This is a genomic window from Aureibaculum flavum, from assembly GCF_016406085.1.
In the GTDB taxonomy this organism is placed as follows: Bacteria; Bacteroidota; Bacteroidia; order Flavobacteriales; family Flavobacteriaceae; genus Aureibaculum; species Aureibaculum flavum.
Map to the genome: position 1 here is coordinate 1 of NZ_JAEHFJ010000016.1, position 56,857 is coordinate 56,857.

Annotated in this window: 55 protein-coding genes; 45 read left to right on the top strand and 10 right to left on the bottom strand. The window is 31.8% G+C overall.

Features of this window, described 5'->3' with window-relative positions; genetic code table 11:
• Positions 1-2,326: hypothetical protein (locus JBL43_RS19430; protein WP_198843022.1), on the top strand; the 2,326-nt coding region annotated here is incomplete at its 5' end.
• A 10-nt stretch (positions 2,327-2,336) separates the two neighbouring features.
• On the top strand, positions 2,337-3,500 hold the full coding sequence (locus tag JBL43_RS19435; protein ID WP_198843023.1) for a T9SS type B sorting domain-containing protein: 1,164 nt from the start codon (positions 2,337-2,339) through the stop codon (positions 3,498-3,500).
• Here the strand turns inward: JBL43_RS19435 and JBL43_RS19440 are convergent.
• The 4 genes from JBL43_RS19440 to JBL43_RS19455 are packed head-to-tail and all read right to left on the bottom strand — an operon-like array spanning position 3,497 to position 7,484.
• On the bottom strand, positions 3,497-3,991 hold the full coding sequence (locus JBL43_RS19440; RefSeq protein ID WP_198843024.1) for a DinB family protein: 495 nt from the start codon (positions 3,989-3,991) through the stop codon (positions 3,497-3,499). The genes JBL43_RS19435 and JBL43_RS19440 overlap by 4 nt on opposite strands.
• A 47-nt stretch (positions 3,992-4,038) precedes the next feature.
• A complete protein-coding gene (locus JBL43_RS19445) occupies positions 4,039-4,644 on the bottom strand; it encodes a LysE family translocator (RefSeq protein WP_198843025.1) in 606 nt (201 codons plus the stop codon).
• Between the two features lie 2 nt (positions 4,645-4,646).
• Positions 4,647-6,104 carry a lipopolysaccharide biosynthesis protein gene (locus tag JBL43_RS19450; protein ID WP_198843026.1) on the bottom strand — a complete coding sequence of 486 codons (1,458 nt, stop codon included), beginning with the start codon at positions 6,102-6,104 and terminating at the stop codon, positions 4,647-4,649.
• Positions 6,105-7,484 (bottom strand): MATE family efflux transporter, encoded by a 1,380-nt coding sequence (locus JBL43_RS19455; protein ID WP_198843027.1) that lies wholly within the window; start codon positions 7,482-7,484, stop codon positions 6,105-6,107.
• 112 nt (positions 7,485-7,596) lie between these two features.
• Between JBL43_RS19455 and JBL43_RS19460 the strand changes: the two genes are divergently transcribed.
• Positions 7,597-8,391: a TspO-related membrane protein gene (locus tag JBL43_RS19460; RefSeq protein WP_198843028.1), complete on the top strand. Its 795-nt coding sequence runs from the start codon at positions 7,597-7,599 to the stop codon at positions 8,389-8,391.
• Between the two features lie 211 nt (positions 8,392-8,602).
• Positions 8,603-9,064, top strand: a complete 462-nt coding sequence (locus JBL43_RS19465) for a CAP domain-containing protein (protein WP_198843029.1) — start codon at positions 8,603-8,605, stop codon at positions 9,062-9,064.
• Between the two features lie 155 nt (positions 9,065-9,219).
• Here JBL43_RS19465 and dnaK read toward each other — a convergent pair whose 3' ends face one another.
• A complete protein-coding gene (dnaK, locus tag JBL43_RS19470; protein WP_198843030.1) occupies positions 9,220-11,133 on the bottom strand; it encodes a molecular chaperone DnaK in 1,914 nt (637 codons plus the stop codon).
• A gap of 384 nt (positions 11,134-11,517) precedes the next feature.
• Between dnaK and JBL43_RS19475 the strand changes: the two genes are divergently transcribed.
• The 3 genes from JBL43_RS19475 to JBL43_RS19485 all read left to right on the top strand — a co-directional run bounded on the left by JBL43_RS19475 (position 11,518) and on the right by JBL43_RS19485 (position 15,034).
• Positions 11,518-12,942 (top strand): L-serine ammonia-lyase, encoded by a 1,425-nt coding sequence (locus tag JBL43_RS19475; RefSeq protein WP_198843031.1) that lies wholly within the window; start codon positions 11,518-11,520, stop codon positions 12,940-12,942.
• Between the two features lie 82 nt (positions 12,943-13,024).
• A complete protein-coding gene (locus JBL43_RS19480) occupies positions 13,025-14,542 on the top strand; it encodes a glycoside hydrolase family 10-like protein (RefSeq protein WP_198843032.1) in 1,518 nt (505 codons plus the stop codon).
• A 132-nt stretch (positions 14,543-14,674) separates the two neighbouring features.
• The gene (locus tag JBL43_RS19485) at positions 14,675-15,034 is read left to right on the top strand and encodes an endonuclease domain-containing protein (protein WP_198843033.1); all 360 of its coding nucleotides are present in this window, start codon (positions 14,675-14,677) and stop codon (positions 15,032-15,034) included.
• Positions 15,035-15,229: 195 nt separating this feature from the next.
• Here the strand turns inward: JBL43_RS19485 and JBL43_RS19490 are convergent, their stop codons facing one another.
• Together JBL43_RS19490 and yaaA are read right to left on the bottom strand one after the other, a co-directional pair.
• Positions 15,230-16,282: a tetratricopeptide repeat protein gene (locus JBL43_RS19490; protein WP_198843034.1), complete on the bottom strand. Its 1,053-nt coding sequence runs from the start codon at positions 16,280-16,282 to the stop codon at positions 15,230-15,232.
• 10 nt (positions 16,283-16,292) lie between these two features.
• Positions 16,293-17,051: a peroxide stress protein YaaA gene (gene yaaA, locus JBL43_RS19495; protein ID WP_198843035.1), complete on the bottom strand. Its 759-nt coding sequence runs from the start codon at positions 17,049-17,051 to the stop codon at positions 16,293-16,295.
• A gap of 135 nt (positions 17,052-17,186) precedes the next feature.
• On the opposite strand from yaaA, the gene JBL43_RS19500 reads away from it, so the two are divergent.
• The 16 genes from JBL43_RS19500 to JBL43_RS19575 all read left to right on the top strand — a co-directional run bounded on the left by JBL43_RS19500 (position 17,187) and on the right by JBL43_RS19575 (position 32,510).
• Positions 17,187-17,648, top strand: a complete 462-nt coding sequence (locus JBL43_RS19500) for a GNAT family N-acetyltransferase (protein WP_198843036.1) — start codon at positions 17,187-17,189, stop codon at positions 17,646-17,648.
• A 56-nt stretch (positions 17,649-17,704) separates the two neighbouring features.
• Positions 17,705-18,373, top strand: coding sequence for a DNA alkylation repair protein (locus tag JBL43_RS19505; RefSeq protein WP_198843037.1), 669 nt, complete (start codon positions 17,705-17,707; stop codon positions 18,371-18,373).
• Positions 18,374-18,447: 74 nt separating this feature from the next.
• Positions 18,448-18,924, top strand: a complete 477-nt coding sequence (locus tag JBL43_RS19510; protein WP_198843038.1) for an SRPBCC family protein — start codon at positions 18,448-18,450, stop codon at positions 18,922-18,924.
• 636 nt (positions 18,925-19,560) lie between these two features.
• Entirely contained in the window at positions 19,561-19,887 is a 327-nt protein-coding gene (locus JBL43_RS19515; RefSeq protein WP_198843039.1) for a hypothetical protein, read from the top strand.
• A gap of 104 nt (positions 19,888-19,991) precedes the next feature.
• A complete protein-coding gene (locus tag JBL43_RS19520) occupies positions 19,992-20,507 on the top strand; it encodes a hypothetical protein (protein WP_198843040.1) in 516 nt (171 codons plus the stop codon).
• 71 nt (positions 20,508-20,578) lie between these two features.
• A complete protein-coding gene (locus JBL43_RS19525) occupies positions 20,579-21,046 on the top strand; it encodes a YehS family protein (protein ID WP_198843041.1) in 468 nt (155 codons plus the stop codon).
• A gap of 119 nt (positions 21,047-21,165) precedes the next feature.
• Positions 21,166-21,912: a YoaP domain-containing protein gene (locus tag JBL43_RS19530; protein WP_198843042.1), complete on the top strand. Its 747-nt coding sequence runs from the start codon at positions 21,166-21,168 to the stop codon at positions 21,910-21,912.
• A gap of 368 nt (positions 21,913-22,280) precedes the next feature.
• On the top strand, positions 22,281-22,715 hold the full coding sequence (locus JBL43_RS19535; protein ID WP_198843043.1) for a hypothetical protein: 435 nt from the start codon (positions 22,281-22,283) through the stop codon (positions 22,713-22,715).
• A 108-nt stretch (positions 22,716-22,823) separates the two neighbouring features.
• Complete coding sequence (locus JBL43_RS19540) at positions 22,824-23,477, top strand: class I SAM-dependent methyltransferase (RefSeq protein ID WP_198843044.1); 654 nt, start codon at positions 22,824-22,826, stop codon at positions 23,475-23,477.
• A gap of 282 nt (positions 23,478-23,759) precedes the next feature.
• Entirely contained in the window at positions 23,760-26,270 is a 2,511-nt protein-coding gene (locus JBL43_RS19545) for a cation-translocating P-type ATPase (RefSeq protein WP_198843045.1), read from the top strand.
• A 293-nt stretch (positions 26,271-26,563) separates the two neighbouring features.
• Positions 26,564-28,228, top strand: coding sequence for a bifunctional metallophosphatase/5'-nucleotidase (locus JBL43_RS19550; RefSeq protein WP_198843046.1), 1,665 nt, complete (start codon positions 26,564-26,566; stop codon positions 28,226-28,228).
• Positions 28,229-28,279: 51 nt separating this feature from the next.
• Positions 28,280-29,107 (top strand): sialate O-acetylesterase, encoded by an 828-nt coding sequence (locus tag JBL43_RS19555; protein ID WP_198843047.1) that lies wholly within the window; start codon positions 28,280-28,282, stop codon positions 29,105-29,107.
• Positions 29,108-29,661: 554 nt separating this feature from the next.
• Positions 29,662-30,540, top strand: a complete 879-nt coding sequence (locus JBL43_RS19560) for a zinc-dependent peptidase (protein ID WP_198843048.1) — start codon at positions 29,662-29,664, stop codon at positions 30,538-30,540.
• Positions 30,541-30,723: 183 nt separating this feature from the next.
• Positions 30,724-31,239 carry a hypothetical protein gene (locus JBL43_RS19565; protein ID WP_198843049.1) on the top strand — a complete coding sequence of 172 codons (516 nt, stop codon included), beginning with the start codon at positions 30,724-30,726 and terminating at the stop codon, positions 31,237-31,239.
• A 47-nt stretch (positions 31,240-31,286) separates the two neighbouring features.
• Positions 31,287-31,691, top strand: a complete 405-nt coding sequence (locus JBL43_RS19570; RefSeq protein WP_198843050.1) for a hypothetical protein — start codon at positions 31,287-31,289, stop codon at positions 31,689-31,691.
• Positions 31,692-31,931: 240 nt separating this feature from the next.
• Positions 31,932-32,510, top strand: a complete 579-nt coding sequence (locus JBL43_RS19575; RefSeq protein ID WP_198843051.1) for a Crp/Fnr family transcriptional regulator — start codon at positions 31,932-31,934, stop codon at positions 32,508-32,510.
• 15 nt (positions 32,511-32,525) lie between these two features.
• On the opposite strand, the gene JBL43_RS19580 is transcribed toward JBL43_RS19575, so the two are convergent.
• Entirely contained in the window at positions 32,526-33,146 is a 621-nt protein-coding gene (locus tag JBL43_RS19580) for a hypothetical protein (RefSeq protein ID WP_198843052.1), read from the bottom strand.
• 388 nt (positions 33,147-33,534) lie between these two features.
• On the opposite strand from JBL43_RS19580, the gene JBL43_RS19585 reads away from it, so the two are divergent.
• The 6 genes from JBL43_RS19585 to JBL43_RS19610 all read left to right on the top strand — a co-directional run bounded on the left by JBL43_RS19585 (position 33,535) and on the right by JBL43_RS19610 (position 39,700).
• Entirely contained in the window at positions 33,535-34,545 is a 1,011-nt protein-coding gene (locus JBL43_RS19585; RefSeq protein WP_198843053.1) for a hypothetical protein, read from the top strand.
• Between the two features lie 58 nt (positions 34,546-34,603).
• Positions 34,604-36,559, top strand: a complete 1,956-nt coding sequence (locus JBL43_RS19590; protein WP_198843054.1) for a glycoside hydrolase family 97 protein — start codon at positions 34,604-34,606, stop codon at positions 36,557-36,559.
• Between the two features lie 102 nt (positions 36,560-36,661).
• A complete protein-coding gene (locus JBL43_RS19595; RefSeq protein ID WP_198843055.1) occupies positions 36,662-37,138 on the top strand; it encodes a PaaI family thioesterase in 477 nt (158 codons plus the stop codon).
• 397 nt (positions 37,139-37,535) lie between these two features.
• Entirely contained in the window at positions 37,536-38,132 is a 597-nt protein-coding gene (locus JBL43_RS19600) for a hypothetical protein (protein ID WP_198843056.1), read from the top strand.
• 147 nt (positions 38,133-38,279) lie between these two features.
• Positions 38,280-39,113: an alpha/beta hydrolase gene (locus JBL43_RS19605; protein WP_198843057.1), complete on the top strand. Its 834-nt coding sequence runs from the start codon at positions 38,280-38,282 to the stop codon at positions 39,111-39,113.
• A gap of 167 nt (positions 39,114-39,280) precedes the next feature.
• Positions 39,281-39,700 carry a DUF2147 domain-containing protein gene (locus JBL43_RS19610; RefSeq protein ID WP_198843058.1) on the top strand — a complete coding sequence of 140 codons (420 nt, stop codon included), beginning with the start codon at positions 39,281-39,283 and terminating at the stop codon, positions 39,698-39,700.
• A gap of 102 nt (positions 39,701-39,802) precedes the next feature.
• On the opposite strand, the gene JBL43_RS19615 is transcribed toward JBL43_RS19610, so the two are convergent.
• On the bottom strand, positions 39,803-40,873 hold the full coding sequence (locus tag JBL43_RS19615) for a glycoside hydrolase family 16 protein (RefSeq protein ID WP_198843059.1): 1,071 nt from the start codon (positions 40,871-40,873) through the stop codon (positions 39,803-39,805).
• Between the two features lie 385 nt (positions 40,874-41,258).
• Here JBL43_RS19615 and JBL43_RS19620 point away from each other — a divergent pair, with 385 nt between their 5' ends.
• Entirely contained in the window at positions 41,259-41,879 is a 621-nt protein-coding gene (locus JBL43_RS19620; RefSeq protein WP_198843060.1) for a hypothetical protein, read from the top strand.
• Positions 41,880-41,892: 13 nt separating this feature from the next.
• A complete protein-coding gene (locus tag JBL43_RS19625; protein WP_198843061.1) occupies positions 41,893-42,441 on the top strand; it encodes an STM3941 family protein in 549 nt (182 codons plus the stop codon).
• 560 nt (positions 42,442-43,001) lie between these two features.
• Here JBL43_RS19625 and JBL43_RS19630 read toward each other — a convergent pair.
• Entirely contained in the window at positions 43,002-43,682 is a 681-nt protein-coding gene (locus JBL43_RS19630) for a TonB-dependent receptor plug domain-containing protein (RefSeq protein ID WP_198843062.1), read from the bottom strand.
• Positions 43,683-44,419: 737 nt separating this feature from the next.
• On the opposite strand from JBL43_RS19630, the gene JBL43_RS19635 reads away from it, so the two are divergent.
• The 14 genes from JBL43_RS19635 to JBL43_RS19700 all read left to right on the top strand — a co-directional run bounded on the left by JBL43_RS19635 (position 44,420) and on the right by JBL43_RS19700 (position 56,508).
• The gene (locus JBL43_RS19635) at positions 44,420-44,998 is read left to right on the top strand and encodes a hypothetical protein (RefSeq protein ID WP_198843063.1); all 579 of its coding nucleotides are present in this window, start codon (positions 44,420-44,422) and stop codon (positions 44,996-44,998) included.
• Between the two features lie 64 nt (positions 44,999-45,062).
• A complete protein-coding gene (locus JBL43_RS19640) occupies positions 45,063-45,779 on the top strand; it encodes a Dph6-related ATP pyrophosphatase (RefSeq protein ID WP_198843064.1) in 717 nt (238 codons plus the stop codon).
• Positions 45,780-45,854: 75 nt separating this feature from the next.
• The gene (locus JBL43_RS19645) at positions 45,855-46,298 is read left to right on the top strand and encodes a hypothetical protein (RefSeq protein WP_198843065.1); all 444 of its coding nucleotides are present in this window, start codon (positions 45,855-45,857) and stop codon (positions 46,296-46,298) included.
• A gap of 237 nt (positions 46,299-46,535) precedes the next feature.
• A complete protein-coding gene (locus JBL43_RS19650; protein WP_198843066.1) occupies positions 46,536-47,039 on the top strand; it encodes a hypothetical protein in 504 nt (167 codons plus the stop codon).
• A gap of 84 nt (positions 47,040-47,123) precedes the next feature.
• On the top strand, positions 47,124-47,699 hold the full coding sequence (locus tag JBL43_RS19655) for a hypothetical protein (protein WP_198843067.1): 576 nt from the start codon (positions 47,124-47,126) through the stop codon (positions 47,697-47,699).
• 244 nt (positions 47,700-47,943) lie between these two features.
• Positions 47,944-48,513: a hypothetical protein gene (locus JBL43_RS19660; protein ID WP_198843068.1), complete on the top strand. Its 570-nt coding sequence runs from the start codon at positions 47,944-47,946 to the stop codon at positions 48,511-48,513.
• A 672-nt stretch (positions 48,514-49,185) separates the two neighbouring features.
• Positions 49,186-51,519 (top strand): HsdM family class I SAM-dependent methyltransferase, encoded by a 2,334-nt coding sequence (locus tag JBL43_RS19665; RefSeq protein WP_198843069.1) that lies wholly within the window; start codon positions 49,186-49,188, stop codon positions 51,517-51,519.
• Positions 51,520-51,528: 9 nt separating this feature from the next.
• Positions 51,529-52,131, top strand: a complete 603-nt coding sequence (locus JBL43_RS19670) for a hypothetical protein (RefSeq protein WP_198843070.1) — start codon at positions 51,529-51,531, stop codon at positions 52,129-52,131.
• Positions 52,132-52,334: 203 nt separating this feature from the next.
• Entirely contained in the window at positions 52,335-52,973 is a 639-nt protein-coding gene (locus JBL43_RS19675; protein ID WP_198843071.1) for a DUF2004 domain-containing protein, read from the top strand.
• Positions 52,974-53,127: 154 nt separating this feature from the next.
• On the top strand, positions 53,128-53,733 hold the full coding sequence (locus tag JBL43_RS19680; protein WP_198843072.1) for a hypothetical protein: 606 nt from the start codon (positions 53,128-53,130) through the stop codon (positions 53,731-53,733).
• Positions 53,734-53,855: 122 nt separating this feature from the next.
• Positions 53,856-54,704 (top strand): hypothetical protein, encoded by an 849-nt coding sequence (locus JBL43_RS19685; protein WP_198843073.1) that lies wholly within the window; start codon positions 53,856-53,858, stop codon positions 54,702-54,704.
• 244 nt (positions 54,705-54,948) lie between these two features.
• Positions 54,949-55,431 (top strand): hypothetical protein, encoded by a 483-nt coding sequence (locus JBL43_RS19690; protein ID WP_198843074.1) that lies wholly within the window; start codon positions 54,949-54,951, stop codon positions 55,429-55,431.
• A 628-nt stretch (positions 55,432-56,059) separates the two neighbouring features.
• Complete coding sequence (locus tag JBL43_RS19695; RefSeq protein ID WP_198843075.1) at positions 56,060-56,335, top strand: hypothetical protein; 276 nt, start codon at positions 56,060-56,062, stop codon at positions 56,333-56,335.
• Entirely contained in the window at positions 56,329-56,508 is a 180-nt protein-coding gene (locus tag JBL43_RS19700; RefSeq protein WP_198843076.1) for a hypothetical protein, read from the top strand. The genes JBL43_RS19695 and JBL43_RS19700 overlap by 7 nt, the downstream gene beginning before the upstream one ends.
• The last annotated feature ends 349 nt before the right edge of the window (positions 56,509-56,857 follow it).

A 56,857-nucleotide genomic window follows, 5' to 3' on the forward strand; every position in this document is an offset into this window, starting at 1 on the left:
TGGAAATGATGGTGCAAAAGGTGATACTGGAGCAACTGGTGCTACGGGAGCTCAAGGTATTCAAGGAATAGCTGGTATAAACGGTGCTGACGGTGCAAAGGGTGATACTGGAGCAGCTGGTGCTGATGGAAGTAACGGTACAAATGGTATCGACGGTAAAGACGGATTAAATGGTACAAACGGTGTTGATGGAAATGATGGTGCAAAAGGTGATACTGGAGCAGCTGGTGCTGATGGAACTAATGGTACAAATGGTATCGACGGTAAAGATGGATTAAACGGTGCTGATGGAAATGATGGTGCAAAAGGTGATACTGGTGCAGCTGGTGCCGACGGAACTAACGGTACAAATGGTATCGACGGTAAAGACGGTTTAAATGGTACAAACGGTGTTGATGGAAATGATGGTGCAAAAGGTGATACTGGTGCAGCGGGTGCTGACGGAACTAACGGTACAAATGGTATCGACGGTAAAGACGGATTAAATGGTACAAACGGTGTTGACGGAGCTAAAGGCGATCAAGGTGATGCTGGAATAAACGGAACTAATGGAGCTGACGGTGCAAAGGGTGATACCGGAGCAGCTGGTGCTGACGGAACTAACGGTACAAATGGTATCGATGGTAAAGACGGATTAAATGGTACAAACGGTGCTGACGGTGCAAAAGGTGATCAAGGTGACACCGGAGCTAGAGGGCTTAGAGGAGTTACAGGATTAACTGGTGCTGCTGGAACTAACGGTACAAATGGTATTGATGGTTTAGACGGTGCTGACGGTGCAAAAGGTGAACAAGGTGACACCGGAGCTAGAGGGCTTAGAGGAGTTACAGGATTAACTGGTGCTGCTGGAACTAACGGTACAAATGGTATTGATGGTTTAGACGGTGCTGACGGTGCAAAAGGTGAACAAGGTGACACCGGAGCTAGAGGGCTTAGAGGAGTTACAGGATTAACTGGTGCTGCTGGAACTAACGGTACAAATGGTATTGATGGTTTAGACGGTGCTGACGGTGCAAAAGGTGAACAAGGTGACACCGGAGCTAGAGGGCTTAGAGGAGTTACAGGATTAACTGGTGCTGCTGGAACTAATGGTATAAACGGTGCAAAAGGTGACACCGGAGCTAGAGGTCTTAGAGGTGTTAGAGGCTTAACTGGTGCAGCAGGAACTGATGGTGCCAATGGTGCGAAAGGTGATACTGGTGCTGCTGGTACTGATGCTAATGAACATACTGGTACTTCAGGATCTGTATTCTTTGCAGGTACTGATGGTAAACCAACAGAAGACAATACAAACTTATTCTATGATAATACCAATAACAGATTGGGGGTTGGAACAAAAACGCCTTCTGAAGCATTAACAGTAAAAGGTAACGCAATTATAGGTAGTACTACAGTTGATGCTACTTTAAGTGGACAAGGAGCATTTCAAGCTGCAAGTCCATTGAACAACACAGGTTTTGTTGCAACTCCTTGGGTGTATGCAAGAGCTATCGAAGGTGACCAACGTGGTACAGGTGCTACATTAATAACTCTAGGAAGTCAAAATGGATTTACAAACAATGACGAAATTGGATTTGTTACTTCTGGGCAACAAAGAATGATTGTTAAAAGTGATGGAGATGTCGGTATCGGAACGGATACACCTGCCGAAAAGCTAGAAGTACAAGGTAGCATTCGTATTGTTGATGGTTCTGAAGGTACTGGTAAAATATTAGTTAGTGATGCTAACGGTACAGGTACTTGGACAGATGCGGCAGATACTTCAGATAACGATTGGATAGTTTCCGGAACTTCTCAATCATCAGTAACTGATAAGGTTGGAATTGGTACAGCAAGCCCTAGAGCAGAATTAGATGTTAATGGTGTTTTAATTGAAGGACCTAGTAAATCAGCATTTGGTACTAACCCAAACAATGGTAGTGGGGTTGTTTCTCATGGTATTGCTTCTTATTTTACTCATGGATCAGATAATAATTATATCCATATTAAATTACCATATACAATTACCGCTGATAATAAAATGTATCATATAAAAGCTACTGGTTACAGATATAGTGGTAGCCAGGTAATAGATATGACTTGGGTAGGTTATTGTTACAGAAATGGATCTGCATTATTAGCTACATCTAATATTAACAATGGAGGTGCTGACTTTAATATGACCCAATATGTTGGAAGTGACAATCATATTTACTTAAGATTCAGAGGTACTACTGGTTCTAACTACTTTGAATCATTCAGAATTGATTCTATGCATGTTGGTAACGGATCTGTTCTTCAAGAAGGAGATGTTGAAATTATTAATTCTTCATCACCAAATTTATAAAAAAATTAATATGAGTTTTATAAAAATAATAAATTTACCAATCATAGCTATGCTGGGGTTAGTGCAACTAACCTCAGCCCAAGAAGCTTTTCATAATTTTGGAGATATTCAAATTCATGATACTGGTAAAATAGGCTTCCATACAGACCTAATTAACGATGGTGTGTTTAATAGTAATTTGGGTCTTGCAGGGTTTTATGGAGAAGATCAGTTGACTGTTTCTGGTACATCAATTGCCGAGTTTTACAACTCAGAAATTGATATTTTAGATGGGTTGAATTTAAAAACTTCCATGGGTGTTTATAATACCCTTGATTTTATTAATGGTAAAGTATTCACACCACGAACGGATTTGGATATTTCATTAGATTTTTTGCAAGCCAATTATAATGGTGAGTCTGATTTTGAACATGTAGATGGTTATGCAGCTCTTTTTGGAGATATCGATTTTACATTTCCTATTGGTGACGAAGATAAGTTAAGACCCTTATCCATATCAAAACCATCTTCAATTTCAACATTTAAGAGTGCATACTTTTATGAGGACCCTAATAGTCCTACTATATTTGCAACGTTATTTGATACCAATAGCTTCGCTCCTATCCTTTCTAAAGTAAATGATAAAGAGTTTTGGGATTTAGATGGTGACCAAGCTGTAGAAGTTACACTTACGTGGGATCTTGATAGTGATATAAAAAACCTAACAGATGATATTGAATTATTAAGAGTTGTAGGTTGGAATAACAAAACACTGCGTTGGGATAGTTTAGGCAGAAACGATGTATCTGGCGATTTAGAGGAAGGTGATATTACTTCTATCTCATTTGTACCAGATGACTATGAAGTATTAACGATTGCGTCTGAACCGAGTGGAAATGATTTTACTATAAATACAGGATTTTCACCAAATGGAGATGGACTTAATGATCATTTTGAAATAACTGGATTAGATTTATCTCAAGAAAATTCAATCGAAGTTTATGACCGTTGGGGAGAGCTCGTATATGAAAAACAAAATTACGACAATACCTGGGGCGGAATTTCTGAAAACAGTATTACAGTTGATAAAGGAATAGTTGTACCGGTAGGAACTTACTATTTTATACTCAAATTAAAAGACAAAGTAACTAATAAAGTAAAAACGTATAGAGGATGGGTTTATATTAATTACTAAGCCAAAACATCCTTTTTTGGTGTGGTCGGGTTATAACCAAAATCAGCATCAGGTAATTCAATTCCTAATTGGGAAATGATATATCCAATACTCGCAAAATGGTGTATCGCATGGCTATGAGCTTGCGATAATATTGAAGCAAACGTATATTTGGTGGTAACCACACCCAATCCTAAATCGTCAGAGACCGCTACAACTTGATTTAAATCATCAGAAGTTAAACCTCTCAACTGAGTGATAATTTCATTGAAATACGCCAAACCCATTGCGGTTTTCTGCTCTGCAAGTTCATTACGCTTTCTTGCAACTAAATTAATTTCTTTAGTTGATATACCACAAAAAATACAATCAAACATGTCTAATACATGTCTCATATGTATACCAATACTTGAGTGGTAAGGTCTAACAGAAACATTACTATATTCTTCGTCACTTATTACATTAAGTAAGCCTATACCTCGGTTTAAATTATTTTCAATAGCATCAATCATAGTAATATTTTGACCTTTAGTCGCAAATATAATAATTAATTTACGGATTATTTTAAGAAAGCAATTATGCCCAAAATAAAAAACAAACCACTTAAAATGTAGTTGATGTTTGTGGCAATAAATTTCGCTCGCTTCGTTATTACACCTGCAAAGAAAACATATAGCGAAAACAATAGAAATGAACCAAAGCCTGAACCAATAATAAATAAAGTTACAAAAGGTTGCTCCATTTTTAACTGACCATTCACTTCAAAATAAGTGGTGAGTCCAAAATAAAAAGGAATGGCCAACATGTTAATTGCAGACATTAACATTCCTATAAAAAATAAATTCCCTTTTTTCGACTTTCCTTCTGCGTTAAATGTTTTTCGAGCTTGTATAAAGAAAAATAGTGCCAATATAAAAAAAACGATAATTGCCGCAATTTTCAAAGTATCAAATACATCAGGATTTTGACTAAGATAATTTGCAAAAACTAAGGCTATTGCAGCTTGAAAAAACACCACTACAGATGCTCCTGCAGAAAACAATATACCAGCACTTCTACCCTGTTCTATTGTTGTTCTAACTGCGGTCATGTTTAGCATTCCTGGAGCTAACAAGCCTAAAAAAGCAGATATAATTCCTAAAAAAAGATGAAAAACGTATACCATACTTATCGCTGAATGTATTTATTAATTAAGCCGTTTACATCTTCAGAAATACGAAACTTATATACTGTTAAAGTATAAATGACAGTAACCGTAATAGACTTTATAATCATATTTACCATTGCATGAAACGGTAGGTCTATAAAATAAAACGCAAAAAACAGGACTAAAATCACAATCAAAATTACTATTGTTTTATTTGTAAAGGGTTGCATATTCATTTTTACCTGAATGTATATAATTTTAATAGTACTGAAAACTAGTACAACTATTAAGGTTGCTAAGGCAGCACCATCTATTCCTAAAATAACTATTAACCATTTATTTAAAAAGATAACACTTAAGGCCATGGCAATAGAAAAATAGAAAAACACTCTATAATGATCTGAATTAGTTAAAATGGCTCCATTTGTACCTAATGCCAGCTTATACATTTCGGAAATAGAAATCATCAATACAATCATCCCTCCTACTGCATATTCAGGCTTGTTTATTAACGCATACAAATCTTGAATATTCAAATTGATAAGTAAAAACAGTAAGCCACCAGCTACTAAAAGTGTTATTGAACTTTTTTTATACAAACTCAAAACTTCTTCTAAATTATTATTATTGAGCTCTTTAGCCGTTAGCGGATTTATAATTTGCTGCATGGCCCTTGACGGGATGGCAATAACAGAAGCTATATAAATACCTACTGCATAATAGGCAACCTCAGCAATTTGCTCTAGTTGCGGAATCATGAATTTATCAATATCCAGTAAAATTCCACTTGCCGATCCTGCTAAAATAATATAGAATGAATAGGACAAAATCTCACGGCTATTTTTAGGAAACTTAAAAATAAAATCAGGCTTATATAATGTAAAAGCATAGATCATCATAATAACCATTCGTAAAGCGTAAACAATAGCAATAGCATATATAAATTGCTCTTCGGTAATCCATTTGAAATGCACAGCAAACAATAAAAAAGTAGCACTAATTCGGGCAAACATCTCTTTGACAAAATTACCAAAAACGGACTGGTACTGCACTTTACTAAAAGAATAAAACACTTCAAAATAACCAATAAAAATTGCAGTTAAAAAAATAAGATAGGTATAGGGTTTAATTATTGCATTTTCTACAGATAACCAGTTTGCAATACTTTCGTAGGTATAAGCTCCAATAAAACCTAAGGGTATAATAATAAATAACGGCATTACCAATGCACTGGTTAAAAATTGATCTTGCTCGTATTTTGTTTGAAACGAAGTGAAAAATTTAATGATGGTATGCTGCATACCTAGTACCATTAGGGGTGACAAAATATTAGCTGTCGATAATAAAAATGTGTTGAGACCGTAATAGTCTTCGTGTAAAAAATGCGTATAAATAAATAAAACATTTATACCACCAATTGCAAAACCTAAAAACAGAATCAGGGTGTTGGTAAATGATTGTTTTAAAACAATACCCATTTATTGAATGCTTTGATTAATTAATTTCTTGGTTAAATAATTAAATCGAATATACAATAATATTCCAGAGGCAGTTAAACCTGCCAACAATCCTAACCAGATACCCACACTCCCATACATATCTTCCTTTCCTAAAAAATAAGAAATAGGAAAACCAATGAGCCAATAGGCAATAAAAGTAATTATCGTAGGAATCTTAACATCTTGTAAACCTCTTAAGGCCCCCAGCACAGCTACCTGGAGTCCGTCAGAAATCTGAAAAACAGCAGAAACTAATAATAATTTAGCGGCGATACTCACCACTTCTAAGTTATCTATTTGATTGACTAGGTCATATTCATCTACGTAAATTCTTGGCAACTCTTGATTGAATATCATAAATACCAAGGCGAAAATAATATCTAAAAAGAAGGTTAGTAAAAATATGGAAAAAGCAATGCGTCGTAATTCCTTAAAGTTTTTTAATCCTTTTTGATTTCCTACTCTAATCATTGCGGTAACACTTAACCCCATAGCCACCATAAAGGTCATTGAAGACAAGTTTAATGCAATCTGATTTGCCGCTTGTGGATTTTTACCTAGTACACCGCTTAACCAAATGGCAGCCGTAAAAATAGCCACCTCAAAAAACATTTGCAAGGCAGAAGGAAAGCCAAGATTTATTATTTTTTTGAGTATACTTTTCTTTATATTTTTAAAACTAAATCGTTCAAAATAAGGTTTAAATTTTGTTTTTGATTTTAACAACAACCATATATAAGCTAACATAACTACTCGTGAAACCAATGTTCCAATCGCTGCTCCGATAATACCCATTTCTGGAAATCCAAATTTTCCAAAAATCAATAAATAATTCAATACTACATTAATAACATTTGCGATAATAGTAGCATACATGGCATATTTGGTTTGTGATAAGCCATCTGCAAATTGTTTAAATCCCTGAAATATAATTAATGGAATTAAAGAAAAAGCAACCAAATCTAAATAAGGTATTGCCAATGCTACCACCTCTTCTGGTTGACTCATATGATACATTAATGGTTTTATAGCCAAGATCATTAGAAATAAAACAACTCCAAGAACCGTACATAAAATCAATCCGTGATTAAACGTTTGCTTTCCTTTTTCAATATTTTTTTCACCATCTGCTTCTGCAACTAATGGCGTAATAGCTGTTGAAAAACCTATCCCCAAACTCATTGCTATAAAAACAAAACTATTTCCTAAAGATACCGCTGCCAGTTCAGCAGTTCCCATTTGGCCCACCATAATATTATCAATAAAACTAACCAAGGTATGCCCAATCATGCCTAGCATAACCGGGTAAGCCAATTTTAAATTATAGCGAAATTCTGATGTATATGTTTTAAGATTCAAAAAGTTTGATTTTTAATGTTTGCAAAGGTAATAGATTTTGTTAGAGGACAAATACGAAGTAGATAAATAGATTTTGTTTTGAAATAAGATATTAAATTATTATTTTAGAGCGATGAACGCCATAAAAAATCAACAACAATTTTCTATACTTAATTCCTTATCCGTAATTATTGCTATTGGAATTAATTATTATTCGCAAGTTTATACAATTAATGGAAATACAATTGGTGGACTGAGTGATAAATACACTAACTTATTTACACCAGCTGGGTATGCTTTTTCTATTTGGGGTATTATTTATTTAGGACTAATTACTTTTTGTGGTTTTCAAATGTATCAAACATTCAAGCTCAAAAAAAATAATGAATTTATTAATCAAACTGGTTATTGGTTTGCATTAACCAACTTAGCAAATGCAGCTTGGGTATTCGCATGGCTCTTTGAAAACACATTACTTTCTGTAGGTATTATGCTTGTAATGCTTATTTCTTTGACAAAAATAATTTTAAATACAAACATGGAGTGTTATGATGCTTCCAAAAAAATAATTGCATTTTATTGGTGGCCAATTTGTATTTATTCTGGATGGATTACAGTTGCCACTATTGCCAATATTACGGCTTACTTGGCCAAAATTGAATGGAATGGCTTTGGGTTATCCGAAATACAATGGACTATTATCATGATAATTATTGCGACAATATTAAATGCCCTAATGATTTACAAACGAAATATGAGAGAATTTGCCTTAGTTGGGGTTTGGGCTTTGATAGCCATATATATAAAACAGCAAAATGAACATGAAACCATTGCTTATACGGCATTAATAGGAGCACTTATTCTATTGGGCTATGTTATGTATCACGGATTTAAAAATAGAAAAACCAATCCTTTTTTTCTAAAATAACCTAAAAACCGTACTTAAATTTGGTACTTGAATACCAAAAGAAACTTAAAAATCATAAGGCACAACTGCTTCTCAATTAAATCTATTCACAGCTTTTAAACTCCTAAATACAGCTACTTATTGGGTTCTTTTATTACTTCATATATTCAATTTTATACTAAATATTCTAATTTATAGTTATATAAACAACTAACTATAAGAACTTAATCACATGAAAGTCCTATTTAAATTTAGTATTGTACTATTATTATTCGTATCGATATCTTCCTGTTCTGAAGATGATACTGATGACGTTTTGGTTGAAACAAGTATTACCACTAAAATTTTTAATTTGGTAAATGCCCATAGAGAAAGTAAGGGACTTGAAATATTATCAAGAAATACTACTGCCGATAATCTTGCCATCGATCATAGTAAATATATGATTGCAAAAGATAAGATTAGCCACGATAATTTTAGTTCGCGATCAGATAACTTAAAAAGAAATGAAAATGCAAAAGGTACTGGTGAAAATGTCGCTTACGGTTATAAAACGGCCGAGAAAGTATTGGCTGCATGGTTAAACAGTTCTGAACATAAAAAAAATATTGAAGGCAATTTTACACATACAGGTATCGCTGCTGTTCAAAACGCTGAAGGCACTTATTATTTTACGCAACTATTTTACAGATAAATTATAATAAAAAAGAACTTTAACTGTTATAGTTATCCAACAAAGCAATTGACCCGCTAAATACTTATATATTTTCTGATACTAATCAGAATCAAAACCAAAAAATCCCGTTCCAATAATTGGAACGGGATTTTTGATATAATTAATTTACTTAATTAATCTTCTTTTACTTCTTCGAAATCTACATCTTGTACATCATCACCTTCAGTAGCTGAAGAACCTTCTGCTTCTCCTGCAGCTCCGGCATCACCTGCAGCTCCACCTTCTTGTTCTGCTTTGTACATCTCTTCAGAGGCAACTTTCCAAGCTTCATTTATCTTTTCCATGGCAGTATCAATTTGTGCCAAGTCTTTAGATTCATGTGCTTTTTTCAACTCCTCTAAAGCCGCTTCAATAGGGTCTTTTTTATCAGCAGATAATTTTTCTCCAAACTCTTTTAATTGTTTTTCTGTTTGGAAAATCATTGCATCAGCACCGTTGATTTTTTCAGCAGTTTCTTTTGCTTGTTTATCAGATTCAGCATTAGCTTCAGCATCTGCTTTCATTTTTTTGATATCATCTTCTGACAATCCTGAAGAAGCTTCAATACGAATGTTATGCTCTTTACCTGTACCTTTATCTTTAGCTGATACATTTATAATACCATTGGCATCAATATCAAAAGTTACTTCAATTTGTGGTACACCTCTTTGTGCTGGTGGAATTCCATCTAAATGGAAACGGCCAATTGTTTTATTATCGGCTGCCATAGCACGCTCACCTTGTAACACATGAATTTCTACTGAAGGCTGGTTGTCAGCTGCAGTTGAAAATACTTGCGATTTTTTAGTTGGTATTGTCGTATTGGCTTCAATTAATTTAGTCATTACATTACCCATAGTTTCAATACCTAAGGCTAATGGCGTAACATCTAATAAAAGTACATCTTTTACATCTCCAGTTAATACACCACCTTGAATTGCAGCACCTACAGCAACTACCTCATCAGGGTTTACACCTTTATGTGGCTCTTTACCAAAGAATTTTTTTACTTCTTCTTGAATTTTAGGAATACGAGTTGAACCACCTACTAAAATGATTTCATCAATATCAGTAGTTTTAAGATCAGCATCTTTTAACGCTTTTGCTACAGGATCCATTGAACGTTTCACTAAATCATGTGCTAATTGTTCAAACTGAGCTCTTGTTAATTTTTTTACCAAGTGTTTTGGTACATTATCAACAACAGTAACATAAGGTAAATTAATCTCTGTTTGTGTACTAGAAGATAATTCAATCTTAGCTTTTTCAGCAGCTTCTTTTAAACGTTGTAAAGCCATTGGATCTTTTCTAAGATCAACGTTTTCTTCACTTTTAAAGGCATCTGCCAACCAATCAATAATTACTTGATCAAAATCATCACCACCTAAATGTGTATCACCATTTGTAGATAATACTTCAAAAACACCATCACCAATTTCTAAGATAGAGATATCAAAAGTACCACCACCTAAATCATAAACCGCAATTTTTTTATCCTCACCAGATTTATCTAATCCGTATGCCAATGCAGCCGCTGTTGGCTCATTAATTATACGACTTACTTTTAAACCTGCAATTTCACCAGCTTCTTTTGTAGCCTGACGTTGTGCATCATTAAAATATGCAGGTACAGTTACAACAGCTTCTTTAACCTCATGACCTAAATAGTCTTCGGCTGTTTTTTTCATTTTTTGCAATATCATTGCTGAGATTTCTTGTGGCGTATACATTCTACCATCAATATCAACTCTTGGGGTATCATTATCTCCTTTAACCACTTTATAAGGTACACGTCCTGCTTCTTTTTTAGATTCAGAAAACTTATTACCCATAAAACGTTTAATTGAATATACCGTTCTTGTAGGATTAGTCACTGCTTGTCTTTTAGCAGGGTCACCAACTTTACGTTCGCCACCATCAACAAATGCTACAATAGAAGGAGTTGTTCTTTTTCCTTCTGCATTAGGAATTACTACTGGCTCATTACCTTCCATTACAGAAACACATGAGTTGGTTGTTCCTAAATCTATTCCTATAATTTTACTCATAATATAAATATTTAGATTTTTAGATTATTCTTTTTGATTACTGATTGTAATTAGTCAATCTTTATGCCAACGCTAATATAAATTGATTTTGACAGCATTTTATTTATAATTATGACAGAGTGGCAGTTTTAGGAGTGCTTTCACTTAGGGCAACATGGCATAAATGACTAATGATTGCCTATTATATATTCAATTAAGACATAACTTCCGAGAAAAAACAAATTCCTAATAATTCAAAACCCTTTCGTCGGAATTTACTTCATGTAATATAAAGTTTCCAACATCAATAATTTGACTTTATACGTCCTTACCTTTTCGATTATAATTTTTAATTTTAGTCAATTGTTTTATCTATTTTTGATTATTAGTTTCTAAGAGAATTATATGGAATGTATTTCGGTATTTGATATGTTAAAAATAGGTGTAGGACCTTCTAGTTCACACACCTTAGGGCCTTGGCGTGCTGCAGAACGATGGATAAAAGAATTAAAGACTACCCATAAATTTGATACCGTCGAAAAAATAACTGTTGATTTATATGGTTCTTTATCCCTAACGGGGAAAGGACATGCAACTGATTATGCTGTTTTACTTGGCTTAAGTGGTGCAGACCCAGAAACAATACCTACACAAAGTATTGAGGCTATTATAGCTGCCATAAAAATAAACAAAGCATTATCTTTTAATAACGAAAAAATACTGGCTTTTAATCCGGAAACTGACATTGTTTTTAACAGAAAATTTCTTCCTTTTCATGCCAATGGAATGACATTTACAGCTACCATTGCGGGTAAAAAAAGCCGTTCTACCCTCTACTCTATTGGCGGTGGATTTGTAGTGAAAGAAGAACGTAAAAACTCTAAAAAAAATAAACAAATATTCTCAAATACATTTCCTTATCCCATTAGACTTGGTACGGAGTTATTGGCATATTGTAAAGAGCAAAACCTTTCTATCTCTGATGTGGTTTTAGAAAATGAAAAAGCATTACGAACGCCTGAGAAGATTGATTATGAATTCCATCGTATTTGGAATACCATGTTAGAATGTATGTATACGGGTTGCCATACCGAAGGTAATTTACCTGGAGGACTCAATGTAAGACGTCGTGCTTTTGACACTCATAAAAATTTAATTGGTGTATCCTTATATAATAATCCACAAGAGTGGTTAGAATCAATAAGGCATACAGAAGTTAAGTTTAGACAAATTTTAAAATGGGTAAGTTGTTTTGCCTTAAGTGTTAATGAAGTGAATGCCTCATTAGGACGCGTAGTTACCGCACCTACAAATGGCAGTGCTGGTGTAATACCTGCCGTATTAATGTACTATTTAGTCATTGAGAACCACGAAGCTAGTTTTGATGAAATTAAAAAATTCTTGTTGGTAGCTGGTGAAATTGGTAGTATCTTTAAAAAAGGTGCAACCATATCTGCCGCTATGGGTGGCTGTCAAGCTGAGATTGGTGTTTCAGCTGCGATGGCAGCAGGTGCATTGACCGAACTATTAGGTGGCACACCAGATCAAGTATTAATTGCCGCTGAAATTGCAATGGAACATCATTTAGGATTAACTTGTGATCCTATTGGTGGTTTGGTACAAGTGCCTTGTATTGAACGTAATTCAATGGGAGCCATAAAAGCTATTAATGCAGCGGAATTGGCTTTAGATACTGATCCTAAAAATGTCAAGGTGCCCTTTGATAAGGTAGTAAATACCATGTGGGAAACCGCTAAAGACATGAATAATAAATATAAAGAAACGTCAACAGGTGGCTTAGCCGTTAATGTTGCATTGTCTGATTGTTAAGACCTCACCCAGAAATACCGAAAAGGTATTTCTGACCTCTTCGAAGGAGAAGTAAATTGATAATATTATTTAGATTAAGAATATGTTTAAGAAAATAAATTACACAATAATAATTGTATTATTCTCTGCACAATTTATTTTTGCACAAAAAATAAATCATGAATTCAGAGGTGTTTGGATAGCAACGGTCAACAATATTGATTGGCCTAGTAAAAAGAATTTAAATCCAACAAAACAAAAAGCGGAACTTATAAAACTGTTAGATCAGTTAAAAGACTTGAATTTTAATGCAATCATTTTTCAAATCCGCCCTACGGCAGATGCTTTTTACAATTCCAGTTATGAACCGTGGTCGGCATATTTAACCGATAGTATTAACAGTCCACCAAAACCCTATTACGACCCGTTGGCCTTTGCAATTGCAGAAACTCATAAACGGGGAATGGAATTTCATGCATGGTTAAATCCTTATCGAGTTTTAATTAATTATAAAAACACTACAACAAAACCGTTAGCATTACTTAACGAAAAGCCAGATTGGTTTTTAAACTATGGAGAAACCACTTATTTTAATCCAGGTGTACCCGAAGTAAGAACGTATACTAATAAAGTGGTAGCTGATATTGTTCAGAACTATGATGTAGATGCCATCCATTTTGACGATTATTTTTACCCTTATAAAATTGCCAATGAAGTATTTCCTGATGCCGATGCCTTTAAAAAATATGGAGGTAAATTTTATCCCAATCAAATTGATAATTGGCGTAGAGACAATGTGAATACGATCATTGAAGAATTACATACAACTATAAAATCGATTAAACCATGGGTACAATTTGGCATTAGTCCTTTTGGCGTATGGCGTAATAAAGCAGATGACCCAACAGGCTCTAATACCGATGCCGGACAAACCAACTACGACCATTTATATGCCGATGTTTTACTTTGGACAAAAAAGGGTTGGTTAGATTATATTCTTCCTCAAATTTATTGGCAAATTGGCCATGATAAAGCCGACTATAAAACAATAGCAGAATGGTGGGTTAAAAATAATTACAATACCAATTTATATATCGGTCAGGCCATGTATCGTTTAGGCGGTAAAACTGATGAGGCTTGGAAACAAAAAAATAAAACAGAAATTGAAAAGCAATTAGATTTGAATAGGTCTTTACCTACTATTAAAGGTTCAACCTATTTTAGTGCCAAAAGCTTTACTAAAAATGCCTTTGGTATTAACAAAATACTAAAGGAGAACTATTATCAATACCCAACGTTACCGCCACCAACCAATAATAAGGCTTCCTTTTTCCCTGCCCCCGTTTCTCATATAACGCTCACGAAAATAAAAGGTAGAAAATATCAATTATCATGGGAAAAACTACCAGAAAATACGGCTAAAGAAGCGGTAAAATTCTTGGTATATAAATTTGAAAGAGATGAAGCTATGGCAATTAATAATCCTTCAAAAATCATTGCCTTAACTGGTGAAACATTTATCAACCTCAATAAAGGCGATTTTAAAAAAAGAACCACTTTTGTTATAGTTCCTGTAAGCAGAAACAACAATGTTGGTGAGGGTGAAGTTTTTGTGAAGTAAACTTCTTTCATACAAATAAACCTTCATAAAGAGTAAAAAATTCCTCCCCTTTCTTCAAGGGGAGGTGCCCAGTTGAGAGTATTATAATTTACATCAAAAGATAAAGGGCGGAGGGGTTAAAAAATTTAATCAATGAGTAAGCTACATAATCATAAATATCTAGAAAATCGTAGAAAAGCACTTCGTAATAAATCAACATCAGCCGAGGCAACTTTATGGAAGTCGCTTCAAAAAAAGCAACTAAAAGGAAGAAAGTTTAGAAGACAGCACAGTATAAATAATTATATTGTAGATTTTTACTGCCCGTCTGAAAATCTTATTATAGAATTAGATGGTGCTGTCCATTTGGATTTAGCTCAACAAAATTATGATGAAGAGCGAACAAGTACCTTGGAAGAATTAGGATTAGTTGTTATTAGATTCGAGAATAAATTAGTTTTTGAAAGTTTAGATATGGTATTAGACGAAATTAGTAATAATTTTAAAACTTAGAGGTTAACCTCCTCGTCTTTATGCTTTGCTATCGCACACATAAATCCACTCCTCCTTGAAAAAAGGAGGAGAATTAAAGCATCTCAATTTCCGAAATTTTTATTAAAAAACATCTAAAAAAGCCTACCTTATTTTCAAGGGGAGGTGCCCAGTTGATAGTATTATAATTTTCATCAAAACCACCGTAAAACACCCCTAAAGTCTTTTCAAGAATTCCACAAACCATATTTCGTCAGGGCTATTCTCATTTGCTAATGACATAAGTTTTTGCATTTCTATCATGTCATAATCCAATTCAATAGCACCATCATCATATAAATTGATAGCATCTACTAAAAAACCGTATGACCAAAGGTTGTCAGTCAAGTTTAATTGACGCTCTTCAGGAAAACCATCAGTAAAAAAAACAGGCCTTTCAAAATTGTTTGCTTTTAAGATACTCAACAATAAAAGATCACATCTAAATAAATAGGTTTCTTCATAGGTCGGTTTCACTGTCCAAGAAAAATCATCTATGGTAATTTTTTGTGGAGTCCATTCTTGAATTTCTAGATTATCCAGCGTTTCCTCAGGTAAATCAAACGTAACTACTTTCTGATTTACTAAATAGGTAGCATACCAAGAAGACTCTAGTAAATTGGCATCAACAATTGCAATATCTTTTCTATACCCTTCAACAATTTGCAAATACCAAAGTGGAATAGTGAGTTGATCTCCAGAGGTAAATAAAATAGCATTTTCGTCACAGGCATCTAATATTTCCTTATTCAAACCCAGTATAAAATCACTAAACCCACCTCTTTTCTTTCCTTCATTAAAGGCCCATAATGCTTGATCATTTTGACCTTTGTGCCAATAGGTCATCGCCATACTTCCCCATTCAGAAGTAATTTTCGAATAAGGGTCTAACACGACGATCTCTCCTTCATATTTTGGGGTCAATTTATTAATCGCTTCGAATTGTTCACTTGATTTAATGGTTAAATCAAGTTTCATTGAAATTAGACTTGCTCCATCCTTAGCATTCAAACGGCTATATGCATAGCCTAAAAAGTACTTCGCTTCAGTATTTTCTGGTTTTAATTGTACCGCTCTTTCTAAAACCTTAACAGCAACGTCATAATCTTGTTCTTCAAAACTTTTATTAAACTCTGCTTTACCTTCGGCAAGAAATCGCTCAAAATTGTCCTTTTGAGCATAAGTAATAGTTACAAAGAATATAAATAGAATGTTTATAATTATTTTCAAAATACTTTTTTTAACGTGTAAAAACCAACTCACTTTCTGAAGACATATTCGCATCAAATGCATAGCCTTCACTATTAAACCCTTTTAAACCTTCAACAGTATCAACATCATGATCAATGATGTAACGTACCATATAGCCTCTTGCTAATTTGGCATAGGTCATAATAGTTTTGTACTCACCATTTTTTAAGTCCTTAAAAACAGGAGTTATTATAGATGATTTTAACGCTTTTGGTTTTATAGCTTTAAAATATTCGTTACTTGCCAAGTTAATAACAGGTTCATCATCTTTTAATTCATCATTTAAAGCTTCGGTAATTGCTCCATTCCAAAACTGATAGAGATTCTCTTTTTTGCCAATTTTTAATTTTGTCCCCATTTCCAAACGATAGGGTTGCATTAAATCTAATGGTTTTAACAGACCATACTGCCCAGAAATAATACGTAACATATCTTGTAACTGGTCCAATTTAGAAACGGGCAACGTAGCCATATCTATACCCTGAAATACAGCACCCGTAAAAGCATAAATAGCTTGTTTTGAATTATCTGGAGTAAAAGGAACACTCCAATGCTGATTTCTTTCAAAATTTAATTGTCCTAAATTATCAGAAATATGCATTAATTTGGAAAGCTGCTTGGCACTTTTCTTTTTTAAAACGGTGCTTAACTTTGCGGCTTGCTCTAAAAAAATAGGCTCCGTATATTTTTTCGTGGGCACCTTAGATTCAAAATCTAATGACTTGGCTGGCGATATAATTATTTTCATAGATGTCTTATTTAGAATGTAAAAATACAAAGCACTTCTGACTAATCAAATGCTTTACCAACTAAATAATTGATGCTCGTATAGATTAAATTTATTACTTTTAGGTATTATTTCAATCCCTATAGATTCTAATTTATGCAAATTCGTGAAGCGGTCTTAGACGACCTAAACACTTTAAAACAATTTGAACAAGACGTAATTACGTATGAACGCCCTTTTGCTTTAAATTTAAAAGAAGACCCCATCACATATTATAATATAGAAAACCTCATTGAAAACAATGATGCACAACTCTTAGTCGCAATAATAGACAACAAATTAGTAGGTTGTGGTTATGCTCTCATTAAGGATTCTGTAAAATATAAAAAACCAGACCAATATGCCTATTTGGGGTTTATGTATGTATCACCTGAGTATCGTGGTAAAGGAATCAATGGAACCGTTACCCAACATTTAATAGCATGGGCAGCAACAAGAAATATTACAGAAATTCAATTGGATGTGTATGCAGATAATGCAAGTGCGATAAAAGCCTATAAAAAAGTGGGATTCAAACCTGATTTATTAAAAATGAGATTAACTACAGAAAATGGATAATTCCTCAATAACTTAATTTTTTACACAACTTTTTGATGTTTCTAAAGAATAATAAGATGTCAGACTTTATAACCACCTTAACCACTGAATTTAAACGCCAGGCAAACCCTGAAATTGCGGAAGCCCAAAAAGCCTATATGCGAGGGCAATTTGAATATTTTGGACTAAAAACACCAACACGACGAGCCATTCAAAAGCCTTTTTTAGTAAAAGCCCATTTGCCTAAAAAAGAAGAACTCAATGCAATGGTAAAAACCCTTTGGACCAAACCACAACGCGACTACCATTATTTTGCACAAGAACTGGTTTTTAAATATGTAAAACAGTTTAAAAAAGAGGACATTGCCTTGTTAGAAAATATGATTAGCTATAACTCTTGGTGGGATACTGTAGACTATATTGCTGTAAAACTAATGGGTAGTTATTTTAAACAGTTCCCTGAACAACGCACAATTTATTGCAACAAATGGTTGCAAACGGACTCAATTTGGTTACAACGTGCGGCTTTACTGTTTCAATTGAAATACAAAACCGAAATGGACACCCAATTGCTAAGTACATCCATTAACACCTTATTGGGTACAAATGAATTTTATATTAATAAAGCCATAGGTTGGGTGCTACGCGAATACAGCAGAACCAACCCCGAATGGGTAATTGCATTTGTAGACAAAACGAAGCTAAGTAACTTAAGCAAAAAAGAGGCGTTGCGATTGCTAAAATAAATTCATCTTACTTCTCTTTATGTCAATATTAATTCTACTTTTGGCTAAAACAGTATTACAATAAATACGCTAAAATGCCAAGAATTGAACTTCGTACAGAAATAAAAGCCACTATTGAAACTGTTTTTGACCTTTCAAGAAGTATCGATTTACATAAAATATCTACAGAACAGACTAATGAAGAAGCTATTGCAGGTAAAACAAGTGGATTAATTGGATTGAATGAAAGTGTAACCTGGAGGGCAAAACATTTCGGAATATATCAAAATCTGACTTCACGAATTACAGAATTTGAACGTCCAAATTATTTTGCAGACGAAATGGAGCAAGGAGCATTTCAAGAATTTAAACATGAACATCATTTCTCAGTATTAAATGGAGAAACTCAAATGATAGATGTATTTACTTATAAATCTCCATTTGGTGTTTTTGGAAGTTTAGTTGACAAATTATTTCTTAAAAAATATATGACGAAATTACTCACGCAACGTAATCGGATTGTTAAAGAGTTTGCCGAATCTGGTAAATGGAAAGAACTATTAACGAAATAAAAGTATGTATGAGCGAATGGAGTTTAAATAATCATTTTTAAGATATGGAAATAATTAAACCATTCTCAAATTTCATTCTTTTCGTTGATAAAGTTAGAAATGTATCTTTTATTATGTTTATCGTTTTTGTAATTAATGTCTCAAAAATGGATACATCAATGTTTCTAATTATTTCCGCTATTATGTTAGTTTTTATCGTATTGTATTCATTAATTTCCGAACGTTATTACATCGTTAATTTTAACTTTTCTGAAGAAAATATGTTATGCATTAAATCGACTGATTTTCTCAAAAAAAGGTTAAAGTAGATGAAATAAATTTAAATAGAATTGAAAAATTTAGCTTCCATCAAAATAAAGATTATAGCATTTTTCATGACATTAAAATTCGATATTATGATAACCATGATTATGTTTTTGAAAGAACTTTTAAAATAAAGGAAATTGAAGACTGGTTTTGTATTATCAATAAACTAAGAAATATAGACTCAGAAAAGGCTCAAATTAGTAAGGAGTAAAAATAATTACAAGTTGGTATACGCTGAGAGAATCTTACAAACTGTCCGCTTGTGTCGTTTCCTTTTACTAATTTAGCCGCAGTCAACACCAATAATATATACTTATAGATTACCCAATTATGAAACAAGCTGAATTCTTAGAAAAAAATGTATTTACTGATTTAAAAAATGAGAATAACGGAGACGACAAAGACACTGTTTACCATTTTTCTGAGTCCGATTTTGAAATTGTTCTTCAACGTGTTGAGCATTTCGGAATTGGTTTGTATCAAATTGAGACTTTTAACAATGGAGAATCACATGGCATTGCCACACATAATGATTTTAAAAAGAAAGCGACTGACCCTCGATGGTACAAAAAGTCATTTTTGACCTTTAAAACTGGTCAATCTGGACTCACTTATTCCGCTACTTATAAAGTTTCCAGTAAATTATTAGCAAGATAAAGTGATGAGAATTTAAGCACAGTTTTGAACTTCTATAAAATATCAGAAATTTATTGAAAGAGAGCAGTAATGAGGTTATACCTTTATTCAACAAAATTAAAAAAATGAAATATATAATATTTTTAAGTGCAATAGTTATTTCTATAGGAGCTTCTTCTATTAATGAAAGTTCACCCCAAAACTCAACAGATTTAAAAGAAGAGGCAAAAGAATTTTCGTTATCCATTGTTAAATCCTATTTTGCTGAAGATTGTAATAAGGTTTACGAAGTAATGAGTGATTCACTTCTAATTATGGATGGAGATGGAATACTCTCTAAAATTAATATAAAAGATAAATTGTGTAGTTCTGTAAAACAAGCAATTGACAATAAAAGTAAAACCTTTAAAGACTACATTAAGACATACCAAATTGAAATTCTATCAGCTTCTGAATTAGAGTCTAAGTTTGATAAAAAGCTGCCTGAATACTTTAAAATTAGTGATTCTGATTTCTTTTTTCTGGGATTTGAATTAAAAAAAGACCAAGAAGATTATGAAGATTTTATCTGGGACGATATGTTCTTGTTTATGGTTAGCAAAGAAAAAAAGGGGTGGGTTATGAAAGGAATAAGCGGATAAATAAATCTTAATAAATACTGAATTGTAACGGTAAAAAAAGAGAACGCAGACACATAAAAAATAAAGAAAACATGACCAATAATGATATATTAAGACGCATTCGTTACCTATTTAACTATAATGACGACAAAATGATTTCGCTTTTTAAATTAGCAGATTATGATGTGGATAAGGCAAGTTTACTTGCTTGGTTAAAAAAAGAAGATGATCCTTTAGTCATTGAAATGAACGATAAAGAGTTGGCGACTTTCCTCAACGGACTAATCATTGAAAAACGTGGAAAAAGGGAAGGTCCGGCTCCAATAGCGGAAGACCCTTTGAGCAATAACATGATTCTTAGAAAACTAAAAATTGCCTTAGATTTAAAAACGGATGATATTTTAGACTTATACGCTTCAATCGATAAAAAAATAAGTAAACATGAATTGAGTTCATTTTTCCGTAGACCTGATCACAGATCGTATCGACCTTGTTTAGATCAGTATTTAAGAAACTTTATGAATGCATTACAAACACAATCTAAAAATAAGCAAGACTAGCAATTTGAAGAAGATCACTTTCCAATAGAAATTACAATTGACTTGATTAATCATTGTAAAAGTTGATAATTATCATAGTAAAAAGAGCATAACAATTTTACTTTTGGTAAAACCAAAAAATGGAGATTTTAAAACTTACTGATCAAAATATTCAAGACGAACATATTTGTTGTGCCATTAGTGACAAAAAATGTTTAAATGGATATGATAAGAAAAAACAGTGGCTTAAAACAGCATTTAAAAATGGCTACAATTTTCAAAAAGTTGACGTTAGAGGTAAAGTATTCATCGAATACACACCCATAGAAAGTTCATGGCTTCCCTTAATAGGAAATAATTTTATGGTTATCAATTGCTTTTGGGTATCTGGACAATTTAAGGGAAAAGGTAACGGAAAAAAACTATTGCAACAATGCCTAGCCGACGCCAAAGGAATGGACGGAATTATTGCTGTTTCTAGTGATAAGAAAAGACCTTTTATGACCGATCCAAAATTTCTTAAACATCAAGGATTTGAGATTATTGACGAGGCAAAACCTTATTTTAAACTTTGGGGATTAAAAACAAATGCCAATGCTAAATTTCCCCAATTTATGGAAAGTGCAACATCAGGTAATTGCCCAAATAAAGCAGGAATAACTGCTTATTATTCAAACACATGCCCCTTTACAGAATATTACACCAATGGTTTATTGAGGGATTATGCTAAACGTAAAAATATCCCTTTAGAAATTATCCCAATTACATCTCAAGAAGAAGGTAGAAAAATGCCCATTCCTTGGATCATAAATAGCGTTTTTTACAATGGAGAATTAGTGAGTTTAGAAATGAAGGTAGAAAGACATTTAGATAAACTACTTCAATAAATACAAAGCACTGCTCATTTAACTATTCAACACTAGTCTTTTAAATTTGAACAATAAACTGAACTATCTGCGGTTTCGTTTACCTATTATTAAATTACCCAATTGGCTATGTAACAAACTAAATATAAATACGTTATAGACCAATAGAAAATAAAGAATGATAATACGAAATCATTTTTTTAATCATTTACAACAGATGACATGTGGAGATTTAGGAAGACTCTATTTTTGAATAACGAAACAAGATTTAGCATGTGTATATTTTAATAATATCTGTTGTATTTTATAATGTTATTCATTTAATAAAAAATTGGTAATTTTCAACCTTTATAAATTCAATAAAGACCAAAACGGTAAAATAAATCAACATGAAAAAAATAACGACAACTTTGATACTCGTAATAATCTCTTTTATTAATTTAAATGCTCAAGAATTTAAATTCGAGGAATATAAAGGAACCATGAATGATTCTGTATCAATTGTCCTATACTTGAGATCCACGGAACATGAATGTAGTGCTGAAATAATGTACCAAGGAATGTATAAATACGATGGTATTAACAATTGGCTGCAAGTAAACATTACACAAAATGACAAAAAGCAATTTGTTATGGTTGATTATGGATTTTCAGGAGTGCTCTTGTTAAATAAAACAGCCAAAGGCTTTTCGGGTGTTTGGATTAGTTCAGATGCAAAAAAGAAATTAAAAATAGAATTGCAAAAGAATGAAATCACAAAAGAAGAAACTGAAAAATATGAAGATATTTACGAAGAAGTAAATTATAGCAATAACGATTGCTAAAATCTTCTTAAATTATAGCTCAAATTTGGCATACTCAACTCCTTCTAAACATAAATTTAATGAGATATACCACGAATAAGGTGTTACAATTGTTATCTTAAAATTAAAATGACAAAGAAACTTCACGATAAGAACATATTAAGTGTACAAACCTATAATAGTTCAGCAAAAAATTATCAAGATAAATTTATGGAAATGGATTTATACAATGATACTTTTATTCAATTTTGCGATTTAATTAAAGTTGATAATGCTAAAATATTTGAAATAGCCAGTGGACCAGGTAACATTACTAAATATCTTAGATCGATTCGTCCAAAATTTCAAATTAAAGGAATTGATTTAGCTCCTAACATGATTAAATTAGCCAAAATCAATAATCCTGAAGTTGATTTTAAAAGAATGGATTGCAGAAATATAAATGAGATTAAAGAATCTTTTGATGCCATTATGTGTGGGTTTTGCATGCCTTACCTAACTAAAGATGAATGTTCAAAATTAATACAAGATTGTTCCAATTTACTAAATACTAATGGCATATTATATATTAGTACCATGGAAGATGATTATGAAAAGTCGGGATTAGAAGCAACCAGTTTTAGTGGAAAAAACCAAGTATACATATACTATCATCAAGCTGATTTTATTGAGAAACAGTTAGACAAATCAGGATTTGAAATTGTAAATTTAATTCGAAAAAAGTATCCTGAAACGGATGGAACTTTTCTAACGGATATGATATTTATTGTTAAAAAAAAATAAAATGGTTCTATAAAATCTGCTAACTACCACCAAACTTACTTTCACAACATCCTTAATACTAAGCCCTTATTTGTAATCATTCTTAGAATATTTCTCGTTAACTTTGGTTACTAGTTCTAAATAGAACTCCTACTCCAACACCATTGAAGTGCTGTTATTTTTAGTAACTAAACTATAGATAAATTAGTTTTTGTTTTTTAAAACAAGTTACAAGGTGGCTTTTACATATTTTAACTGCAAACAAATACGTTGAGTTTATAGTGCCAAATAGACGCTTTAATTATGCCTACAAATAATTTTAATATTAACGGATTATCAAGTGAACAGGTTCTTATTTCAAGAGAAAAATATGGTAAAAACACCCTGAACTACAAGCGAGAAAACAATGTCTTAGATGATATAACAAAATTGGTCAAAGAGCCAATGATAATTCTTCTATTTGTAGCAGCTCTCATTTATTTAATTAGCGGTAACATTGGCGATGCTATCTTTCTAGCGTCTGCTATTATTCTTGTATCAATTATTTCCATTTACCAAGATTCTAGAAGTAGAAATGCCCTGCAAAAACTTAAAAAACTTTCTCAACCTCATTGCAAAGTCATTAGAGATGGTCTCGTAGCAGAAATTAATAGCGATGATTTAGTGGTTGGCGATAGTTTAATGGTTGAAGAAGGTACTTCAATTACTGCAGATGGCATAATTGTTCATTCTAATGATTTTTCAGTCAATGAATCTATCCTTACGGGAGAATCACTATCTGTATTTAAAGACAAAAACAAAGAGGATAATTTAATATTCACGGGGACTACCGTTGCTAGTGGTTTGGCAATTGCTACCGTTACACATATTGGCAATGAGACTAAATTAGGGAAAATTGGAAAAAGTCTAGAAAGCATTACCGAAGAAAAGACGCCACTCGAATTGCAAATAACCAACTTCGTAAAGACAATGGTTATTTCAGGTTCTTTTGTTTTTATTCTGGTTTGGGTTATTAATTATTTTATTTCGTACAATTTATTAGACAGCTTACTTAAAGCGTTAACGCTAGCCATGAGTATTTTACCTGAAGAAATACCCATGGCATTCACATCATTTATGGCCATTGGTGCTTGGCGACTCATGAAAATGGGTATTGTAGTAAAACAGATGAAAACCGTGGAGACATTAGGAAGTGCAACGGTAATCTGTACGGATAAAACAGGTACCATTACAGAAAACAAAATGAGTTTGGCCAAAATTTATACGCTAAATTCAAATAGAATTGTCGCTCCTGAAGCAGCGAATGAAGATGAAAAGCAATTGATAAAAATTGCAATGTGGGCCAGTGAACCCATTCCTTTCGATGCCATGGAAATAGCCTTACACCAAGCTTATATTGATTTACAAGTAAAAGATGAGCGTCCCAATTTTAAGCTAATTCACGAATATCCATTGGGTGGGAAACCACCAATGATGACGCATATTTTTGAGAATACTACTGGTAAAAGAATCATAGCTGCCAAAGGAGCTCCAGAAGCATTGATAGCCATTTCAAATTTAACCTCAGTAGAAAAGAAGGAAATTAATAATGCTATTCAAACCATAACCAGCAAAGGCTACAGAGTTTTAGGAGTAGGTGATAGTGATTTTAAAGGAACCAATTTTCCGAAAACACAGCAAGAATTTAAGTTTAACTTTATAGGAATCGTTGCATTTTATGATCCTCCGAAAAAAAATATCAATAAAGTCTTTGAAGACTTCTACCAAGCTGGTATTGCTGTCAAAATTATTACGGGTGATAATGCAGCAACTACCAAAGCCATAGCAGAGCAAGTTGCATTTAGAGGCTTTGAAAATAGTCTTACCGGTGATGAATTGATGAAACTGTCAGAAAAAGAACTAGAAGAAAGTGTGATGAATACTAATATTTTCACTAGAATGTATCCTGAAGCAAAACTCAGAATAATCAATGCCTTAAAAGCAAAAAATCAAATTGTAGCCATGACTGGTGATGGTGTAAATGATGGTCCTGCTTTAAAAGCAGCCCACATTGGCATTGCCATGGGTAAGAAGGGTACAGAAATAGCCAAGCAAGCGGCTTCTCTAATATTGACAGAAGACGACTTATCGAAAATGGTGGATGCCATTGCCATGGGCCGGAGAATCTATACCAACCTAAAAAAAGCCATTCAATACATCATATCCATTCACATCCCTATTATTCTTACTGTATTTATTCCCCTTGCTTTAGGATGGATCTATCCAAATATCCTTTCTCCAGTGCACATTATTTTTTTAGAACTTATAATGGGACCAACCTGTTCTATAATATTTGAGAATGAGCCCATGGAAAAAAATACCATGTTGCAAAAACCAAGACCGTTTACGACCACTTTTTTCAATTGGAGTGAGCTCACTACAAGTATTATTCAAGGTTTAGCAATTACAATCGGAACATTGGCTATCTATCAATATTCAGTTTATATGGCCTATGATGAAGCTCTAACAAGGACGATGGTATTTACCGTATTAATTACTGCCAATATCTTTTTAACCCTTGTAAATCGATCTTTTTACTATTCCATCTTTACCACATTGAAATATAAAAATAATTTGGTGTTATTAATTATTGCCATCACAGTTGCCATTACAGGAGTATTACTCTTTGTACCTCCATTAACTCGTTTCTTTGAATTTGAAGCTCTTACAATGTCTCAGTTGGCACTTTCTATGGCAATAGGTTTTATATCGGTCATTTGGTATGAGTTCGTAAAAATGAATACAAGAAGTAAGAATAAGCCAATTGAATCATAATTTAGTTTTTCACTTTTTAGACGTATGGTATCTCTATTTAATAGAAAGTGACTACTTAAAACTATTACTCCAAGTTTAGCTTCTTATAACAATTATACCCTGTATAAAAACAAATACGATACACTTATATTTACGGTAAGCCCAGATAATTAAACACTACTTACTTTTCATTCTTTAGACTGATAATAATCATTGTATTTCTAGATTATCAAATTTAATTTTAAGTACTACTTGTAGTTATGTCCTTTTAATAAAAATTTTTGATTTCTCATCTCATTCTTAATCCTTAAAAAATGAAAATCACGGTAAATAGTATTCCTTTAGAAGTTTACAACGGAGCCAAAGTAAAAGATGCAATTGTGAAATATTATTCGCATCAAGGTAAAGATAGCCCTAAAATACTCCCTCATGTTGAAGACCAATATGGAAACAAAGTAGACACTGACGGAGCACTTACAGATGGATACACTCTTTTTATTAACACAAACCATAAAAAGACATGTCTATTTTCAACACTATTACTTACCATACTAACACTAATACTTCTGTTTGGGTGTAGCACCAAAAAGAAAGTAGTTACGAACATACAAGGTGAAAAACAAGCGGTCATTTTTGCGGTAAACGACATGCATGCGGCAATAGATAATTTTCCGAAACTTGCTTTTATCGTCGACAGTTTAAGAGCCATTTACCCTGACATGCTCCTAGTTAGTGCGGGGGACATTCAAACAGGAAATCCGGTAAACGATCAGTATCCAGAAAAAGGATTACCCATCATTAAACTTATGAATGCTGTAGGTTTTGATTTGAGTTCAGTAGGAAACCATGAGTTTGATACCGGCCCTGACGGATTTAGATATCTAATGGAAAAGGCAAACTTCGATTTTATATGTGCCAATGTATCTATGAATGATTCGAATGAAAAATTTGTAAATCCCTATAAAATTATAGTATTACCCAACGGATTAAAATTAGCGTTTCTCGGACTTTTACAAATCAATCAAAATGGCATACCAGATACGCATCCTAAAAATGTAAAAGAAATTACCTTCCGTTCTCCATTTGAAACAGCTCCTGAATATCTCTATTTGAAAGATAAGAGTGATGTTTTTATTGCATTAACCCATTTGGGTTTTGAAGACGACGTAGTTCTGGCTGAAACTATGCCTGCCGGTATCGATTTAATTATCGGTGGTCATTCTCACACCAAGGTTGAAAAAGAACAAATTCACAATGGAATTATGATTACGCAAGCTGAAAGTAAATTAAAATATGGCACCCTAATCAAATTAAACCTTTTAAGTGATGGGACATTACAAAGAAATATGAAGCTCATTGACATTAAAAACGCTAAGAATGAAAAACCTATTATTCGAGAGATGGTAAATAAATATAACGATAATCCCACATTGAAAAAAGTGATTTCAACAGCAATGGACGATTTCACTTCATATGAAGAACTAGGTTATCTTATGGCCGATGCTCAACGGGATGCCGCTCAGGCCGACATTGCATTAGTAAACCCTGGTGGTGTTCGTATTGATCATCTTGCAAAAGGACCTATAACGATTATGAATGTATATCAACTCGATCCTTTTGGTAATGAATTGGTAGTAACACAACTTACAGGAAATGAAATTCACGATTTAATGCTCGAAGCCTATCCTATTGACAACAAAACACCACTCTATCCGTCTGGAATTAAAACCAAGTTAAAACGAGACGCTAATAATGATCTTTTAGATATCACTCTACTTACCGAAAGTGGCTCGCCGCTCAACATGAATAAAACCTATAAAGTTGCCATGAACAATTATATGACTCAAGTTTATAAATACAAACACAATGATCCAGGACAATCTCTATTTATTACAACTGCTGATGCAACAATAACCTACCTCAAAAATATTAAAAAAGTAAAAAGTTATAGCAAAGAAAAAAGAGTGCTGATTAATTAAAGGATCATTAGTAAAAATACACTTATCTTTAAACTTTAAATTACATAAAACATGAAGCAAATAAAATTTATAATATGTACAGCACTATTACTATTCAACTTTAATTTATTTGCACAAAATTCTAATTTACACATCTATATCTGCTTTGGACAATCGAACATGGAAGGGCAGGGTAAAATAGAAGCACAAGACAAAATTGTTGACAGCCGTTTTCAGGTCATGCAGGCCATTAATTGTCCGAAAGGAGACAAAAAGAAAGGGGAATGGTATACCGCAACACCTCCATTATGCCAATGTGATACGGGTTTATCACCTGCTGATTATTTTGGCAGAACCATGGTTGAGCAACTACCTGATAGCATTACAATTGCCGTTATTAATGTTGCCGTAGGCGGATGTGATATCAGATTATTTGACAAAGATAAATATACAGATCACGATTCTAAATATAAGGAGGATTGGTTTATTAATAAGGTGAAAGGTTATGATGGTAACCCATATGAATATTTAATAAATCTTGCCAAACTTGCACAAAAAGACGGTGTTATTAAAGGTATTTTGTTACATCAAGGAGAAACAAATACTGGTGATGAACAATGGCCGTCATACGTTAATAAAGTATATACTGATATGTTAACAGATCTTTCATTATCTAGTAAATCTGTACCGCTACTTGCAGGAGAAGTACTTTCAACAGAAGGCAGTTGTTGCTCGAGCATGAATACGATAATTAATAAACTTCCTGAAACTATCCCCACAGCATATGTTATTTCATCTAGCGGATGTACCGCCAAAGATAATGCACATTTTGACTCGGAAGGATATCGAAAACTGGGAAAACGGTATGCGGTAAAAATGCTTTCATTACTGGGTTATTAAATAAATTAGCAACGAAAAATACTCGTTTCGAACGAAATATCAACCAAATAAAAATTATGAAAGCAAAAAATAGGTTAACCAAAATGCTGATATGGTTACCGTCATTAATAATTACATTATTTTTTGTGCCCAACGCTCTAAATAAAATTCTTGATTCAAACCAATCCGAAAAAATTGTTACGAATAGCATGGTTATGATTTCAACTGGAATATTTCTCTTAATTGCAACCGCTTTATTTTTATACCACAAAACCATACTCATCGGCACTAGTCTTTTGGCTCTTTATATGACATTTATAGTGTTTATTCATATGTACAAAGGGAAACCGTATGAAGTCGCCATTTTAATTGTTATGGCAACAATCTTTGCTTCATATATCAGAAAGCCAAAATTATTTCATCGAAAGTAATGTTGCCAAAGTACTTGAGAAAAACGAATTAAACCCGAGCCAATTTATTAACTTTGGACCATCACTATTGTGGCGTCGAATTTAAACCACACAGGTTTTATTTGCGATGTTACTCTCAATTTCAATAAATTTTCTTTCTGATTAATGAATTATATTTTACTCATTATTGTCTTTTGCACAACTGGTTATTATTTGTATTACCAGAACCAGACAAAACAATCCAAATGGAGATTACCAAAAGAATCATTTCCGGCAGATTGGAGAGTTATCATAATAAAAAACATCTCCTATTATAATTCATTATCTACAGAAGAACAAAATAGATTTGAATATAAAATTCACGAGTTTGTACTCAATTATGAAATAATTGGCGTAAAAACGAGCATTACGATAACCGATAAGTTATTGGTCGCTTCTAGTGCTATCATTCCAATATTTGGATTTGACAATTGGCAATATTCCAACCTTCATCAGATCTTGATTTACCCAACCATGTTTAACGAGAAATTTGAAACCGAAGGTTCTGATAGAAAAATTCTAGGCATGGTAGGTAATGGCTATATGGAAGGTACCATGATTCTTTCACAAGAAGCATTACTACATGGTTTTAAAAATGAATCAGATAAAAAAAACACGGCTATTCATGAGTTTGTGCATTTAATAGATAAAACAGGAGGAACAATTGACGGCATACCGTCTGTGCTGATGCAAAAACAGTATACCATTCCGTGGATTGACATGATGAATCAAAAATTGGAAGAAATCTATAATGACGATTCTGACATTAACCCCTATGGAGGAACAAATAAAGCTGAGTTTTTTTCTGTGGCAAGTGAATATTTCTTTGAGCGACCTAAATTATTAAAGAAAAAGCATCCAGAATTATATAAGAGTTTAGAACGCATATTTAATCAAGACATGTCTTCTAGAAATTTGAGTAGGAAGATAGTTAAGATTGAACGTAATAGTCCATGTCCATGTAATAGTGGTAAGAAGTACAAGAAATGCTGTGGTGCAAATTAATGGTTATAATTAATATTTCTACATTTGGAAGACTATCGCTAAATAAACCACTACGCTACTATAATTAGAGAATTGTTAATCTCAGCTTACTATTTATAAAAAGACTGCGAAATAGCTTTCAATTTACTAAATTAGGTGCTTAAATCATGGATAAAAATAATAACATTAATTAACCACACAAAAATGACAACATTCAGCAAATACTTTTTATTATTACTATCCTTTTCTCTTTTAAGCTGTAATTCACAAACTGGATATTCAGATTTAGATGAACTCTATTCAGATTTTGTGGTCTTTTTAAAAGACGCCGACGAAAATAACCTGAAAGATTATTGTAATAAAATAACGCCAGACCAAGGAACGGTAGATTATATGAAAAATAATAATTTCTCTTATCGTGGGATACCTGAAGAATTAGAAAAGCAAAATATAAAACCGTCACTTATTGGAGAAGAATTCTTTAAATCAGTTGATTATTTTAAACAAAAATTGATACGTAATAATCAATTAAAAGATTTAAAATACATTGGCAGAGAAAGAGATGGTGAAGAACTATATGATGAAAAATTAAAAATATATGCAACCGAAACATTCATTATAATGGAGTCAAATGGAAAAAAAATAAAATGTAAATTAGGTGAAATGTTTAGAATTGATGGAAAGTGGAAAACGTTTACCTCTCCAAAATTAGGATGGTAGCATTTTCACTGAATAACTAATAACAATTACTATTCGAATGATATGTTATGAAAAAAGAATTGATACTGTTAGTTTTAGGAGGGGTAACTTCTATATTTCTTATAAAATTTGATTTACAAAATGGATTTGAATTTTTAAATTATAAAATTCAATACTCCTTAATAGATTATGCTGGGGAATCTTCAACAGATCAATTTTTAACAACTCAAATTATTAGTTATTTTATATTCTTAGCTTTCATAATTTCTATTAAAAAACGTTTTACAGCTAAAAATAGACTTTCAATAGTTGCATTTCTAATGCTCTTATTAATTGGGATGCTTAATGAATCTGTAGCAATTTATGAAAATAGTATAGGAGAATTTGTAGGTAGACATTGCCGCATTGGAAATATACTCACAATAATAGGAACTGTATTTTTAATCTCCACAAAACAGTTAAAGACGCAGTAAATAAAATGGGCTCGAACCTCAACCAAATACGCTACTTTATATTTAAATCATTAGCTAACACTTTATAAATTTATTGCTAGTTCAAGCCTACTTATTAATCCCAAAGTTTATGGATTCTATATGGTTTATATTTGCTAAATTAGTTGCTTAAACCTTGCAATTAAGCATTAACAATCACATTTTTATTTATAATATTAAGATGCTGAAAATTCAAAAAACAAATTAAAAGAATCGTAATTCATGGAAAATGCTTTGGTAGAAATGATGTCAAATTTTATTGACTTGACGCATGAAGAAAAACAAGGAATTGTTGAAGCTTTCCCTATTAAAACATACTCAAAAGGTACAATTTTACTAAAAGAAGGACAAGTTGCTAAAGATGCTTATTCTGTAATAAAGGGTTGTATTAGAGAATATGCTATGGAAGATGGAGACGAGAATACCACAAATTTTTATACTGAATTTCAATCTGCGGTAAATTTTGACAGTATGGCAAATGGTAAACCTTCTAAGTGCTATTTTATATGTACCGAAGAGACTACCGTAGCCATTCTAAACGCTGAAAAAGAAAATGCCCTGTACAAGAAATTCCCACGTTTTGGAGAAGTATGTCGTATAGAAATGGAAAAAATGCTTGGAGCCAGTCAAGACGAATTAGCCGTTTTTAAGAATGCAACACCAAAAGAAAGGTACCTAAACGTATTAAAAGACAGACCCGAATTAATAGAAAGAGTCCCACAATACCAACTCGCAAGTTATCTTGGAATTAAGCCTGAAACACTTAGTAGAATTCGAAGAAGAATTGTAACGAGAGACTAATTTAATTGTCTATGATCAGAACTTAAAACCGAAATTTAAACTGGGTTCAAATTTATAACTAGGCTTTCCTTTTTCAATCTTCGCAAAATCAGACGGATAATTCGTATCAACAGGCCAATATTTCAGTGCATACGCAGGTTCTATATACCATCTTTTTTTAAAAAACTCCAAGCGATACCCAGCTATAAATTGAAAATACAACTGAAACCCTTTTTGAATTTTATCGGAATTAGTAGTATAATATTGTTTCATAAAAGGAGTGACTTGTACTGTAGTAAATAATCCTTTCCAATGAAAGCGTTGATATCCTATTCCAATACCAAAAGCTCTTACATAGCCAGGATAAAACTCCTCTGAGTCTCCATATGTTCCTAAAGGTTCAGAATATTTCCACGTATTAAACTCTGTAAATATTCTATCTTTTTTAGTGAATTGGTACCCAAAGGTTAATAAATAATAATCGGGCGTATCCGGAAGTAAATTACCCAACATAAAAAAAGAAGATCCTATAGAATAGTTGTGCTTTATCTGGTTGTCAGTAACATCTGATAATAAATCGATTGATGTCGTTTTTTGACCAAAAACGGCGGTTGCTGCCAATAACAAAATAATTAATATCTTTTCATGTAGTTTCATAATTCATAAGTTTTGATGTCTAATACTTAAAAAAAGTAGCGGATTACTACGCACACTTTTTAACCTAGCAAAGACTTTTTTATAATTGGTTAAACAATAATTTTCTACAAAACTAATTGCTAAGAATCCCTTATTCATTGACTATAGTCAAGAAATAAAAAAATGAAGAAAATAGGATACGTTTAAAATCCATCCATAAAAAATTCTAACACCATTTTTCATTTGCTTACTGCCTCATTTATTTCTACATTTGAAAGACCATCACTCATAAAACCCGTTCTCCAAAATATGGGAAGTGCACTTAGTTTAAGCATCCTCATAAATACATAAGTGATCTATTAAAAATACCTGCGATAAAGGAAACAATCTATAGGCTAAAAAAAAGCAGATGATAAACAAAACGAATTTTATATTTTTTTTAGGATTATTGAGTTGCTTACTACTATTACTATCAGGGTGTAGCACATCCAAAAAAACGAACAAAACTTCTAAAGCAATTAGCGTACAGACAATCGCTGTAAAAAAATCAAGTGGTGGGTCAAGTGGTATGGAACAACTCAATGATAGTACCTATTTGGTTGTTTATGACGTTAAAAATTTCAAAAAAGGAGTCCGATTGGCAACGGTTGTACTTACAGATAAATCTATTGATGTTTTACCTATTAAAGTTGATGCCTGGGGTATCGAAGGCATTTCAAGTGATTTAGAAAGTATTTGTGCCATTCCTGGGAAAGAAAATGAATTTTTAATAGCAGAGTCTGGCAATTGGAAAGGTAACTTGGGAAGAATATTTCATATTCAAGTAGATCTAAGCACACGAAAAGCTAAACTATTGGGCAGTGTCAAATTTCCGTTGTTGTATAGAAATGATATGGATACTACGGGTGATCAATACGAAGCCATTCATTGCTTGGCCTATTCTGAAAATGAACGGATAGTCATATTGGGTGAACGCGGTGGTTCAAAAAACAATCCAACAGGAGTATTGAGATGGGGACTTTACAATGTGCAGGATCATACCCTAACAATGGAAGGTCAGGGCTTAAAAGGAAAGGCCATTGATGCTCCAGGAAATTGGACAAACCCATTACTAAAAAGAAGCATCACGGATATGCATATTGATACTAACGGAATAATTTGGGCTTCTGCTTCTGAAGATCAAGGAGATGCAGGCCCTTTCTATTCTGTCATTTATAAATTGGGTAAAACAAACCCCATGAATCTTCAAAACCCTCTTATACCATTTGATAATTTAACTATAGGGCGAGAAATTTATGGATTTAAAATAGAAGCCTTGTCTGGTCCTCAAAAAGAGATTAATTGTACCCATACTTTTGGCACCGAAGATGAAATTTATGGTGGTGTAATGAGACCAATTAACATTGTATCAGATAACTAAAATAAAACCTAACAAGGATTATCAGTAATAGTATAGTTAGCCCAAAATCAACAACATAATGAAAAAAATACTCCCCCTTTTTGCACTCCTTTTAATGTTACAGCAAGCTGCTGCCCAAAGTTTTGAAGTTAAATCTCCAGATACAAGGATAAAACTCACGGTTACTATAGCTGATGATATATCATGGACAACTTCACTGGATGAAAATGTAATCATTAAAAACTCAAAAGCAGGAATGGTTTTTTCATCTCAACCAGATTTTGGTGCAAAACCAAAAGTTAAAAACCATATTATTAAAAGTTTCTCTTCAATAATTTACCCTACTGTGCCCCATAAAGATGCTGAAATTAAAGATGAGTATGTTGAATTAGAAATTAAGTTCCAGAAAAAATATCAATTGAACTTTAGGGTATACAACGATGGTGTCGCGTATCAATTTACCGATAATAAGAAAAGAGAAAGAAATATTTTATCAGAACAAATTACATTAAATTTTCCTGAAGGTTCAAAATCCTTTTTTCCAAAAGAAGAATCTATGTATTCACATAATGAACGTTCCTATTTAGACAAATCGCTTACAGATATAGCTGCTGATGAATTTTGTAGCCTACCTGTTGTTTTCGCAACAGATAATGCCAAGGTTTTGTTTACTGAAACAGCTCTTCATGATTATCCGGGAATGTTTGTTAGAGGAAATGGAAATACCACTATGGATGCCATTTTTCCTAAATATGTGCTAGAAGCTGTTGACAGTGAAGAATCTCCAGATAGAAATCAAACCATTAAAAAAAAAGCGGATTTTATTGCAAAAACATCAGGGAAGAGGACTTATCCTTGGAGAGTGTTTATGATTAGTGATGATGATCGCACTTTTATAGAGAGCAATTTGACATATCAACTATCACAACCATCAGTAATTAAAAATACTTCATGGATAAAACCTGGAAAAGTTGCTTGGGATTGGTATAATGCAAATAATATCTATGGGGTCGATTTTAAATCAGGATTAAATACGGCAACCTACAAATACTATATTGATTTTGCTTCCGCTAATGAAATAGAATACGTAATACTTGATGAAGGTTGGACAAAATCAACTACAGAAATTCTGGACTTCAATGCTGATATTGATGTGCCTGAATTGTTTAAGTATGCCAAAGACAAGCATGTTGATTTAATTCTTTGGGTTCTGTGGAAACCTTTAGATGAAAATTTAACCGAAATTCTTGAAACTTATAAAAGCTGGGGAGCAAAAGGCATTAAAGTAGACTTTATGCAACGTAATGATCAGTATATGGTAAACTCTTATGAGCAAATTGCTAAAGAATGTGCTAGACTTGAGCTTTTAGTTGATTTTCATGGTGCATTTAAACCTTCTGGATTAAGAAGAAAATATCCCAATGTCTTGAACTACGAAGGTGTCAAGGGCAGTGAAAATAATAAGTGGAGTAAAGACATTACCCCTGAACATAATGTAACTATTCCTTTTATACGAATGGCGGCTGGCCCTATGGACTATACACCTGGAGTTATGAATAACCGACAGGAAATCAATTTTTCCATCAGTTTTGATCGTCCAATGAGCTTAGGTACTCGGGCTCATCAAGTAGCCATGTATACGGTCTACGAAGCTCCTTTGCAAATGCTTTGTGAATCACCATCAAGATATTATAAAGAGCAAGAAACCGTTGATTTCATCCTTCAAATTCCCACAACTTGGGATGAGACTATAGTACTGCAAGGTAAAATAGGTGATTATATTGCTTTAGCCAGAAGAAAAGGTGATCAATGGTATGTGGGAGCCATGACAGACTGGACACCAAGAACTCTAGAACTAGACCTTTCCTTTTTAAAAGAAGGGAAGTTTACTATGGAAATTTATAAAGATGGTATAAATGCGGACCGTTTTGCTGAAGATTATACATTACAACAATTAGAAGTACAAAAAAGTTCTAAAGTTTCCGTTCACATGGCAGCTGGTGGTGGTTGGTCTGCAATAATTTCAAAAAAATAATACTATTACAACACGAACATAATCATAAAAGCCTAATACATCATTTGAAAACTTCACTATTTGAAGAGAAATTTATAACTTTTAGAATAATTCATCAATAAAATGCACATCAATACTAAAAATTTAAAAGCAATTCAGGATTTGTATCCAGACGAATTAGCCCATTGTTACGGTTGTGGAAAAAGCAATCCAGATGGCTTCCATTTAAAAACGTATCTGATTGGTAATGAAACCGTAGCGTATTTTACCCCCGAATCAAAATACATAGCAATACCAGGAAGTGTTTACGGAGGTTTATTGGCTTCTTTACTAGATTGTCATGGAACGGGTTCGGCTGCAGCTTTTGTTTGTAAAAACGAACATATTTCTTTAGCTGATGCCAAAACAATACCAGTTAGATGTGTTACTGCATCTTTAAAAATTGATTTTAAAAAACCTACACCTTTGGGAGTTGAATTAGAATTGAAAGGAAAACTTCGCAGTATAGAAGGCAGAAAAATCTGGGTAGATATGACACTTGCCGCAGACGGAGTTATATGTGTAACAGGTGAGATTTTGGCTATCAGGTTAAAAGATTGAGTTACGTTGATATAAAAAGTAAGGAGGTGCTAGACCCCTTAACCTATATCAAAATAAGGTGTATAATGAAGGCGAAGACTGTTAATCACGTTTGTTTTGCGATGCCCAATGGATACTTTACACTTAAATTCTCGATTTGATTTAATGCCATTTTAGTATTACATTTGAAAGGCAGTCGCTAAATAAAACCCCTACTCCAACTCATTTGAAGTGCTGTTTCGTTAGCTTCGTAAGTCTTTGAAAAACAATACTAACCAGAACAGGTATATACGCTCCCGAAGTATCGGGACGTTTATAAAATAGTTAGGCAACATTAATGAAAAACAGTATCCACATATTATGTTTGATATTTTTAATGAGTTTTTATTCTTGTAAAAAAGATATTAAAACTAAAAAAATGGAGCAGCATATTGAAACAAAAACAGATACTATACACATTAATAAAAATACAATTTCGACTATCGAACGAGATTCGACTTTGGAACTACAAAAAGTAGACTTGATATATACATTTTCTGACAAGCAGATTGACACTTTAATAGGATTTTGTAATTGCGAAAAGAACATCAAAAACAATACCTTAAAAATTCAAATCAGAACCGAATTTCCTTCTTTGAGTGAACTTGAAAAAGGAAACAGAAATGCGACTGAATTTCAAATGGGAATTCCTAGACAATATCGATTTTTGACTTTTTATTTAAGAGATTCTATTGTAGAGAAAACAAAGGTTTTTAAAGCATCAACAGAGCCTCATTTTGAGAATAAAAAAATAGATTCAACTTCATTTCAAAATTATAAAATTAAAATCAACAGGTTTGATTATAAAATTGCTCAAAATGTTTGGGGAAATTACGAATTAGAATTACCGAATTCTTTTGGTTTTATTGAAAATGATTTTAAACTTAAAGGAACATTCCATTGTAATAATTGGAAAATTGTAGAATATGAAGAATTATCAGATTGGACTATTAAAGGAAATAATTATATTGAATAAAAAGCAAACTTAAGATGTATAAATTTAATGCTCGGGTCTGTCCTTTCCTAAAGTTTGTGTATTTTTAATCAACGGAATATCCTAGCGAAAAATCAGCCGCGTGTTTACACTCACTAACCCTTGTAGCCATCCTAAAAAAAACCACCTATGAAGATTAAAAACATATTTTTAACATTTATCAGCTTAACGATATGTAGTCTAAGTTTTGCCCAAAAGGAGATAACACAGCACAAGACCGCACCTCTCTCTATTGGAGAAAAAATTGCATTTGAATCGAAAATTCTCAACGAAAATAGAATTGTAAACATTTATTTACCCAACGGATATTCAAAAGACTCCTTACAAACATATCCCGTCATTTACCTATTAGATGGTTCTATTGATGAAGATTTTATTCATATTTCGGGACTCGTACAATTTGGATCCTTCTCTTGGATAAATATGATTCCTGAATCTATTGTTGTGGGTATAGCGAATATTGATAGAAAAAGGGACTTTACTTTTCCTACGCTTAACAAAAAAGACCAAAAGGACTTTCCAACAACTGGAAAATCAGAAACCTTTATGAAATTTATTAAAACGGAACTTCAACCACTTATTGACAACCAATACAACACGAATGCAACCAAGACATTGATTGGACAATCGCTGGGTGGACTTTTAGCAACTGAAATTTTATTTAAAAATCCTGACCTTTTTGACAATTATATTATTGTGAGCCCTAGTTTATGGTGGAATAATGAATCGTTACTGACATACAAGCCTACTTTATACACCTCAAAAAAGTCCATTTATATAGCCGTTGGTAAAGAAGGAAAAATAATGGAAAGAACCGCCAACCAATTATATGATAAATTAAAGTTGCAACAAAAAGAAAATACCAATCTTTATTTTGATTTCTTTGAAAAACAAGACCATGCAGATGCCTTACATTTAGCAGTTTACAATGCGTTTGAAAACATATTTAAGAAAAAAGATTAAAAACATGAAAAAGCAACAGAAAAACAATATGTATTAAGTACAACATAAGGTACAATAAAACACCTATCTACTTAACCTAACAGTGCACTACTTTTCATACTTGAACTTTTAACGCTGAAGTGGGATTAATAACATAGTACACAAAACAATTTAAACAGTTACAGACCATGAACTATTTACGTATATTTTTAATGCTGATGGTTAGCATTACCGTTAATGGGCAATCTATTATTGGACAATGGGAAACCTATGACGATAGTACCAAAGAAAAGAAAGCACTCATTGAAATTTATCAAACCAACAACCTCTATTTTGCCAAAATAGTAAAAAGATTTAATGGAGATAATAACGCCGTTTGCACATCTTGTACAGGCACAAAAAAGAACAAACCTATTATTGGATTAGTGATTATCGAAAATATTAAAAAAGAGGGTAACGAGTTTAAAGGTGGTACTATTATGGATCCTGAAAACGGAGAAACCTACAGCTGTTATTTAAAGCTAATCAATGCTAATAAACTCAAAGCTAGAGGGTTTCTTGGGTTTTCTGTCTTTGGCAGAACCCAATATTGGATTAGGAAAGAATAAGCAGTGCACAACAGATCAAATACAATGTACTGCAATACCTAAATTCAATACATAATCACCGCGAAAACGGGAACTGAAAACAAATTAAAACTGTTTATTTCACTAAGATTTCGGTTGCCATACGCATACATAATCAACAAGCATAGACGTAGGATAATCTGCCGCATCTGGCGGACCAGGATAGTTACCACCAATAGCCATATTTATAATAGGATACATGTCAATCTGACTCACAATTTCCGGATCGCATACACTGGCAACCATCACACCGTCTAAATACCACTTTACAAAATTATCGGTTTTCCAAACACCGTATCTGTGCCATGCACCTGCGAAGTCTGCACCATCAGGCAATGTTGCGGGCCCAATACCTTTACTCTGATTTAAAACAGTGTCATCGCACTGCACTGAGGTAACAGGGATGTTGTCTTTCCCTCTATACCCAGATCTAGATATGGACCATTGACCATCATTATAGTGATAGGCCATCGTTATTTGGTCGGTAGCATAAGGTCCACCCAAAAACTCTCCACCCGGCCCACGTACAAACTCCCAGTCTATCTCCGTTCTACTGATACCATTGGCACCCGTATCATTAGGATAGTCGTAATAGCGATGTAATAGCCAAAATGCTCCCCAAAACCCAGCTACATCCGGTTCAAACCAAATTTTAGCTTCTATATAACCATCACGGTACGGTGTAGATTGTGCACCGGATAATACGCCAGAGTAATAATCTTGTCCCGTTGCTGTTACTTGCTCAGCCGAATTTAAGCCCGCAGTAATAATGAGGTGCTCCCCGTCAAAATTAAAAGGGTTGGGTGCTTTCGTATCACCGCTAAGCACATCGGTATAATACTGACGTTCTTTATTAATAATAACTGCTGGGCCCCAAGGAAGCTTACTCTCCCATTTATTGGCATCTGGTAAGGTGCCAGCCGCTTGGTTAAAGTTATCTTCAAATGTTATGGTGTACGTAGAATCTACATCAGCGGGTAGCCTTTCATCTACAACAACAGGATCGGTATCAGGCGTATCGGGATTATCTACAGCAGGTTCCTCTTCATCAGGCTTGTCCGTATTAAATTTATTATTCGAATCATCAGAACAGTTGCAAAAAAATAATGAAATTATAATAATAAATATGTTGATTCCTAAAAGATTCATTTTCATACAAATAAGTTTTGAGAATAGCATGAAAACAATATTGCAATTGCCAATTCATTTCTGCTATTCGATAAATAATTACGAATGGTAACAAATTTAAACAATCAAATTAATAATAACTGTATTTTTAACATTTAATATTTATATATTACCTAAGTATATCCTTTAATACCCTATAATGGGCAAATTCAGTGTACTTAACAGCTAACTTCCTTTTGTTTTATTGCCAGTTAATTACTACATTTGATTATGCAGTCGCTAAAAAAAAACTACTCCTACACAATTAAAGTGCTGTTCGCTTTAGCTTTGTAAATACAAAAAGATCATAATAGCCGCAAAAGAAATAAACGTATTACATTTATATCATTGTTACATACCATTAAAAAAAAATATGACACCAAAATCAATAATAGTAATACTATCAATAATTGTAATTTTAGCAGGAATTTATAGCATATACGCATCTATTAAAAATACCCATCAGAATCATTCACAACGAAAATTAAAGCATAGAATGATTCAAAAAATACTCGGGATAAATGGTGCTAGAGTTTTTTATGGATTTTTAGGAGCTGGTTTAATTGTATTTGGATTATTTATGCTATTTCAATTTTTTGTTAAACCAAATTTAGGTAACGAATACAATAATAAAACGGACAACTTTGTTTTAGTATCAAACACAATCTCTAATGATAAATTTATAATGACTTCGAGTTTAACCACAACGTTAGAGCAATTGAAGAGTACAATTAAAATAGTTGGGAATGCAAAACTAGATGAATATGTTCAAATAGATTTCAACAATAATTATCTGGACAATCTACCTGATATCGTTTGGAAAATGAAGAATTTGAAGATTATTAATCTAACTAATAATAATATTTTAGACCTAGACATTGATAAAATATCTAAAATGGACAGCTTAAAGACTATCGATTTAACAAACAATCCGATTTCAATAGAAAAAATTAATGAAATCAGGGCGAACACCACTGTGGAAATAAAAAACTAAGAAACTCAAATCAATGAAAGAAAAAATTGAAATACCGTTAAGCAAAACGAAAATATATTTAATAATTACAGGCTCATTATTATTTGTTGCGGCTGGTATCTGGTTGTTATTCAACACAAATTTATATGTTGATTTTCCACTAAAGTTATTTAGAAATCCAATGATCATTAAAGGAGCTGGAATTTTAAGTATACTATTTTTTGGAACGATTGGAATTTTACAAATTAAAAAATTATCTGACAAAGAACCTGGACTTATAATTGACTCAAGCGGGATAACGGATAACTCAAACGCGACAAGTGTTGGTTTAATTGAATGGAATGACATATCTGATATTACAACAAAACAAGTTATGTCAACTAAATTTCTGCTGATTACTGTAACTAATCCTGAAAAATATATTGAGAAAGCAAAAAGCGGAATAAAAGCCAAACTCATGCGTACTAATATGAAAATGTACGGAACACCACTTTCTATTACATCCAATACGCTGAAATATGATTTCGATGAACTTGAAAAATTAATTCTAACCGAATTTAAACGTAATAAAAACGTTGGGTAGCAGCGTCTATATGCCCTTAATTTTGGCTTATTTATTTGGTTTTGGGCAATGGCTTCTAAAATAGTTGCACTTCAAACCACTCATGCCTTAAGAAGTACTGAGATAAAATAATTTTCCCTTAATTTTAACACGTACGTTATTATCATTAAATGACTAACTTTACAAGACAATCGCTAAATAAAACCCCTATTCCAACCCAATTGAAGTGCTGTTAACTTTAGCTTTTTTTCTATAAGGAATACAATTTTGGGTATGAACGCAATACGTTTATAGTATGATCTGACACTCTGAATTTGAGCAGAATTATGGACTAAAACGAACTACAATAAAAACTATAAACAATGCGAACTTCGGACTTATTCGCTTGGTTTGTGTATTTTCATGAAGTCCGAAAATTGAAAATCACCCCACAGCGAAATATTCAATTATTCACTTTTACTAGGAAAAGATAAAACAAAATAAAAAAATTTGGTTCGATACAGACCTGGAAATCTCAAAATTTAAAAATCCATAAGGCTTTTAATAAAGCCGCTATATAGAAAGTAAATACAAAAGTTGTACTATTCATCTTTACCTCCACTTTTTGTTGTAATAATAACCACACCATTGGCTCCTCTTGAACCATATATTGCCGCCGCACCACCTTTCAAAATATCAACACTTTTAACATCTGAGGTTGACAATGCTGCCAGTTGCCCCATGTTTATACTTATACCATTTAAAATTATTAAAGCATAGCTTGACCCTAGTAATGAACTTTCACCTCGAATTGTTATACCACTACCATTATAAGTCACTGCAGGTGAGCTATTAACAATAGCATCTATCACATTTGAATATTTAGTAAATTCATATTTACTCTCATTTTTAATGCTCGTTATGGCAAAACTTTTATCGCTTTCATCAATATGTCCGTATCCCACCGCCACATCAACACCTTTTTTGCCTGGTTTAAAAACCAAGTTTATCTTTAGCTCTTCTGTTTTGTCATCAATTTTCACTTTTTGTGATGAGAATCCCTTAGCTCTAATTTTAATTTTATCCTTATCCAAACAACTTATTTTAAATTGTCCAATAGAATCTGTGAAAACACTTATTTTACTGCTTGAAACCGTCACTTCTGCATTAATAACGGCTATATCTTCAAAAGTAGTAACCATACCTGTTACAGTACGCTCTTGAGCATGTAAAAAAGTTGTAAAAGAGACAAGTAAAAGTGTACATTTTAAGAAATTTTTCATATTTTTTTATGTGTATATAAATATACAATTTAAAAATTAATAGTGGCTGCACTAAGACACTTACCCATCAACAACCACTTTGCTTATTTATAAAATGAAAAACAGTAGCTTCAATGATTAATTGAATAAAGCATAATGAGCTTAAAAAAAGAACCTATGTTTCACTGAAATTTTATTTACATTTGTTGAGTAGTCACTAAATGGAATCGTTCTCAATCAGGAAAAGAAAAAAAATATAAAATTTTTAATGGGCTCAGACATATAGGAGTCTATAGTTATGAAATTTATTTGACACATATGTTTGTGGTCATATTTGGAGTACAGCTATTTAAAAGCTTAAATTTAAGTTCCAAATGGCTCATACCATTCTCACTTTTAATTATTATCATTTCATGTATTCTTGGTAAAATAATTTTTCATAAATTTTCAGAACCCATAAATATTTGGTTACGAAAAAAAGTAAAAAGTAAATAATAGCTAAGTTTATAAATGTATTGTAATAATAAAAAAATGTTTTATGACACAATACGTTCCCCCCACTTATTAACTCTCTTTTGCATTTACATTAATGCCATTTGATGGCTACATTTTTAAGACAATAGCTAAATAAAACCCCTACTCCAACCCAATTGAAGTGCTGTTAACTTTAGCTTTGTAAAAACAAAATGTCATCATAAGTATAAAAAGAAATAAACGCAATGCGTTTATTTCATAATTTTTGCATATTTTTAAATACTATGAAGCATTTTAATATATTTATTCTCCTTATTTTTTTAACTAGCTGCTCAAATGATAAGAATACTTTAAGTAATTATTCCAATTTCTCTAAAGAATTCAATACTCAAAAAGTAGAATACCCAAATAAAGAGTTTTCTATTAACTTGCCCATTAACTGGGAATTTGAAGTTCCATATATAGAAAATGATAAAGATATTTTAGGTCTATTTGCAAGTTCCAAGCCGAATGCAAAAGGATTTCAAAATGTTTTATTGATTAAAAAGTATAAAGGTGATAACGGTAACAAGGATCTGAAATCTGAATTTAATTTTCTTCTAAAACAAATACAAAATCATTCACAGATTACAGAAATAGTTGATTCTGGCTCCACAACCATTTTTAATCAAGAAGCATACTTTTTCCATACAAAAACGGCAAGTGAGAATAACGGGAATTTAGAAATTATAAATTTCTTAATCAATAGTAACGAAACAGGTGTTTACTACAATTTAACCGCCTCAACTACCCAAACAGATCGTTTTAATATCGAAATGGCCAACTTAATACATTCTCTTAAAACGTTTAAAATCCTAAAATAACAATGCTACTGCGGTCTGCTTATAAAGAACTAAATAACATGTGTAAAATAACTTGAAATAAATAATGGTAAAAAAGCTAAAAACATACTTTAATTGGAGTACTGGCAAAGATGCTTCATTGGCCTATTATTATCTTAAAAAAGATGAACGATATCAAATTAATAGATTAGTCACTGCCATAAATACGCATCATAATCGCGTTTCCATGCATGGCCTTAGAAGGGAATTATTAGTAAAACAGGCTCAAGAAATTGGACTTCCTATTACAACAATTGAACTTCCGGTAGAACCATCAATGGAAGTTTATAATAATGAAATGGAACGGGTTGTAACTCAATTACAACTTGATGGTTACACACATTGTGGCTTTGGAGATATTTATTTAGAAGATCTCAGAATCTATCGAGAAGAACAATTAAACCCATATAATATTAAATGCAATTTTCCACTTTGGCAAAGAGATACTAAAGAGCTTATAGAGGAATTTTTAAACCTAGGGTTTAAAGCCATAGTCATTTGTATAAAATCAGAACTTTTGGATGCTTCGTTTGTTGGAAGGGTAATTGATCACAATTTTATTAACGATCTACCTGATAATGTTGACCCTTGTGGTGAAAACGGAGAGTTTCATACTTTTTGTTATGATGGTCCTATATTTAAAAATTCTATAAAATTTGAGGTAGGTGAAAAGGTGTATAGGGAATATAAAAATCCAAAAAAGGAAAATAATAACAATTCGATGGGCTTCTGGTTTTGTGACTTAAAACTTATTGATGAATAAAAAGTATATAACAAAGTTAATAGCTTTATGTATGCCGTAAGGCCTTTAACAAAAACGTTAATTGAACTTCTAAAAATGATAACTATAGAATATATTTTAGGTGAAAATGGTTGGGCAACTGCAAATATTGGTAATGGAAATATAATTCAACAAATGAATGTTTCTTATTTGCACGACACATTAAAACAATTAGCTGAATCTGCATTATTTATTAAAGACCAAAAAGGAAAACGCATCATTTTCATGGATGAACCGGGTGAACATCATCTAATTATTTATAGACTCTCTGAAAAAGAAATAGAATATGAACTTCGATGGTATGATACCTGGGCGAATTGGAATGCTACTCAAGATGAGAAATTCACCTTAATACTATCAGAAAAAACGACAATTACAAATTATATCAATGAAGTTAGAAATGTCTTAATAAATATTTGGGAAAATTATGGAGTTGAATCCTATAAAGAAAAATGGATTAATCATCAATACCCAACAAGTGAATTTGAAAAACTGAAATAGATTAAACATAAAAAAGGTACTATTAAAATTTAAGTAAACTTCATCATCTCCCCATTTGCATAATTACCAGTTAATTACTACATTTGAATACATAGTCGCTAAATAAAACCATTACTCTAACACATTTGAAGTGTTGTTCGCTTTAGCTTTGTAATTCAAGAAAAACATAGTTGCAACTCTAGTAGATATAACTACAATGTGGTTATACATATGTTGTATGGCATTGAAGAAAATCAAATGAGATATATTTTAAGCATAATATTGATTGGGATCATTGGAACCAATTGCTTCTCACAAGGGAGTTGGAACATTGGATATGTTGAGATTGACTCTCTTAATTCAGATTATCTGAATACTCAAATAAAACTGGACTTTAAACATGATTGGCTGAAAATTAAAAAGCCTGAAAAACGAAGTGTGAGGCATTATGTAACGCCTGAAGACACAGCTTACATATTGATAAATAATGGTAAGACGGTTTTAATTGAAAGAAGAGCAATCTATGTTGACCATGGTTCATTTAATGACCAGTTTCTGGAAATAGAAAATTACGAAAAAAATATTAGTAAACGAATTTATAATACCGAAATAGTTCAATTAGAAAAAGACAGGATCAAGGTTCGAGTTGTAATTCAGAATTATAAAATACGGGATGAAAAGATTAAGGAAGAACTCGAATCAGAAACTGTAGAATTCTGGATTGATAAAGATAAGTTAGACGGAATTATGATTAAAAATTAAAACGCCATACAACACTGTATATGAAATCATAGCACCCTGCGGGATGCTACGCTTCATATACTCAACGTTGGCAGCAATTACCAAATGGATTATATAATAATAATATTATTAGGAATTTTAATAATTGGACCAATCGCATATGGCTACTATTTAGACTACAAATCAAATCCGAAAGAATTTACAGCATCTCTAAAACCAATATTGGTACAAGGATTTATTTTCTGTTTAATATATTTTGGAACCAATAAGATTTATGAATTAATAATACCATTGAATAAAAATCACGGAATTGAATTTAACTATGAACGAGAAAAACTCGGAATTCCTGAACTCGGAACTGACTGGAAAATTGACAATCATTCTGAACAATTTGAAACTCAATGGTGGAAACCAAATCCAAGAAATGGACATTTTAAAAAAATTATAGAATACGGAATTCTGAATGTAAAATCTGAAACTGATTACTATCAAAACGAAAAAATAAAAGGAACTTTTGCATGGTCAAAATTCGTGTTTAATGAAAATACATTTTATTATTACTTGGAAAAACCAAATGAAAAGGAAATTTCAATAACCGAAAAAGGAAAAATAAAACATGAAAAACCTATAGTAGTTGTTACCATTAATAAATTGGAATTTGAAAAGTATATAGCGGAATAAAAACTACTGGCAACACAGGCTATATGCCATTAATTTTGGTTTATTTATTGAGTTTTGGGCAAGTGCTTTTAAAACATTTTTTCTTCAAACAACTCATGCTCTTAGTAGGTATTGTTTTGGGAAACGCAAGGGCAACGTAAAAAATATTTTAAAAGCGAAAAGGTCTGTGTTTTATCTATTAACTTTAGTGCTTTATCAAAGAAAATTAACGGCACATAGCCAAACGTTGTAGCAAATACGAAAAATGAACAGTACATATAATAAAATTATAGCTTTAGGGATTTTAATATTGTCTTTTACGACCTGTAAAGCACAAACGAATGAAAGTCCTAATCCGAAAATAAACTCTGAAAATTATTACGAATATTATCACTCTAGCGGAACTACAAAAACGACAACGAATTGGTTACGAAGACACGAAGCTGTTCCAATTATTATTGACGAATTGGAAAAACTCGGATTTGAAACTAAACAATATATATTATTCGAGTTGGAAAACGAAGAAGAAATAATACTTGATGTTTATAATCGTGATAAGAACTTTGGTGTAGTTTTCAATACTGGACACTTTGCTTTTCCGAATAAAAATCAAAGAAAAAATCGGATTTATAATCAAGACAAGTTCAAAATATCAGGAAGTTTAGGACGAAGAAAAGTTTATGAAGAATTACCCAAAAACATTATCGTTCTTCAAGAAACTTGGTATTGGTATCAAACTCAAAGTAGTCCGAATGACAAGCTACTGAATAAGAAAACGGCTGAAAACATTTTACGAGAAGATATTAGAAAACAATTATCTGAATTGAAAAACTGAAAAAGTACTTGCTACAACAAAGTACTGTGGCAAAAAAACAAGGAAAATCTACTTAATTCCTCATTTGCATAATTACCAGTTAATTACTACATTTGAATACATAGTCGCTAAATAAAACCATTACTCTAACACATTTGAAGTGTTGTTCGCTTTAGCTTTGTAATTACAAAAAAAACTATAATAAACATAACGGATATAAACGCAATACGTTTATACAATTGTTAATAGTCATTAATTCGGAGGTTCGTAAAATCCAATGGTTATGGAGAGTAATAAGATGTAAAATAACCGTGAAATTGATAAAGAAAAGGGATTACCTTCACCCACACCGACTTTAGATTCAGGGAATCGAGTAAATCCTGATTTACAATCGTTTCACGATATAAAGTCGAACTGAGTTCAAGGTACTGTTTTATTATGACAAAGTCAAGTTTATTGGTCTGTACAGTCTTCCTCTCTACGTTTTTTAGCTCTAGCTAAAATCCATAGAGGCGAAGTTATTTTACTTACTAACTCAAAGGAAACTGCCTTTGAGTTCCGATTAACAACAACTAACACTATGTAAAGAGAATAAAACTAACGTTTTACTATCTTTACACATACATTGGCATTCATTAAAACTAACGAAATAAATAGCACAAAATGTAATTATTTTTATCTTTGCTAACGAGAATGAAAGATTTAACAGACATATCAATTTGGAAACAAAACCTTGGTTTATTGCCAATCCACTTAAACCCTGCAGAAGATAACACAAATTATGTTATGTTGAACGGTGGATATGGAGATTTTTGCCTTCAAACAATAAATGACAATAGTGATATAGATAGTTATTTTTCTAAATCTTGGTCGAGTAATACAAAGAATTTTTTGGTGCTTGATAATGATAATATTAATATCTACAATTGGTCCAAAAGTAAACCTGAGCCAATTCCTAAGGAATTAGTTTTAAATAACTTTGACAAATTCTATAGTTATTTATTATCTAAAAGTTTTAAGTCTTCTAAAGATGTTGTTCCTTACATAATTGATATTTTTAGACAATTTAGAAATTTAACACAAGAAAGAACAAAACCTGTTGAAGCACTAAATTTACTTTTTTTACTTCTTTCTAGTCTTGAAGATGACGTAAATAATTTTGATTTTGGAAAATGGAATATTAATAATACTGTAATTCCGACTAATTTCGATTTCTATACAGATAACATTAGAACAGGAGTATCAAATATTAAACCAGAACTAGACTTAATCATAAGGCACTCTGCAGGAACTCTTTTTCAAGAGGCTCAAAAAGAAGTGCTTTTCTTCAATCCACAACGTGATTTATTTGGTGGAGTATCAAATTCTTTAGAAACAAAAAAGGAATTATATTCAAGTATTCATTATACACCACCCTTTCTATCAAGAACAATTGTAGAAAATGCTTTAAATCAACTGGATTTAACTACAGAAAGCATAAAAATATTAGATCCATCTTGTGGTTCTTCTGAATTTTTAATTGAAGCGTTGAAACAATTAAAACAATTAAATTACAATGGGGATATCCAAATTATTGGATGGGACACTTCTGAAACAGCTATAAATACTTCTAATTTTTTATTGAGTTACGAAAAAAGAACTATCTGGAAAGAAAAACTAAATTTCAAAATTGAATTAGTAGAAGACTCATTAAAAGAAGAGTGGGAAGATAATTACGACCTAATACTAATGAATCCTCCATTTGTGTCTTGGGAACTTTTAAAAAATAATGATTCAAAAGATGCTATTCGTCAAGTTTTAGGACCAAATTTTAATGGAAAACCAAATCAAGCAAGTGCCTTTTTCTATAAATCAGTGACTCATTTAAACGAAAATGGAGTTATTGGTTGCGTAATTCCTTCATCATTTCTATCATTAGATTCATATAAGAAACTAAGAAATGATATTTATGATAACATAGAAATAAGACTTCTTGGAAAATTAGGGAATTTTGTTTTTGAAGATGCTTTGACAGATGTAAGTATCATTATTGGACAAAAACCTAAAACAAATCAAGTTCCTACTTTATTATGGACTCGTAATGAAAAAGGAATAGCACAAAATGCTTTACGTGATTTACGTAAATTAATATATTCTAACGAATCAACAATAAATAATCCAGATTACAGTATTTATAAACCAACTACCTTTCCTATTCTAAACGAGAATTGGAATCCTATTTCACTTAAAAACAATAATCTTTTTAAAACAATTGAAAGATTTATATTTGAAAAAAAATTAATCAGAACGGAAGATGTTTTTAGTATTAGATTAGGAATTAGACAAGGAGCAAAAGATGTCTTTAAATTATCCATTGAAGAATATAATTCATTACCGGAAAATGAAAAAAAATATTTTCGCCCTGTAATTGATAATAAAGCTATTAACAAAGGTAGTTTGTCTTTAAATAACTACATATGGTTTCCTTATGATAAAAATGGTATGCTATTTTCTAGTGAGGAAGAATTAATCGAAAAAGCCCCAATTTTTTATAATTCAAATTTAAAACCTAAAGAAGAAATTTTAAAAAAGAGAGCCAGTATTTCTTATTGGTGGGGTTTAACCCGACCAGGAAATTGGCAATTTGAAAAATCACAAAAACTAATTTCAAAGGAATTTGGTGGAATTGATTCTTTTGCATTAGATAAAGAAGGTTCATTTGTAGTTGAAAGAGGAAATGTATGGATTCCCAAAAAAGATTTTAATCAAGAAAATTATTACTTTTATTTGGCCTTATTTTCAAGTTCTTTTTACAATAGTTTACTATCTATTTACTCTAAACAATTAGCTGGTGGAGATTGGTATATTTTAGGAAAAAAACATACAAAAGATATTCCAATTCCTAATGCACATTCAGTAGAAGTTCAAGAGTCTATTGGTTATAGTAAATTAGTAGAAATTGGTAAAGAAATATCTATTGGTAATTCATCTGTAAAACAAATTGCTGATGAAGTTTTAACTAAATACTTTTATCCGATTAATTCTTAACTTTTTTCTATGATTAATAAAAAATTCCTCATAGATGAAATTAATAAAGGATGTAAATTATTATTTGATTCATCTTTTCATTTAGAACCGAGTACTGTTAACCGATTTAGAATAACAGGAAATCAATCTTCAAAAGCGGTAAACAATTATAAATCAATTAAAGAAGAGATAAATGTAATTAAATGGTTTGATGTTTTTTGGATTTATTTAGAAATTGCATTTGTCGAAAAAAACACTTTCATTTCATTATCAGTTTTTCAAGGAAAACAAATGGATAATGAAAAGAATCAATTGTTTCGTGCTGAATGGGACGATTATAATAATGATAACGAAAAACACCCACAGCCTCATTGGCATATAACGTCTAATCAATCAATTGAAAATACATTCAAAGAATATACTGACACATTTGAAAATGAAGGATTTGCAGAATTGCTACAAGAGGAAAAAACAAAGATAATAGATGTAAATAAAATCCATTTCGCAATGAATGGTAACTGGATTAATGATGATAATCACATTCAATCTATTAATGATAATAGTAAAATAGTTAAATGGTTTCAAGGGTTATTCTCTCACTTAAGAGTACAACTTGAATATGTAAATAAATAACGAAATGCCAACAATGTATAAAAAACATAGGGCGTTTGTGCTTAATCGAAAGTCTGTGCTTATTAACAAAGTACGCCAAATATAAAATTTGGCATTTAAGATAAAAAATAAAAGCAAAATATTTATATTTAGCTAAGTAATAAATTGAAACTAATGTTCTTATTAACTGCCCTACGTTTCTTATACTAAACGTTACCCACAATATGAAAAAACCAACTATGACGCAAACTTTACTTTTTATTTTAGTAATCGGAATTGGACTATTTTATGCTCTCAAATATGGAAATAAAGCAAAAAAAGATATTGCAGAATTTGAAAGCAAAAAAGAAACGAACACGACAACTAAAGAAATAATTGAATTAAAATATTTTGGAGAAATTGACTTGAATAAAACGGAGGAATATATTGATGTTCTGACCAACATAAACGGAAATGAAATCTCGATTGACCTAAACATTATTGAGGAAACAATTTCAAAAAAAACTATTCAGCCTACTATTAATTTTTTGGAGAATCTACATGAAATTGAAAAGATTGCTCACAAACAAGTCTTATCGGATTTCAAAAACGGAAATATTGTTAAGGATTACATAGAGCATCACATTGGAGAATTTAATGATGATGATTTAAAATCTCTCGGAATTAAAACAACTGACAGTCCTAAAGAGAGAAAACAAAAATTCCTGAATAAAATCTATTTAAAAAGAATTGGCTTTTATCCTGAAGAGTGGGATAGTTTAGCCATTTTTGATTTTACAATAAGTAGAGATTTGACACAATACTTGATTGTATTAAGTTTTGATAGTAACGGTAAATTTGTTGATATTTACACGGAAAGTTAAAATACTGTGGGTAACAACGTGTATAATTCATTGCTAGTTCTAGCCTACGTGGAAAATCCTTCGGATTGTCCACTGGTTCGGTTCATTTTTACTAATTTAGTTGCTAAACACGCAACGAAATCATACACAAACACGTTGTGTGCAAGCTAAAAAAATGACCGATAAAGAAGAAAAATATTATGACAGAATTAAATCCAATCTAATTGGACAGAAAATTGTCGAAGTATTTTATGAAGAACTGAAATACGAAACTGAATTAGAATACTGGGAATATTCGAATGAAATTCATTCAATTGATATGAATGTGATATTTCAATTTGAAAGTGGAAAAATAACTCAAATTAAATGGGATAATGAATTTTATTGTTACGGAATTGGATTTGAAAATCTAAAGGAAATAGATATAAGAGAAGGAATAAAAACAATAAGAGTTTCTGAAAATCCAAATTGGAAAAATTTAATAGGAAAAAAGATATCTGGAATTAATATCTTATGGGATATTAGCGAAGGAATGACAACTGAATATTACGGGAATAAAATTGTTAAGTCAGAAAAAACAATAACGAAACTTCCGCAAACTTGGGAATTGGATTTTGAAAACTCAAAAATATGGATTTCTGCACTTGAAATTAAAGAAGATGAAACTGATAGTTTTTGGGCTGACCATTTAAGCGTTTTTTTTACAAATAAAGGACAAGAAAAATATGAATTGGTAAAAAAAGCCTGCACACAACACCGTATAAAAATAATTGCTGTTTAGTACTTAATCAAAGGTCGTTGCCTGTTTGTAACGTCTGATTTTCCTTCGGAAAATCCTCGCATACAAACCCGCAACTATTCTTATACATAAACGTTAGGCACAATTACAAACAAAAATAATGAATGAATAAGCTTTCTATATTATTGATAATTCTATCAATTAATTTTTCCCATACTCAATCAAAAAAGGAATTAATTAATACACTGATAAAATCTAATTCTGTACAATTAGACTATTACAATATGGGAAATGAATTCGGAACATTACTTGGGAAAATAACTGAAAAAGAGCTTAATGAATTAACTAATTATAAAAATCCAATTATCCGAACCTATGCCAAAGTTGGACTAATTGAGAAAGGAAAAGGAAATATTGTTAGCCTACTAAAAGACGAATTAGTAAAAAACGAGACCATTTTAGTATTTGATGCTGACCTTGGAGATAAAAAAACAACTTCGTCAATAGTTTACGAAACTTTTCTAATCAAAAAAACATTAGACACATTAAATTATTTTAAAAATCCAGATTACTTTGAAATTGAAAAAATTGTTGCCAAAAAAAAGATTTTTAAAAAAATAGATAGTACAATTATCTATTCAAATTGTAATTTAAATGATAGAATACTAAATAGAGTTTTTAGCAAAAAATATGATAAAAACCATCTGCCTCAAATTGAAAGATTAGCATTTAAATTGAATATATCACACGCTTTCTTTTATTTAATATCTAATTACGAAAAAGAGTATAAAGGTAAAGAACTTGAATACTACATAAATGTATTTCCAAACGCTAAATTTGAAACAAAAAATGAAATTATGAATTTAATCAATTATTTAGTTTATTTGATAGATTCGGAAAACAAAACTCTTTATAATATAGGAATAAAAAGACTGAAAAAGGAAGAATGGAAAAATCACGAATTTGAGTTTTTTATACAAGATTTAATGAATGAAAAAGGAATAAAAATATAAAAAGTGCCTAACAACACCTATATGCCATTAATTTTGGCTTTTTTATTGGCTTTTGGGCAAGTGCTTTTAAAACATTTTTTCTTCAAATAACTCATGCTCTTAGTAGGTATTGTTTAGGGAAACGCAAGGGCAACGTAAAAAAATATTTTAAAAGCGAAAAGGTCTGTGTTTTATCTATTAACTTTATAGCTTTATCAAAGAAAATTAACGGCACATAGCTAAACGTTGCCAACAATAAAACAATATGAAAAAAATATTTGTATCAATACTGACACTATTAGGTCTTTCTTGTGGAAACCCTACCGAAGCAGACAATCAATCTGAAAAAATTGGAACTGGTATATTCAATACATTAGTAATCACATCTCAGAAGTTTGAAAAGATTAATAATGCATTTTTGATAAATTTAATTAAAGACAACGTTGTTACTCTTCAAATCCTTCACGGAGGAATGCTGGAGCAAACAAGGACAGCTGAAAATGTATTTAATTTCTCTTTTAACTTAACATTTGATAACGAGAAAGCAAATCAAGACAAATTCACGACACTTGACATTTCAAAAGATTTTACTTATTACGAATATGAGGGAATTCCTTGCTACGCATTTAATGCAGGAAATGACACGAAAAAAGTATCAGAAATAGCACTTCTAATATTAGAAAAAGTATATGGTTATAATCAGGACGAAGTATTTGAATTTGAAATTCACGACCAAGGACAAATGTAAAAAGAAAAATACAGTAGCTAACAACTAAGCATTCGCCTTGCCGATAGGCTATAGCTGAATGATATGTTGACTAACCGTATTGAGATTAATTTTCGGTTGCTATGGGGATATAGTTGATAATTGTGTGTAATTTAAAAAAGTAGTGAAGCAATTTTTACTTTTTTTTTAGGTCTTATTTAAGTTTTTATTGGTTAAAATCTTAATCACAAACCTCTTTTGATTTTTTAGACAATTTTTTGACTTGTTTTCTTAAGTTTGGACAATGTCCGCCCACCTCACACTGTGTAAGTTTTTATTTTTTTAATGTATTTTCAAGATGTTGTAAGTACTCTTTTTGTGGTCCTCTACAATCAAAAGTGAGTAATGTAATCAGTTCGCCTTTCTTGCAACTAGGACAACGGTTAAGAAGTACTGTGGCAAAAAAACAAGGAAAATCTACTTAATTCCCCATTTGCATAATTACCAGTTAATTACTACATTTGAATACATAGTCGCTAAATAAAACCCCTACTCTAACACATTTGAAAGGTTGTTCGCTTTAGCTTCGTAATTACAAAAAAAACTATAATAAACATAACGGATATAAACGTAATACGTTTATACAATTGTTAGCATTAATGCAATTCACATGAAGATAATATCAATTTTTATTATTACTCTAATAATCGTTTCATGCAGTGACATTAAAGAAACGGAACTTATAGAACGTGCAGATCAACTTGAATTAGAAAATAAGGAATTAAAAGAGGAAATTGAAAAGCTACATGCAAATGACATTATAAATACTATTATGGTTCCTTCTTTCGATAAAGAAGAATATAGTCAAAATGGAAAAGGGAAAATTACATTTAAGGCACACAAATATTACGATTTTAATTTTCCTATAACGTCCATGACATGTTAGATAACGGAGAAAATGGGAAAATTAGAAGGGAAAATCTGAAGGGCTTAGAATTTGAATATTCATTTGATTTAAGTGAAATGGAGAATAATAAAATAAATCTATGGATGGTATTTAAGCTAAAGAATAGTGTCATAAATATCCCGATGAAAGCAGATATAAAAATAAGGGATTAACACACTAATGCTAACACCACCTATATGCCACTAATTTTGGCTTATTAATTGGGTTTTGGGCAAATGCTGTTAAAATATTTTTTCTTCAAACAACTCATGCTCTTAGTAGGTATTGTTTAGGGTTACGCAAGGGCAACGTAAAAAAATATTTTAAAAGCGAAAAGGTCTGTGAATTATCTATTAACTTTATTGCTTTATCAAAGAAAATTAACGGCACATAGCCAAACGTTAGCTGTAATTTAAAAAAACTCATATAATGAAAAATAACATTCTATTTCTATTTCTATTAATTACGATAATCAGTTGTAAGGAAAAAAACGCAAAATCATCAACTAATGAATCAATTCCT

Excerpts from the sequence above, each read along its gene's own strand:
- JBL43_RS19570 (WP_198843050.1), top strand. The coding sequence starts at position 31,287 with ATGAAAAAAGAATTGATACTGTTAGTTTTAGGAGGGGTAACTTCTATA.
- JBL43_RS19665 (WP_198843069.1), top strand. The coding sequence starts at position 49,186 with ATGAAAGATTTAACAGACATATCAATTTGGAAACAAAACCTTGGTTTA.
- JBL43_RS19530 (WP_198843042.1), top strand. The coding sequence starts at position 21,166 with ATGGAGATTTTAAAACTTACTGATCAAAATATTCAAGACGAACATATT.
- JBL43_RS19535 (WP_198843043.1), top strand. The coding sequence starts at position 22,281 with ATGAAAAAAATAACGACAACTTTGATACTCGTAATAATCTCTTTTATT.
- JBL43_RS19510 (WP_198843038.1), top strand. The coding sequence starts at position 18,448 with ATGCCAAGAATTGAACTTCGTACAGAAATAAAAGCCACTATTGAAACT.
- JBL43_RS19595 (WP_198843055.1), top strand. The coding sequence starts at position 36,662 with ATGCACATCAATACTAAAAATTTAAAAGCAATTCAGGATTTGTATCCA.
- JBL43_RS19610 (WP_198843058.1), top strand. The coding sequence starts at position 39,281 with ATGAACTATTTACGTATATTTTTAATGCTGATGGTTAGCATTACCGTT.
- JBL43_RS19475 (WP_198843031.1), top strand. The coding sequence starts at position 11,518 with ATGGAATGTATTTCGGTATTTGATATGTTAAAAATAGGTGTAGGACCT.
- JBL43_RS19630 (WP_198843062.1), bottom strand. The coding sequence starts at position 43,682 with ATGAAAAATTTCTTAAAATGTACACTTTTACTTGTCTCTTTTACAACT.
- JBL43_RS19700 (WP_198843076.1), top strand. The coding sequence starts at position 56,329 with ATGTTAGATAACGGAGAAAATGGGAAAATTAGAAGGGAAAATCTGAAG.
- JBL43_RS19485 (WP_198843033.1), top strand. The coding sequence starts at position 14,675 with ATGAGTAAGCTACATAATCATAAATATCTAGAAAATCGTAGAAAAGCA.
- JBL43_RS19500 (WP_198843036.1), top strand. The coding sequence starts at position 17,187 with ATGCAAATTCGTGAAGCGGTCTTAGACGACCTAAACACTTTAAAACAA.
- JBL43_RS19460 (WP_198843028.1), top strand. The coding sequence starts at position 7,597 with ATGAACGCCATAAAAAATCAACAACAATTTTCTATACTTAATTCCTTA.
- JBL43_RS19540 (WP_198843044.1), top strand. The coding sequence starts at position 22,824 with ATGACAAAGAAACTTCACGATAAGAACATATTAAGTGTACAAACCTAT.
- JBL43_RS19620 (WP_198843060.1), top strand. The coding sequence starts at position 41,259 with ATGACACCAAAATCAATAATAGTAATACTATCAATAATTGTAATTTTA.
- JBL43_RS19525 (WP_198843041.1), top strand. The coding sequence starts at position 20,579 with ATGACCAATAATGATATATTAAGACGCATTCGTTACCTATTTAACTAT.
- JBL43_RS19625 (WP_198843061.1), top strand. The coding sequence starts at position 41,893 with ATGAAAGAAAAAATTGAAATACCGTTAAGCAAAACGAAAATATATTTA.
- JBL43_RS19655 (WP_198843067.1), top strand. The coding sequence starts at position 47,124 with ATGGATTATATAATAATAATATTATTAGGAATTTTAATAATTGGACCA.
- JBL43_RS19445 (WP_198843025.1), bottom strand. The coding sequence starts at position 4,644 with ATGGTATACGTTTTTCATCTTTTTTTAGGAATTATATCTGCTTTTTTA.
- JBL43_RS19435 (WP_198843023.1), top strand. The coding sequence starts at position 2,337 with ATGAGTTTTATAAAAATAATAAATTTACCAATCATAGCTATGCTGGGG.
- JBL43_RS19660 (WP_198843068.1), top strand. The coding sequence starts at position 47,944 with ATGAACAGTACATATAATAAAATTATAGCTTTAGGGATTTTAATATTG.
- JBL43_RS19545 (WP_198843045.1), top strand. The coding sequence starts at position 23,760 with ATGCCTACAAATAATTTTAATATTAACGGATTATCAAGTGAACAGGTT.
- JBL43_RS19585 (WP_198843053.1), top strand. The coding sequence starts at position 33,535 with ATGATAAACAAAACGAATTTTATATTTTTTTTAGGATTATTGAGTTGC.
- JBL43_RS19450 (WP_198843026.1), bottom strand. The coding sequence starts at position 6,104 with ATGGGTATTGTTTTAAAACAATCATTTACCAACACCCTGATTCTGTTT.
- JBL43_RS19685 (WP_198843073.1), top strand. The coding sequence starts at position 53,856 with ATGAATAAGCTTTCTATATTATTGATAATTCTATCAATTAATTTTTCC.
- JBL43_RS19575 (WP_198843051.1), top strand. The coding sequence starts at position 31,932 with ATGGAAAATGCTTTGGTAGAAATGATGTCAAATTTTATTGACTTGACG.
- JBL43_RS19440 (WP_198843024.1), bottom strand. The coding sequence starts at position 3,991 with ATGATTGATGCTATTGAAAATAATTTAAACCGAGGTATAGGCTTACTT.
- JBL43_RS19520 (WP_198843040.1), top strand. The coding sequence starts at position 19,992 with ATGAAATATATAATATTTTTAAGTGCAATAGTTATTTCTATAGGAGCT.
- JBL43_RS19550 (WP_198843046.1), top strand. The coding sequence starts at position 26,564 with ATGAAAATCACGGTAAATAGTATTCCTTTAGAAGTTTACAACGGAGCC.
- yaaA (WP_198843035.1), bottom strand. The coding sequence starts at position 17,051 with ATGAAAATAATTATATCGCCAGCCAAGTCATTAGATTTTGAATCTAAG.
- JBL43_RS19480 (WP_198843032.1), top strand. The coding sequence starts at position 13,025 with ATGTTTAAGAAAATAAATTACACAATAATAATTGTATTATTCTCTGCA.
- JBL43_RS19640 (WP_198843064.1), top strand. The coding sequence starts at position 45,063 with ATGGTAAAAAAGCTAAAAACATACTTTAATTGGAGTACTGGCAAAGAT.
- JBL43_RS19650 (WP_198843066.1), top strand. The coding sequence starts at position 46,536 with ATGAGATATATTTTAAGCATAATATTGATTGGGATCATTGGAACCAAT.
- JBL43_RS19505 (WP_198843037.1), top strand. The coding sequence starts at position 17,705 with ATGTCAGACTTTATAACCACCTTAACCACTGAATTTAAACGCCAGGCA.
- JBL43_RS19555 (WP_198843047.1), top strand. The coding sequence starts at position 28,280 with ATGAAGCAAATAAAATTTATAATATGTACAGCACTATTACTATTCAAC.
- JBL43_RS19560 (WP_198843048.1), top strand. The coding sequence starts at position 29,662 with ATGAATTATATTTTACTCATTATTGTCTTTTGCACAACTGGTTATTAT.
- JBL43_RS19465 (WP_198843029.1), top strand. The coding sequence starts at position 8,603 with ATGAAAGTCCTATTTAAATTTAGTATTGTACTATTATTATTCGTATCG.
- JBL43_RS19590 (WP_198843054.1), top strand. The coding sequence starts at position 34,604 with ATGAAAAAAATACTCCCCCTTTTTGCACTCCTTTTAATGTTACAGCAA.
- JBL43_RS19600 (WP_198843056.1), top strand. The coding sequence starts at position 37,536 with ATGGAGCAGCATATTGAAACAAAAACAGATACTATACACATTAATAAA.
- JBL43_RS19605 (WP_198843057.1), top strand. The coding sequence starts at position 38,280 with ATGAAGATTAAAAACATATTTTTAACATTTATCAGCTTAACGATATGT.
- JBL43_RS19670 (WP_198843070.1), top strand. The coding sequence starts at position 51,529 with ATGATTAATAAAAAATTCCTCATAGATGAAATTAATAAAGGATGTAAA.
- JBL43_RS19690 (WP_198843074.1), top strand. The coding sequence starts at position 54,949 with ATGAAAAAAATATTTGTATCAATACTGACACTATTAGGTCTTTCTTGT.
- JBL43_RS19645 (WP_198843065.1), top strand. The coding sequence starts at position 45,855 with ATGATAACTATAGAATATATTTTAGGTGAAAATGGTTGGGCAACTGCA.
- dnaK (WP_198843030.1), bottom strand. The coding sequence starts at position 11,133 with ATGAGTAAAATTATAGGAATAGATTTAGGAACAACCAACTCATGTGTT.
- JBL43_RS19695 (WP_198843075.1), top strand. The coding sequence starts at position 56,060 with ATGAAGATAATATCAATTTTTATTATTACTCTAATAATCGTTTCATGC.
- JBL43_RS19565 (WP_198843049.1), top strand. The coding sequence starts at position 30,724 with ATGACAACATTCAGCAAATACTTTTTATTATTACTATCCTTTTCTCTT.
- JBL43_RS19580 (WP_198843052.1), bottom strand. The coding sequence starts at position 33,146 with ATGAAACTACATGAAAAGATATTAATTATTTTGTTATTGGCAGCAACC.
- JBL43_RS19515 (WP_198843039.1), top strand. The coding sequence starts at position 19,561 with ATGAAACAAGCTGAATTCTTAGAAAAAAATGTATTTACTGATTTAAAA.
- JBL43_RS19615 (WP_198843059.1), bottom strand. The coding sequence starts at position 40,873 with ATGAAAATGAATCTTTTAGGAATCAACATATTTATTATTATAATTTCA.
- JBL43_RS19635 (WP_198843063.1), top strand. The coding sequence starts at position 44,420 with ATGAAGCATTTTAATATATTTATTCTCCTTATTTTTTTAACTAGCTGC.
- JBL43_RS19675 (WP_198843071.1), top strand. The coding sequence starts at position 52,335 with ATGAAAAAACCAACTATGACGCAAACTTTACTTTTTATTTTAGTAATC.
- JBL43_RS19680 (WP_198843072.1), top strand. The coding sequence starts at position 53,128 with ATGACCGATAAAGAAGAAAAATATTATGACAGAATTAAATCCAATCTA.